The sequence below is a fragment of the Pseudomonas sp. GD04019 genome, from assembly GCF_029837695.1.
Lineage (GTDB): Bacteria > Pseudomonadota > Gammaproteobacteria > Pseudomonadales > Pseudomonadaceae > Aquipseudomonas.
The window spans coordinates 226123-283793 of record NZ_JAOEEA010000006.1 but is presented as its reverse complement, the minus strand read 5'-3'; the positions used below and the strand labels follow the sequence as shown (position 1 = coordinate 283793).

The following is a 57671-nucleotide window of genomic DNA, read 5'->3' as shown; positions in this document are numbered from 1 at the left end:
CAATGTGGTGGTGGCGGGGTCGGGGACGGTGTTGATTGGGGCCAGTGGAGGTGGGGCTGCATTTGTTGCTCCCGCGCCTGTAAAGATGCCCGGATTCGATGAGCAGTTCGTCCTCACGGATGAGCAGGGCGAACCCATAGCCAATCAACCCTACATGCTAGTTCGAGAAAACGGTGCCCAAGAGTCGGGGACTACAGATGCCCAGGGAAGAACACATCGGATAGCACCTCACACCAAGGCCGAAAAGATCGACATCTACCTGGCTACGGAAGGCTGATAACCATGGCACAGGAAATGATCAGCCACCCATCTGGCACATACAAGAAGATTGCCTCGCGGCAAAGCACCTCTACATCGGACACCAATCCCAAGGCGCTGATTGTCGAGCGCGGACTGACAGTCTTTCTCGGCGGAGCCGGGATGGTTGGCTCCTACAACGACGATATGGTTGCCGCGCTCAAGGAAGTCGGGATAGCAACCCCCGCGTACGGGAACTACTCGTCCCTTATCACCGGGCTGGACAGCTACGTCCCCTCCTTGGTCGATATGTTGGGCGATGCCTCTGCAGTCGCCCTCTATAACCAAGACGAAACCGATCCGGTGGTTTTCGAGTATGGCGAGCTACAAAAATGCCGCTATGGCCATGAATACATTGAAAAGAAATACCTATTCGGACTGATCAAAGTTCGCCAGTACGACAAGGTCGAGTGCACTCCCACCAGCGACCTGCTCGCCGTCAAACTCGGACGAGACCTTAAAGCCATAAAGAGCACTGACTTTTCCCTAGTCAACATTGGTATCAGCAAGCCCCTACCCTCAGCAGGACAGTTCAACATCATTGGCTATTCATGGGGCGCGGTGATCGCTGCACGTACCGCGATCTTCCATGCCCGCCAAGGGATCACCGTGAACCATCTGGTGCTGATCGGAGCCCCCATCAATGCCAGTCTAAAAGCCGCGGTCAATAACCATCCCAAAATTCTCAATACCCACATTATTGATCTGGTGAGCCAGGGGGATCCCATATTTGCGGGCATGAGCGATCAACAGATCGTTGACGCCGCACTCAAGCTGGCCAACCAGATGCCTACCGCCGAAGGCCACTTCTATTACTCGGGAGATAACCCCGTAGGCCGAGAAAGGCGACGCCAACTGGCCAAATCCCTACACACCAAGGGGCTGCGCTGAACATGCTGCGCTATCCGGCTCTCGCACTGTCCCTACTGATGCTCGCCATCACATTCAACGAGCCAGGCAGCTACTGGCCGGTTGATCTGGAACTGCTCGGCTACTCGCTGCGCGGCAATGCTTTTGGTTGGCTGTTCTCCGCCTGTCTGGTCGCATTCATTCCCCTCCTTGGGATCAGCAGCGTCATGTTAGTTCGCTACGGATCGCAGGTTCTCAAGACTCGCAATGCCGTGGCTCTCTGGTCGTTCCTGCTGTTCGCGCTGATTCCGCTCTGTGCCCTGATCCGTTTCAACGGCTGGGTATTCAGCGAGATTTTCTAAGATCAAGGAGCAGGCCCACTAATGTCCTTCAACCACCACTACCAGAGCGAACTCACCGCCCTGCGCCAACTGGGCAAGCGCTTCTCCGAGCGCAGCCCGGCGCTGGCGCCGTTCCTCGGCCAGGCCGGGCGTGATCCGGATGTCGAGCGCCTGCTGGAAGGCTTCGCCTTCCTCACCGGGCGTCTGCGGCAGAAGCTCGACGACGAGCTGCCGGAGCTGACCCATTCGCTGATGCACCTGCTGTGGCCGAACTACATGCGCCCGCTGCCGGCCTTCAGCATGCTGCAGTTCGACCCGCTCAAGCGTCCCGGTCCGGCGCTGCAGGTGCCGCGCCATACGCCGGTGGAAGCCAAGGCCGTCGAGGGCGTGACCTGCCGCTTCCGCACCGCCTACGCCACGGAAGTGCTGCCGCTGGCGCTGAGTGGCCTGGACTACTCGGTGAAGGGCGACGGTGCGCTGCTCAGCCTGCGCCTGGCGATGAGCGCCGACGGCCATCTGGGCGAGATCGGCCTGAGCACCCTGCGCCTGCATCTGGCCGGCGAGCGCTATATCGCCCAGCTGCTCTACCTCGGTCTGTTGCGCCACCTCGGCGGTCTGCAGCTGGTGCTGCTGGATGGCGAAGGCCAGCCGCTGACCAATGATCACGGCCTGCCGCTGCCGGCCATCGCTCTGCCGGCACAGCAGGTCGAGGCGGTCGGATTCAGCGAAGACCAGGCGCTGATCCCCTACCCGCACAACACCTTCCGCGGCTACCGCCACCTGCAGGAATACTTCGCCTTCCAGGACAAGTTCCTGTTCGTCGACCTCAAGGGTCTGGACGCGCTGCAGCGCCAGCCGCAGGAGGTGCTGGAGCGCGCCCGCGGTCTGGAGCTGCGCTTCGATATCCGCAAGACCGGCCTGCAGCGCATCCGCCCGACTCTGGACAACGTGCGCCTGTACTGCACGCCGGTGGTCAACTTGTTCGCCCACGACGCCATCCCGATCCGCCTGGACGGCAAGCAGGACCAGTACCTGCTGCTGCCGGCCGAGCTCGACCCGCAGCACTGCGGGGTGTTCTCGGTGGACCGGGTGACCGGCTGGAAACCCGGCGGCATGGGCTACGAGGAATACGTGCCGTTCGAGTCGTTCGAGCACGACACCAGCTTCGACCAGCCACGCGCCCGCCCGCACTACAGCGTGCGCCAGCAGTCGTCGCTGCTCGGCGACGGCATGGAGACCTGGCTGAGCTTCGCCCAGCGCGGCGGCGATGTGCAGGAAACCCTGTCGATCGAGCTGACCTGCACCAACCAGAGCCTGGCGCGCCAGCTCAAGCCGGGCGACATCTGCCTGCCCAGCGAGGACACCCCGGAGTTCCTCACCTTCCGCAATATCGGCACCGTCACTCCGAGTTATGCGCCGCCGCTGCACCGCGACTACCTGTGGAAGCTGATTTCCAACATGTCGCTGAACTACCTGTCGCTGGCCGACGTCGAGGCGCTCAAGGTCATCCTCGAGACCTACGACCTGCCGCGCCACTACGACCAGCACGCGCTCAAGGTCAGCCAGCGCATGCTCGGCGGCCTGAAGAAGATCGCCCACCAGCACGTCGACCGCCTGCACCGCGGGCTGCCGATTCGTGGCGTGCGCACCGAATTGACCATGGACCCGGACGGCTACCTGGGCGAAGGGGACCTGTTCCTGTTCGCCTCGGTGCTCAATGAATTCTTTGCCCTCTACGCCAGCCTCAACTCGTATCACGAGCTGCGCGTACAGAGCACACAGGGAGAGGTGTACCAATGGACGCCGCGCATGGGGCAACAGCCCCTGCTCTGAACCGGCTCAGCCGGGGCATCCGCGAGTACAGCCTGTTCCAGGGTGTGCTGCGGGCGCTGGACCATCTGCGCGCCGCCCATCCCGAGCTGGATGAGGAGGCGCTGTACGAGCGCCTGGAATTCCAGGCCAACCCCAGCCTGGGCTTCCCCGGCAGCGACACCGATCGCCTGGAGTTCTTCGAGGAACACGGCGAGCTGCGCGCGCGCCTGCGCCTCAACCTGGTCGGCCTGTTCGGCGCCGGCTCGCCACTGCCGGCCTTCTACAGCGAGCAGGCCCTGGGCGACGGTCCGGACGGCAACACCACCCGCGACTTCCTCGACCTGTTCAACGATCGCCTGCAGCGCCTGCTCCTGCCGATCTGGCGCAAGTACCGCTACTACGCGCACTACGACCAGGGCGCCCGCGACCTGTTCTCCGCGCGCCTGTTCGCCCTGATCGGCCTGGGCGGCGAACGCATCCGCGCCGCCGAGGACCTCAACTGGCGGCGCCTGCTGCCCTACCTCGGCCTGCTCAGCCTGCGCGCCCACTCGGCGGCGCTGGTCGAGTCGGTGCTGCGCTACTACTTCAAGCACGCCGACCTGCGCATCGAGCAGTGCGTCGAGCGCCGCGTCGAGATCATCGCCGAGCAGCGCAACCGCCTCGGCCTGGCCAACAGCCAGCTGGGCGAGAGCCTGGTGCTGGGCGATTCGGTACGCGACCGCGGCGGCAAGTTCCGCATCCATATCCGCCAGCTGAGTTGGGCACGCTTCCACGAATTCCTGCCGATCGGCAGCGGTTACCAGCCGCTCTGCGCGCTGGTGCGTTTCACCCTGCGCGACCCGCTCGACTACGACATCCGCCTGGCCCTGCGCCACGAGGAAATCCGCGAGCTGCGCATCGGCCAGGACAACCCCTGCCACCTGGGGTGGACCTCCTGGCTCGGCCATGAAAAGGCCGATGGTGTCGTCACCATCGGCAGCAAGACTCATTAAAGGACTGATGAAATGATCAACGTCGACCTCCAACAGCTGGTCCAGGCACTGGACGCCGAGACCCGCCGCGAGCTGGAAGCCGCCGCCGAACGCTGCCTGCAGCGCGGTGGCAGCAAGATCCTGGTCGAAGACCTGCTGCTCGGCCTGCTGGAACGCCGCGACGGCCTGCTGGCGCGCGCCCTGCAGGACGCCGAGGTGGACGCCGGCGAACTGGCCGCCACTCTGCAACCGCGCGGCGAGGCCAGCGAGTCACGCAACCCGGTGTTCTCCGCCGAGCTGGTGCAATGGCTGCAGGACGCCCTGCTGGTGGCCAACCTGGAACTGGGCCAGAGCCAGATCGAACAGGCCGCGCTGCTCCTCGCCCTGCTGCGCAACCCCATGCGCTACGCCGGCAGCCACTACCAGCCGCTGCTGGCGAAGATCGACGCCGAGCGCCTGCGCGACTTCGCCATCAGCCAACAGCCACAGACCGGCGCCGGCAAGCCGGCCGCGCCTGGCGAATCCAACCTGCAGCGCTTCACCCACAACTTCACCCAGCGCGCCCGCGACGGCAAGCTCGACCCGGTGCTGTGCCGCGACGGCGCCATCCGCCAGATGATCGACATCCTCGCCCGGCGGCGGAAGAACAACCCGATCGTGGTCGGCGAGGCCGGCGTGGGCAAGACCGCGGTGGTCGAAGGCCTGGCCCTGCGCATCGCCGCCGGCGAGGTGCCGCAGGCACTCAAGGGCGTCGAGCTGCTGGGCCTGGACATGGGCCTGCTGCAGGCCGGCGCCAGCGTCAAAGGCGAGTTCGAACGCCGTCTGCAGGGCGTGATCGACGAAGTCCAGGGCGCGGCCAAGCCGATCATCCTGTTTATCGACGAGGCGCATACCCTGATCGGCGCCGGTGCCCAGGCCGGTGGCTCGGACGCCGCCAACCTGCTCAAGCCGGCCCTGGCCCGTGGCGAGCTGCGCACCATCGCCGCCACCACCTGGAGCGAATACAAGAAGTACTTCGAGAAGGACCCGGCCCTGGCCCGGCGCTTCCAGCCGGTGCAGCTGCACGAACCGACCGTGCAGGAAGCGGTGACCATCCTGCGTGGCTTGGCCCCGGTGTACGAGCAGAGCCACGGCATTTATCTGCGCGACGACGCCGTGGTGGCCGCTGCCGAACTGTCCGCCCGCTACCTGGCCGGGCGCCAGCTGCCGGACAAGGCGGTGGACGTGCTGGATACCGCCTGCGCCCGCGTGCGCATCAGCCTGGCCGCCGCGCCGGAAGCGCTGGAACGCCTGCGCGGCGAGCTGGCCGAAGGCGAGCGCCAGTCCCTGGCCCTGCGCCGCGACCTGCAGGCCGGCCTGGCGGTGGACGAAGCTGCGCTGGCCGCCCTGGAACAGCGCCTGACCGAGGCCGAAGCCGAACTGCAGCAGATCGATACGCGCTGGAGCGAACAGCGCCAGCTGGCCGAGCGCCTGCTCGACCTGCGCCAGCAATGCACACAGGCCCGCGCCGAGAACAGCGATGAACTAGAAACGCTGGAAGATGAGCTGCGTGAGCTGCAGGCCGAGCTGGCTGCCGCGCAAACCGCCGAGCGCCTGGTCAGCTTCGAAGTCTGCCCACGCCTGGTGGCCGAGGTGATCAGCCACTGGACCGGCGTGCCGCTGGCCCAGCTGGCCCGCGAGCACAACGCCAAGGTGGCCAGCTTCGCCAGCGACCTGCGCGCCCGCGTGCGCGGCCAGGAGCAGGCGGTGCAGTTGCTCGACCGCGCCATGCGCGCCGCCGCCGCCGGGCTGAACAAGGACGACGCGCCAGCCGGCGTGTTCCTCCTGGTCGGCCCCAGCGGCGTGGGCAAGACCGAGACCGCCCTGGCCCTGGCCGACCTGCTGTATGGCGGCGAGCGCTTCCTCACCACCATCAACATGTCCGAGTTCCAGGAGAAGCACACCGTCTCCCGCCTGATCGGCGCGCCGCCCGGCTATGTCGGCTACGGCGAGGGCGGCATGCTCACCGAAGCGGTGCGGCAGAAGCCCTACTCGGTGATCCTCCTCGACGAGGTGGAGAAGGCCGACCCGGACGTGATGAACGTCTTCTACCAGATCTTCGACAAGGGCGTGGCCAACGACGGCGAAGGCCGCGAGATCAACTTCCGCAACTGCCTGATCCTGCTCACCTCCAACCTGGCCAGCGACAGGATCGAAGCGCTCTGCGCCGACGAACAGCGGCCGCCGGTGGAGCAGCTGGAAGAGGCGATCCGCCCGACCCTGAGCCGCCACTTCAAGCCGGCCCTGCTGGCGCGCATGCGCGTGGTGCCTTACTACCCGGTGGCCGGTGCGGTGCTGCGCGAGCTGATCCAGCTCAAGCTGGAACGCCTCGGCCAGCGCCTGGGCAAACGCCGCCTGGCGTTCAGCCACAGCCCGGCCCTGCTCGAACACCTGGCCGAGCGCTGCGCCAGCGGCGAGAGCGGCGCGCGGCTGATCGACCAGCTGCTGGAACAGAGCGTGCTGCCGCGCATCGCCGACCGCCTGCTGGATGCCATGGCCAGCGGCGCCGCCATCTCCCGTGTACACGCCACCCTGGACGGTGAAGGAGCGCTGGCCTGTGAATTTGCCTGAACGGGCGCTTGAGCGCATCCCCGAAGCGGCACCGCTGCTGGGGCAGATCGCCCAGCCGCTGGCCTATGCCGAACAGTTGCTGCAACAGTTCACCCGCCTGTCTCGTCTGGCCGGTGCCGAACGCCTGCCGGCGGCCCTGGCCGAGGCGGCGGCGCAGCTCAGCGGCTGCCGCCTGGCCCAGCTGTATCTGCTGGACAGCACCCACACCCGCCTGACCCTGGCCGCCGAGTGGCTGGACGGCCAGCAGGCCGAGCACGAAACCAGCCTGCCCAGCGACTACGACGGCGAGCAGCTGCTGCAGTACTGCCTGTGCCAGAACCGCCACCTGAGCCTGGCCAGCCTCGACCCCAGCCTGCACGAGACCAGCTTCCTGCCAGCCGCCGACAAGCCCTGGCGCAGCCTGCTGTGCCTGCCGCTGCAGGACGAGCAGGCGCGCGTCGCCGGCCTGCTGCTGGTGGCCAGCAGCGGCACCCGCGACCTCGACGGCTTCGCCGCCTCGCTGGCCAGCCTGGGTGCCTTCGCCCTGGCCCAGCACCAGCTGCTGCAACGCCTGCGTGCGCCCAAGGCGGCCGCGCCGGAAGCGGCCAGTCCGGCGCTGCCCAGCGACTACGGCCTGATCGGCAACAGCCCGGCCATGCGCCCGGTGTACCAGCTGATCGGCAAGGTGCTGCACAACCCCACCAGCGTGCTGCTGACCGGCGAGACCGGCACCGGCAAGGAGCTGGTCGCCCGCGCCATCCACGACTGTGGCTTCCGCCGCAGCCAGGCGTTCATCGTGCAGAACTGCGCCTCGCTGCCGGAGAACCTGCTGGAGAGCGAGCTGTTCGGCTATCGCAAGGGCGCCTTCACCGGCGCCGAACGCGACCGCAAAGGCCTGTTCGACGCAGCCGACGGCGGCACCCTGTTCCTCGACGAGATCGGCGACATGCCGCTGGCCCTGCAGGCCAAGCTGCTGCGCGTGCTGCAGGAAGGCGAAGTACGCCCGCTGGGTAGCACGCAGACGCACAAGGTCGACGTGCGCATCGTCGCCGCCACCCACCGCGACCTGCGCAGCCTGGTCGAGGAAGGCCGCTTCCGCGAAGACCTGTTCTATCGCCTGTCGCACTTCCCCATCGAGCTGCCGCCGCTGCGCGCCCGCGCCGAAGACATTCTGCAACTGGCCCGGCACTTCGCCGCCAAGGCCGCCGCCTTCCTGCAGCGCGACGCCTGCCGCTGGTCCGAGGCGGCGCTGGACCACCTGGCCGGCTACGCCTTCCCCGGCAACGTGCGCGAGCTGAAGGGTCTGGTGGAGCGCGCGGTGCTGCTGTGCGAAGGCGGCGAGCTGCTGCCCGAGCACTTCAACCTGCACCCGACCAGCCTCGCCGACGACAGCTGCATGAACCTGCGCGAGCGCATGGAAAAAGTCGAGCGCAACCTGCTGCTCGACTGCCTGCGCAAGAACCGCGGCAACCAGAGCCAGGCCGCCCGCGAACTGGGCCTGCCACGCCGCACCCTGCTGTACCGCATGGACCGGCTGAACATCAGCCCGGCGGATGTCTGAGACCGCCATGCATTCCCTATCCGTCACCGCCAGTGGAGAACCCGCGATGTCCCACCGCCTTCTGACCGCCACCCTGCTCGCCGCCCTGCTGGGCCTCGCCGGCTGCGGCGGCAACTACAAGTCCAGCGACGACGACTACCGCCCGCTGGGCGACCCGCACGCCGAACAGCCGCGCGAAGACTGAGCGCAAGGAGCCCCTACCATGGAACTGGTATTCGATATCGTCAGCGCCCAGCAGTACGCGCCGGGTCTGCTGACCAGCAAGAGCTTCAAGAAGGCCGGCGGCGTGATCGGCCGTGGCGAGGAATGCGACTGGGCCATCCCGGACAGCAAGCGCATCCTCTCCAACCGCCACGCCCAGGTCAGCTTCGCCGACGGGCACTTCTACCTGACCGACACCAGCAGCAACGGCGTGACCCTCAAGGACAACGGCGCGCGCCTGCCCCGCGGCGAGCCGCAGCGCATCGAGCACGGCTGCGTGTACTGCCTCGGCGAGCTGGAGATCCGCGCCCGCGTGCTGCAGGACCCGGCCCAGTTCGAGGAGCAGATCGGCCAGCGCCAGCACGCCGGCAGCATCATCCCCGATGACGCCTTCCTCGACCTCGACCCGATCGCCGCCCTCGAACAACGCCCACGTGGCTACAGCCAGCTGGACGAGTTCGCCGGCCTAGTGCAGGCACCCGAGGAAGAGCAGGCGCGCACCCAGTACGCGCGCATCGACATGGAAAGCCTGCTGGTGCCCGAGCTCGTCCGCGAACCGGAGCCGGCTCCGGTAGAGGCGCCGCGCCCGCAGGCCCGTCCGGCTCAGATGCCGGTGGCCGCCGAGCCGCTGGCGCAAGGCTTTTGGCAGCGCTTCGGCGACGCCCTCGGGGTGAAGCTCGACGACCTCGACGCCGAGGCCCGCGAGGCCCTGGCCCTGCAGGCCGCGCGCCTGCTCAAGCAGAGCGTTGCTGGCCTGCAGCAGAGCCTGCGCACCCGCAGCGAGCTGAAGAACGAACTGCGCCTGGCCCTGACCACCGTGCAGAGCGCCGGCAACAACCCGCTCAAGCAGGTCGGCGACGCCGGCGAAGCGCTGACCGCCATGCTGCGCGGCAGCAAGCCCGGCCAGCTGCCGGCCGAGCAGGCCATGGGCCGCGCCTACCGCGATCTGCAGGCGCACCAGGTGGCGCTGTTCGCCGCCAGCCGCACGGCGGTGCAGGGCCTGTTCGAGCAGTTCGCTCCCGAGCAGCTGACCCTGCGTTTCGAGCAGGACCGCAAGCCGCTGCTGGCCACTTCCGGTAGCCGCTGGCGCGCCTACCAGCGCCACTTCCGCGCGCTGGAGAAGGACGACGACTGGAGCCAGCGCCTGTTCGCCCGCGACTTCGCCAAGACCTACGAAGAGCAGGTCCGCCTGATCGCCACCCTCAACACCGATTACCAGCCTTCGTAAGAAGCAAGGATGAATGCCATGCGCCGTCTTATCAGCCTTAGCCTGTTGTCGCTGCTCGCCACCCTCGGTGGCTGCTCCAGCCTGTCGCCCTACTCCGACACCACCAAGCTCGACCTGCGCCTGCAGGCCAGCGAGGACCTCAACCCGGACCTGGCCGGCCGTCCCTCGCCGATCGTGGTGCGCCTGCTGGAGCTGAAGAATCCCTCGTCGTTCAACAACGCCGAATTCTTCTCCCTGTACCAGCGGCCGAAAGAGTCGCTGATGCCTGACCTGGTCAGCTTCGAGGAGATGGAAGTGCGCCCCGGCGAAGAGCGCGACCTCAAGCTCTCGGTACAGCCGGGCAGCCGCTACGTCGGCGTGATCGCCGCCTACCGCGACCTGCCGGAAGCCAGCTGGCGCTATGTGGTGTCGCTGCAGGAAGGCGAGATCAACCAGGCCGGCGTGGTGCTCGGCAAGCGCGGCCTCGAACCGCTCAAACAAGAGGACTGAGCAATGGAAATGCTCAAGGTTGTCTGGCAGGAAGGGATGCTCCTGCGCCCACAGCACTTCCAGCAGAACGATCGCTACTTCGAGCACCAGCTCAAGTCGCGCTCGCGCCTGCAGGACATCTATCCCTGGGGCTTCTTCAGCCTGGAGATCGACCGCCAGTTCCTCGGCATGGGCAAGCTGGTGCTCAGCCAGGCCAGCGGCGTGCTACCCGACGGCAGCCTGTTCGAACTGGACGCCAGCCGTGAGCCGCTGGCCCTGGATATCCCGCCGAACACCGCGGCCACCCCGGTGTACCTGGCCCTGCCGCTGGTCACCGGCAACCACATCGAGAGCCGCCGCAGCGAACAGCAGGACGTGCTCGCCCGCTACCGCGCCCAGGACCAGGAAGTGGCCGACTCCAACGCCGGCGATGTCACCGTCAGCCAGGTCAGCTGCGGCCGCCCGGACTTCCGCCTGCTGCTCGGCGAGCAGCAGAACGACCAGGCCTTCGTGAAGCTCAAGGTGGCAGAGATCTTCGATACCAGCCCGGACGGGGTGATCAGCCTCGATCAAGATTTCACGCCGACCTTCCTCCACACCCAGGCGTCCAGCTACCTGCTGTCCTGCCTCAAGGAAGTGATCAGCCTGCTCGGCCACCGCGGCGACATCCTCGCCGAGCGCGTGCGCGCCGCCGGCAAGCTGGGCAATACCGAGGTCGGCGACTTCCTCATGCTGCAGCTGGTCAATCGCTACGAGCCGCAGCTGCGCCATTACCTGTCCCTGGAGCAGATGCATCCGGAGTTGCTGTACCGCGAGCTGGTCGGCCTGCTCGGCGAGCTGGCCACCTTCGCCGCCGACCACAAGCGCCCGCGCCTGGACGGCCGCTACCTGCACAACGATCAGGCCGCCAGCTTCCGCAAGCTGATGGAGGCGCTGCGCCAGGTGCTGTCCATGGTGCTGGAGCAGCACGCCATCGAGCTGCCGCTGCAGCAGCGCCAGTACGGCATCCAGGTCTCGCCGCTGCAGGACCACGCGCTGCTCGGCAACGCCACCTTCGTGCTCGCCGCCGACGCCCAGTGCGAGTCCGAGGAGCTGCGCAAGCGCCTGCCGGCGCACCTGAAGATCGGCGCGGTGGAGCGCATCCGCCAGCTGGTCAACCTGCACCTGCCGGGCATCAAGGTGAAGCCGCTGCCGGTCGCGCCGCGGCAGATCCCCTTCCACGCCGGCAAGACCTACTTCGCCCTGGAGTTCAGCGCCGAGGAACTGGCGCAGCTGGAGAGCTCCGGTGGCTTTGCCTTCCACGTGTCCGGCGACTTCGCCGGGCTTGAGCTGAAATTCTGGGCGATCAGGAGCTGAACATGATCAGGGAAGCACAGGACAAGACCGTCGTCCTCAACCGCCAGGGAGAAGGCGCCGCACCACGCGGCCCGCTCACCGACTTCGCCACGCCGCGCTTCGAGCAGCTTGAGGAGCGCATGGTCTACGCCGCGCGCATGCGCCCGGCGGAAGTCTTCAACATCAGCTTTAACCCGCTGGTGGCCGCCAGCGCGCTGCTGCTCTCGGAAGTGGTGCGGCTGAAGACCCACGCCAGCGCGGAGAACTTCGACGCGCTGAACGAGCGCCTCAACGTGGCGATCAAGCTGTTCGAGCATCGCGCCCTGCAGGAAGGCGTGGAAGGCGGCCAGGTGATGGCCGCGCGCTACGTGCTGTGCACGGTGGTCGACGAGGCGGTGGTGACCACGCCCTGGGGCAACGAGAGCGCCTGGTCGCAGATGAGCCTGCTGTCGACCTTCCACAACGAGACCTTCGGCGGCGAGAAGTTCTTCCAGCTGCTCGAACACCTGTCGCGCAACCCGGTCAAGCACCTGGCCATGCTCGAGCTGATGTACATCTGCCTGTCGCTCGGCTTCGAGGGCAAGTACCGCGTGCTGCCGCGCGGCATGCTCGAACTGGAGGCGATCCGCGACAGCCTGTACCGGCAGATCCGCCAGCTGCGTGGCGATGTGCCGCGCGAGCTGTCGCCGCACTGGGAGGGCCTCAAGGAAGGCCGCCGGCGGCTGGTGCGCATCGTCCCCGGCTGGCTGGTGGCAGTGGCCACCGTGGCCGGCCTGGCGCTGCTCTACGCCGGCTTCAGCTGGGTGCTGCACGAGCAGCGCGGCACCGTGCTGCAACCCTATCAGGCGGTAGAAGCCGCCCCTGCCCCATCTGTTCAGGGATAAGTTGAGATGAAGGACTTTCTCAAGAAAACCGCGGCGTTCTTCCGCAAGACCTGGGTCTGGAGCCTGTGCCTGGTCCTGGTGCTGGCCCTGCTGATCTGGTTCGTCGGCCCGCTGCTGGCGGTGGCCGACTCCAAGTTCTGGGCGCCGGCGGCCAGCCGCCTGGTCAGCATCAGTCTGCTGTTCCTCGCCTGGGGCCTGTTCATCGTGTTCGTCAGCTGGCGCGCCAACGTGCGCAAGAAGGCCGAGGCGGATGACGCCGATGCCCAGGAACGCCTGCGCCGCGACGGCCTGATCAGCGAGGAGCAACTGGAGCTCAAGGGCCGCTTCAAGCAGGCCCTGCGCACCCTGAAGACCTCCAGCCTGTACCGCGGGCGCAGCGAGAAGTGGCGCAACGACCTGCCCTGGTACCTGCTGCTCGGCCCCGAGGGCAGCGGCAAGACCAGCCTGCTGGACTTCTCCGGCCTGGATTTCCCGCTGAACAAGGGCGACGAGCGCCGCCTGACCAAGGACGTCGGCGGCACCCGCTATTGCGACTGGTACTTCGCCGACCACGCCGTGCTGCTGGATACCGCCGGCCGCTACCTGACCCAGCCCGACGTGGCGGTAGACAGCCGCGCCTGGCACACCCTGCTCAGCCTGCTGCGCAAGCGCCGCGCGCGCCCGCTGAACGGCGTGCTGGTGAGCATCCCGGTCGACACCCTGCTGTACGCCAGCGAACTGGAGCTGGAGAACCTGGCCCGGCAGACCCGCCAGCGCCTGCACGAACTGCACGCCGAGCTGCGCGCCGAAGTGCCGGTGTATCTGGTGCTGAGCAAGGCCGACAAGGTCATGGGCTTCGACGAGTTCTTCGACCAGCTGAGCCGCGAAGAGAGCGACCAGGTGCTCGGCACCAGCTTCCGCAAGGGCCAGAGCGCCACCGACGCCAGCGTGGTGCGCCAGGAGTTCGAAGAGCTGCTGCGCCGCCTCAACAGCCAGGTGATCATGCGCCTGCACCAGGAGCGTGACACCCAGCGCCGCGGCCGCATCCTCGACTTCCCGCACCAGCTCGGCCAGCTCGGCGAGCGCCTGTGCCTGCTGGTGGAACTGGCCTTCAGCGGCAACCGCTACCAGCGCTCCAGCCAGCTGCGCGGCTTCTACCTGACCAGTGCGCCGCAGTTGCAGGAACTGCTCGACCCGAGCACCACCGGCATCGGCCGCAACCTCGGCCTGGCCGGCAGCAGCCTGCCGACCTATCGCAGCGGTCGCGCGCGCTTTATCAACCAGTTGCTCAGCCGAGTGATCTTCCCCGAGGCCGAACTGGCTGGCCTGGACGACAAGGAAGTACGCCGCATCGACTGGCGTCAGCGCGGCCTGTACGCCGGTGCGGCCGCCTGCCTGGTGCTGTTCGGTCTGCTCTGGGGCACCAGCTATTCGGCCAACCACGGTCGCCTGGAACAGCTGCGCGAACTGGCCCTGCAGCTGGGCCGTGACGGCGAAAGCATCAACGCCAAGGACGACGCCCAGCGCGCCCTGCCGCTGCTCGACGGCAGCTACACCGCCACCCAGGTGTTCCCCGCCACCGGCGCTGCCAGCCTGCTGGAGCGCGGCGGCCTGTACCAGGGCCCGCAGGTGCAGCCGCAGGTGCATGCCGCCTACCGCCGCAGCCTGGAGAGCGAGCTGCTGCCACGGGTGGCACGCCAGCTGGAGGCGCAGATCCGCGCCAACCGCGACGACCGCGAGCTGCTGCTCGGCAGCCTGCGCGCCTACCTGATGCTCAATCTCGAGGAGCGCCGCGACCCGGCCTTCCTGCAGGAGTGGCTGGCCGCCGACTGGTCGCTGCGCTATGCCGGCGACGAGCCGACCCAGAAGCGCCTCAACGCGCACTTCCAGCGTCTGCTGGCCGAGCCGTTCAGCGCTTACCCGCTGAACGACAACCTGGTGGCCGAAGCGCGGCAGATCCTGCGCAGCGAGTCGCTCGCCGGCGTGGTCTACCGCATGCTTCGCGACCAGGCCCGCAGCCTGCCGGACTACCGCATCGCCCAGGCCCTCGGTGCGCAGGCGCCGCTGCTGCTCGGCAGCGACTACGCCATCCCCGGCCTGTACACGCAGAAGGGCTACCAGCAGTTCTTCGTCGCCCAGGGCCTCGGCCTGGTGCGCGACATCCTCGCCGACAACTGGGTACTGGGCGAAGGCAACCAGCTCAGCGACCACGACCTCGGCCGCCTGATGGTGGAGCTGGAGCAGCTGTACTTCCGCGACTACGCCAACTACTGGGGCGAGGCCATCGCTCAGCTGAGCCTGGAACCGATCGGCAATACCGCCCAGGGCATCACCGTGCTCACCGCCCTGACCGCGGCCAACTCGCCGCTGCTGCAGGTGCTGGTGGAAGTACGCGACAACACCCGCTTCGACCTGCCGGCCGCCGCCGACCAGACCGATGACCTGGCCGCCCAGGCCAAGCTCGGCAAAAAGGGCAAGCTGGCCGCCGCCGCGGCCGGCAAGGGCCTCGATGCCATCGCCAAGAGCCTGCCGGACACCGCTCGCCGCGCCCTGCAACGGCGCTTCGAACCGCTGCACCGTCTGCTCGACGACAACAGCGGCGCCGGCCCGGAACTGGCCGCCACCCTGCAGGCGCTGGACGCCCTGCAGCTGCAACTGAGCGGCATGGCCCACGCCAGCTCGCCGGAGCAGGCCGCCTTCGAGCTGGCCAAGGCGCGTATGGGCGGCCGCCCGGACGCGATCAACCAGGTCCGCGGCACCGCCGCGCGCCTGCCGCAACCGGTGGGCAACTGGCTGACGCTGATCGCCGACGACAGCTGGCAGCTGGTGCTCAACGACGCCTACGGCTACCTGAACAAGCGCTACCGCAACGAGCTGTACGCCTTCTACAAGGAGTCGCTGTTCAAGCGTTACCCATTCAGCGCCAAGAGCGACAGCGACGTGGCCATCGCCGACTTCCGCGAGTTCTTCAAGGCCGATGGCGTGGCCGATGCGTTCGTCGACCGCTACCTCAAGGCCTTCGTCAGCGACAGCGACGGCGAGTACCAGCTGCGCCGCATGGACGGCCAGGGCCTGCCGCTGTCGCCGGTGTTCCTGACCCAGATGAACCGCACCCAGGTGATCCGCCGCAGCTTCTTCGCCGAGAACCCGGCCGAGCCGCTGGTGCTGTTCAAGCTGGAACCGTTCGCCCTGGACTACAGCCTCAACCGCGCCGACTTCCGCTTCGGCGGCCAGCAGATGGAGTACCGCCACGGCCCGATCATCGCCACCGCCTTCCGCTGGCCGGCCGAGGGCGAGAGCGAGCGTAGCAGCCTGGTCCTGGAGGAACAGGGCGGCCGCCGCGTCGGCATCGAGAAGAACAGCGGCCCCTGGGCCCTGTTCCGCCTGATCGACATGATGAAGGTGGAGCAACACAGCGGCCGCGACGTGCTGCTGCTCAAGGCCAACCTCGACGGGCTGCAGGCCAAGTACCTGCTGCACAGCCAGCGCTCGCCGAACCCGTTCGATGCCAGCCTGCTGCGCCAGTTCAAGCTGCCGGCGACCCTCTGATGAAGGTCGCCCAACGCCTCTGGTCCAGCGCCGGGCGCACCGACACCGGCAAGGTGCGCGAGCGCAACGAGGATGCCTTTCTCGACCAGCCACAACAGGGCCTGTGGGTGGTCGCCGACGGCATGGGCGGCCACCAGGCCGGCGACCTGGCCAGCCGGCTGATCGTCGAGAGCCTTGCCGAGCTGCCCGCGGACCTGGATTTCGAGGACCGCCTGGACGCCCTGCGCGACTGCCTGCATCGCCTCAACCGCCACCTCAGCCTGGGCCTGACCCTGACCGGCGAGACTCAGGATCTGCTGGTCGGCAGCACGGTGGTGGCGCTGCTCGCCGAAAGCAGCCGGGTGGTCTGCGTGTGGGCCGGCGACAGCCGCTGCTACCTGCTGCGCGGGCGCCAGTTGTTCCAGCTCAGCCGCGATCATTCGCTGCTGCAGCAACTGGTCGAGGAACGCGGCATGAGCCCGGCGGACGCCGCGCGCCAACCCGGTGCCCACGCCCTGACCCGGGCCATCGGCGCGGCCGAGGAATTGCAGCTGGACATCCTCGAACTGGAGAGCCTGCCCGGCGACGTGTTCCTGCTGTGCAGCGACGGTCTCTATCAGGACCTCGATCACGACGACATGACCGCCGCCCTGCTGCGCCCCAGCCCGCAGCTGGCCCTGCAACGCCTGTTCGACCTGGCCCTGCAGGGCCCGGCCCGCGACAACCTGAGCGGCGTGGTGATCAATCGATGAACGCCGAAGCCAAGGTGGTCAGCGCCGACCTAACGGTGATGGCCGGCGCCAACCCGGCGCGCGTCGCCCGCCCGTTGCCCAAGGACCTGCCCGAGCTGCTCGGCGGCCGCTATCAGATCGAACGGCTGCTCGGCGTCGGCGGCATGGGCGCCGTGTACCGCGCCCGCGACCTGCTGCGCGAACAGTTCGGCGAACCGCAGCCCTGGGTGGCACTGAAGACCCTCAGCGAGGACTTCGCCGAATACCCGGACGCCAGCGCCCTGCTCTACAGCGAGTTCGCCCTTACCGCGCGGCTCAGCCACCGCAACCTGGTGCGCTTCTACAGCTTCGAAGTGGACCCAACCTGCCAGCGCGCCTTCATCACCATGGAGTTGCTCAAGGGCAACACCCTCGACCATGTGCTGCACCAGTACCCCAGCGGCCTGCCCTGGCCCGAGGCGCAGCGGGTCGCCCTCAGCCTGCTGGAAGCGCTGCGCTACGCCCACGACCAGGGCGTGCTGCACGGCGACCTCAAGCCGAGCAACCTGATGCTCGGCGACGACGACATCCGCCTGTTCGACTTCGGTCTCGGCCAGGCCCGCGAGGGCTTCCTCAAGGGCCTGCCGCGCCTGGCGCGCAGCCGCTTCGCCGCCTGGACGCCACGCTACGCCGCCCCCGAACTGCTCGACGGCGCCACCCTGAACGCCGCCGCCGACGTCTACGCCGTGGCCTGCGTGATCTACGAACTGTGCAGCGGCCAGCATCCTTTCCGCCGGCAAAGTGCTAAACAGGCGCTGGCAATGGAACTGCCGCTGACGGCCCCCGCGGACCTGCCCCGCGCACTGTGGCCGGCCCTGCGCGCCGCGCTGGAATTCGATCCGGCCAAGCGCTGCAACCTGCCGGACCTGCTGCGTGCCTTCCGCGCCCAGCGCCCGAATGCGTCGCTGCTGACGCGCCTGCTGCGCCGCCCGGCCTGATTGCGCCTATCGACAAGGACGACACATGTTCAACCCCGCCAACCAGACCCACTTCAGCCTGACCCTCGAAGGTCTCGACCACGACCTGCAGGTGCTCGAATTCAGCGGCCGCGAGGCCCTCGACCAGCCCTATCGCTTCGCGGTGGAACTGGTCAGCGAGAAGCCCGACCTGGATCTCGACGAGTTGCTCGGCAAACCAGCCTTCCTCGCCATTGCTCCGGACGGCAGCGGCATCCACGGCCTGATCCACGATGTCGGCCAGGGCGAGTCGGGCAAGCGCCTGACCCGCTATCACCTCACCCTTAGCCCTAAGCTGACCTGGCTCGGCTATCGCACCAACCAGCGCATCTACCAGCACCTGACGGTGCCGCAGATCATCGCCCTGGTCTTGGAAGAGCACGGCATCCTCGGCGGCGCCTACCGCTTCCAGCTCGGCCCGACCGTCTACCCGGAGCGCGAGTACTGCGTGCAGTACGACGAGACGGACCTGCACTTCATCCAGCGCCTGTGCGAGGAAGAGGGGCTGCACTACCACTTCGAGCATTCGGCCAAGGGCCACGTGCTGGTGTTCGGCGACGACCAGACCGGCTTCCCCAAACTCGGCCAGCCCACCGCCTATGTGCAGGACAGCGGCCTGGTCGCCGATGAACCGGTGATCAAACGCTTCAACCTGCGCCTGGCCACCCGCACCAACCAGGTCAGCCGCCGCGACTACGACTTCGAACAACCACGCCTGCAGCTGGAGACCAGCGCCAAGGCCGACTTCCAGCCCAAGCTGGAAGACTACGACTACCCCGGCCGCTACACCGAGCGCACGCGCGGCAAGCACCTGTCGCAACGTGCCCTTGAGCGCCACCGCGCCGACTACCAGCTGGCCCAGGGCGAGAGCGACCAGCCACGCCTGGTGACCGGCCACCTGCTGGAAATCTCCGACCACCCACGCCGCGAATGGAACGACCTCTGGCTGCTGCAGGAAGTGCTGCACGAGGGCAAGCAACCGCAGGTGCTGGAAGAGTCCATCACCAGCTTCGGCGGCTCTCTCCCCTCTCCCCCCGGGAGAGGGGCCGGGGGTGAGGGAATATCCGCCAGCTCGGACGACTTCAAACAGGGCTACCGCAACCGCTTCACCGCCACCCCCTGGGACGTATTGCACCGCCCCGCCCTGCGCCATCCGAAACCCAAGGTGCTGGGCAGCCAGAGCGCCGTGGTCACCGGCCCCAAGGGCGAAGAGATCCACTGCGACCAGCACGGCCGGGTCAAGGTGCAGTTCCACTGGGACCGCGAAGGCCAGGCCGACGACACCACCAGTTGCTGGCTGCGCGTCTCCAGTAGCTGGGCCGGCGATCGCTACGGCGGCATCGCCATCCCGCGCATCGGCATGGAAGTGCTGGTCACCTTCCTCGAGGGCGATCCCGACCAACCGCTGGTCACCGGCTGCCTGTACCACAAGGAACACGTGGTTCCCTACGACCTGCCGGCGAACAAGACCCGCAGCGTATTCAAGACCCTGAGCAGCCCGGGCGGTGGTGGCTACAACGAGCTGCGCATCGAGGACCGCAAGGGCCAGGAGCAGATCTATATCCACGCCCAGAAGGACTGGGACGAGAACGTCGAACACGACCAGAAGATCCGCATCGGCCACGAGCGCCACGACACCGTGGAGGCCAACAGCTACACCGAACTCAAGGCCGAGGAACACCACACCACGCATCTGCATCGCAAGGTGGAGGTGAAGGCCGAAGACCACCTGACCATCGCCCAGAACCAGCACATCAAGCTCGGCGCTGCCCAGCTGACCAAGGCCGGCCGCGAGATCCACCTCAAGGCCGGACAGAAGATGGTCATCGAGGCCGGCGTCGAACTCACCCTCAAGGCCGGCGGCAGCTTCATCAAACTCGACCCCAGCGGCATCACCCTGGTCGGCCCCCTGGCCAAACTCAACGCCGGCGGCTCGCCAGGATCTGGTAGTGGGATTGCCATCAAACAGCCGCTGCAGCCGGGGATGGCGGACAGGGACAAGGCGGGGAATCTGCTGGATGAGGCGGTGGTCAATAGCCGGGACAGCCGTCTTCAATCCCCCATGCGCATGCTCAATTTCTCCAGCTAAATCAGGACTCGCGCATCACCAGGCGCTTCCAAGGAACAGGACAGATTCATATCGCCATGGCAGACAACACACCAATCAAGTGGGCTTATCCCTTCCCAGCCAAACCAGCCTCGTCGGGTAGCAGCGCTGGCGACACCAACAACCCAGAGCTGTATTTCCAGGCACTGGCAAAAGCCAAAGACGGCTTCTATCCAATGGGCGCCAGCGGCTTATTGCACGGCGGTGTGCACTTCGATGAAGGTACGGCAACCTGCCTCGATCAGTCAGAAGTGAAGTGCATTGCCGACGGCGAAGTGATCGCCTATCGCATCGACGAGCAATACCCCAGAACCACCTATGGCGAAGGCCCGACAGCGGTACACCTGCCGTTCTCGACCGGCTTCGTACTGGTCAAACATCAGCTGAAATTCCCAGCTCTGCAGGTCAAGCCCGGCACAGAAGAAGCTGTAGACACCACGCCAACAGCCACGCCGGAGCTTACCTTCTACAGCCTGTACATGCACCTGATGGACTGGGCTGGCTACCAGACCAAGCCCAGTATGAAACGCCCCAGCTTCTGGGGTAACGGCTTGTGCAAGGTAAAAGCCGATGCACCGGACAGATTGCAGGGATTGAATGTTCGCGCCCACTACAAGGTAGCCCTCGGCCACGCGGATCGATCTGCCTACGAAAATATCCTGGCGACATTGCCTCGCGGAACGGTCGTCGAGGCAGCGAGCGGGCCCGAGGCTGAGCAGAGAGACTGGATAAAACTGGCCAGTATCACACCGGCTATCGACGGTCTTGAACCCAGCAACTGCTGGGCCTACAAGCCAGAGATGAAAAGCCTGGGCGACAATCGCTATCTGGTAAGCGAAGGTGCCAAAGACCCTATCGCCCCAACGCAGCAGGGGCTCAATGTACGCTCAGCCAGCTCCAAGGGCGACATTATTGCCCTTCTGCCGGTTGGTGCGCAGCTACGCATCAGTTCGGATGGCGCAGCGAGCAAGTACCGCAAACTGGAAGAGATCATCAGCGGCGCCCCAGTGCCCCCTCTGTCTGCCGACAGCAGTGGCAAGCTTCCAGGCTATGTCTGGCTGGACTCTCTGGAGACCAGCAACGAACCCAAGGCTCATGACGGCAGCGTGGTGGTGCTGGATCAACCGGTAGCCATCAAGGCAGGCGAGTTGATTGGGCATATCGGCCAATACCAGAACTTCGACGATGCACGCCCCAGATCGGTGCTACACCTGCAAACCTTCACCTGCGACGATCTTCCCGCCTTTATCGAGCAGTGCCGCTCTTTAGCAGAGAAGTTGCCAGACGATCAAAAAACACTGATCAAGGTACATGTCGATACCAAGATGGCCCAGGCACCTGCAGCGGATAGCACGGTCGCTGCGGAACGGAACGTAAGGCTGTGCAGCGACTCCCCCAAGGAAGGCTGCTGGGCCAAGGTACAGCAGTATGTGGAACTCAAAGCCAAGAAGGCTGGATTCGGTGCTTATGACAGCGCGAAGAACTGCTACCCGATGGATAACAGGGGACAGACCACGCTTTTCTGTGCGTACATGCTTTAGCGTGACTAGTAGCAGGGCTTAGAGATGTATCTCTGCACCCTTGATGCCAAGTAGCCGAAGGTCTTCGATCAAGCTATTAAGGTCGGAAAAAGACTCCACTTGCTCCTGGTCATCAACCAGGAAAAAGCTAGTGCCCACTCCCTTCTTCAACAGCACGATCCACTCCGGGTATTCGCCGGATTGGCGATAATATGGGTGTCAAAAAGCACACCCTGAGCCTGCTTGCTCTGTATGTCCTCACGTCGCATCAGCTGCCCCCTGCTTACTCAACCGTCACGCTCTTGGCAAGGTTACGCGGCTGGTCCACGTCGGTGCCCTTGAGCACGGCCACGTAGTAGGACAGCAGCTGCAGCGGCACGGTGTAGAGGATCGGGGCCAGCACGTCGTGGATGTGCGGCATGTTGATCACCTGAGTGCCTTCGCCGTTGCTCATGCCGGCGGCGCCGTCGGCGAAGACGATCAGCTCGCCGCCACGGGCGCGGACTTCCTGCAGGTTGGACTTGAGCTTTTCCAGCAGCTCGTTGTTCGGCGCCACGGTGACCACCGGCATGTCGGCATCGACCAGGGCCAGCGGGCCGTGTTTGAGTTCGCCGGCCGGGTAGGCTTCGGCGTGGATGTAGGAGATTTCCTTGAGCTTGAGCGCACCTTCCATGGCCACCGGATATTGGGCGCCACGGCCGAGGAACAGAGTGTGGTGCTTCTCGGCGAACAGCTCGGCGACCTTCTCCACGGTCTTGTCCATGGCCAGCGCCTCGCCCAGGCGGGTCGGCAGGCGACGCAGTTCTTCCACCAGTTCGGCGCCGACAGCGGCGTCCAGGGTGCCACGCACCTGGCCGAGAGCCAGGGTCAGCAGCAGCAGGGAAACCAGCTGAGTGGTGAAGGCCTTGGTCGAGGCCACGCCGATTTCCGGGCCGGCCTGGGTCAGCAGGCACAGGTCGGATTCGCGCACCAGGGAGCTGGTGCCGACGTTGCAGATGGTCAGGCTAGCCAGGTAACCGGCCTGCTTGGCGTTGCGCAGGGCGGCCAGGGTGTCGGCAGTCTCGCCGGACTGGGAGATAGTGATGAACAGGCTGTCCGGCTGCACTGCTACCTGGCGGTAGCGGAACTCGCTGGCCACTTCGATCTGGCAGGGAATACCGGTCAGCGCTTCCAGCCAGTAACGGGCGACCATACCGGCGTGGTAGCTGGTACCGCAGGCGACGATCTGCACGTTGCGCACCTTGGCGAACAGTTCGGCGGCCTGCGGGCCGAAGGCCTGGACCAGCACGTGGTCGCCGCCCAGGCGGCCTTCCAGGGTGCGCTGCACGACCTTGGGCTGCTCGTGGATTTCCTTGAGCATGAAGTGGCGGTACTCGCCCTTGTCGGCGGCCTCGGCACCTTCGTGGTACTGCACCGACTCACGCTGTACCGGTTGGCCGGCGACGTCCCAGATCTGCACGCTGTCGCGGCGGATCTCGGCGATATCGCCCTCCTCCAGGTACATGAAGCGGTCGGTGACCTGGCGCAGGGCGAGCTGGTCGGAGGCGAGGAAGTTCTCGCCTAGGCCCAGGCCGATCACCAGCGGGCTGCCGCTGCGGGCGGCAAGGATGCGGTCCGGCTGGGCGGAGCTGATCACGGCCAGGCCGTAGGCGCCGTGCAGCTCGGGAATCGCGGCCTTGAGCGCGGCGGTGAGGTCACCGAGCTGCTGCAGCTTGTGGTGCAGCAGGTGGACAATGGTCTCGGTGTCGGTATCGGAGGTGAAAACGTAGCCGAGGCCCTTGAGACGCTCGCGCAGTTCCTCGTGGTTCTCGATGATGCCGTTGTGCACCACGGCCAGTTGCTCACCGGAGAAGTGCGGGTGGGCGTTGCGCTCGCTCGGCGCACCGTGGGTGGCCCAGCGGGTGTGGGCGATGCCCAGGTGACCGGTCAGCGGCTCGCCGGCCAGAGCCTGGCTCAACTCGGCGACCTTGCCAACACGGCGACGGCGTCGCAGCTCACCGGCCTGGGTGAAGACCGCCACGCCGGCGCTGTCATAGCCGCGGTACTCCAGGCGCTTGAGGCCTTCGACCAGGATCGGGGTGATGTTGCGTTCGGCGACGGCGCCAACGATGCCACACATATCGGTTCTCCTCAGGAAGCAGCGGCGAGGATCAGCTGGACCCCACGCGCGCATATCTGTTCGGCCACCTGGCTATCCAGGCGGTCGTCGGTGATCAAGGTATGGAGGCTGCTCCAGGGCAGCTCCAGGTTGGGAATGCGCCGGCCGACCTTGTCGCTCTCGACCATGACGATGACCTCGCGGGCCACCTCGGCCATGACACGGGACAGGCCCAGCAGCTCGTTGAAGGTGGTGGTGCCACGCTCCAGGTCGATGCCATCGGCGCCGATGAACAGCTGGTCGAAGTCGTAGGAACGCAGCACCTGCTCGGCGACCTGGCCCTGGAAGGATTCCGAGTGCGGGTCCCAGGTGCCACCGGTCATCAGCAGCACCGGCTCGTGCTCGATGTCGCGCAGGGCATTGGCCACGTTCAGCGAGTTGGTCATCACCACCAGGCCGGGCTTGTGGCCGAGCTGGCGGATCATCGCCGCGGTGGTGCTGCCGCTGTCGATGATGATGCGCGCGTGCTCGCGGATCAGGCCGACCGCCGCGCGGGCGATGGCCTGCTTATGACGGGAGATGGGCTGCGCCGGCTCGCCGATCAGCTCCTGCGGCATGGGCACGGCGCCACCGTAGCGACGCAGCAGCAGGCCGTTCTTCTCCAGCTCAGCCAGGTCCTTTCGAATCGTAACTTCGGAGGTAGCGAAATGCTGCGCCAGGGCATCCACAACCACCTCGCCCTGCTCATTGAGCAAGACGAGAATCGCGTGGCGGCGCTGGGGAGTGTTGCGTTTCGACATTTAAGTTTCGATTCGAAAGATAAGTGTGCGAATCAAAACCTAATGAAAGCTTTCGGTCAAGCTCGAAATGGACAAAAGGCGGCCAAGGCCGCCTTTTGTTTGCTCGCATGCGACTATTTGGGCGTCTTCTGCGGGCGCTTCCAGCCTTCGATATTGCGCTGCTTGGCACGGCCCACGGCCAGGGCCGCTGCCGGTACGTCCTGGGTCACGGTGGATCCGGCACCGGTGGTGGCGCCATTGCCAAGGGTGACAGGAGCGACGATGGAGCTGTTGGAGCCGATGAACACGTCCTCGCCCATCACCGTCTTGTGCTTGTTGGCACCGTCGTAGTTGCAGGTGATGGTGCCGGCGCCGATGTTGGTGCGCGCGCCGATCTCGGCATCGCCCAGGTAGCTCAGGTGGCCGACCTTGGCGCCCTCACCCAGCACTGCGTTCTTCAGCTCGACGAAGTTGCCGACATGGGCCTTGGCGCCCAGCTTGGCGCCCGGACGCAGGCGAGCGAACGGACCGCAATCGGCGCCCTCGCCCACTTCGGCACCTTCCAGGTGGCTGTTGGCTTTGACGATGGCACCTTTGCGCAGGATGGAATCCTTGATCACGCAGTTGGGACCAATCTGCACGTTGTCTTCGATGACGACTTTGCCTTCGAGGATCACGTTGATATCGATGGTGATATCACGCCCGACTGTGACCTCGCCGCGCACGTCGAAACGATGCGGATCGAGCAGCGTGACGCCCTGAGCCATCAGCTGGCGGGCCATGCGCTGCTGGTAATGGCATTCGAGCTGCGACAGCTGGATGCGGTCGTTGGCGCCGAGCACTTCCATCTCGTCCCGGGCGGTCTCGGTGGCCACTACCAGACCGTCGGCCACGGCCATGGCGATCACGTCGGTGAGGTAGTACTCGCCCTGGGCGTTGCTGTTGGACAGGCGGCCCAGCCAGTCGCCGAGGCGCTTGCCCGGTACGGCGAGGATGCCGGTGTTGCCCTCGCGGATGGCGCGCTGCGCCTCGCTGGCATCCTTGTGCTCGACGATGGCCTGTACCACGCCGTTGGCATCACGGACGATGCGGCCATAGCCGGTAGGATCGGCCAGGTTGACCGTCAGCAGTCCCAGCTGGGATTCGCTAGCCTGCTCGAGCAGGCGGGTCAGGGTCTCCACTCGGGTCAGCGGTACGTCGCCGTAGAGGATCAGCACCTTCTCCGCTTCCAGCGCCGGCAGCGCCTGGGCCACTGCGTGGCCGGTACCCAGCTGCTCGGCCTGCAGGACGAAGTTGATATCGTCGGCCGCCAGACGCTCGCGGACCAGTTCGGCACCGTGGCCGATCACCACGTGGATCTTGCGCGGCGCAAGCTGGCGGGCGGTGTCGATGACATGGCCAAGCATGGGCTTGCCAGCAACCGGATGCAGCACCTTGGGCAGGGCCGAGCGCATGCGGGTGCCCTGGCCGGCGGCGAGGATGACGATATCGAGGGACATGGCGGAATCCTGAACGGGCACAGGCGGAATACCACCTGTGGATAAAACGGCAGAAAAGAAAAAGGGTAGCCAAGGCTACCCTTTTACTCGCTAACGCTGAAGACGGAGACGAGCCTCAGAACTTCTTGCGCAGCTGTTGCACGGTGCGCAGCTGAGCTGCCACTTCGGCCAGGTGAGCGGCGGCGGAACCGTAGTCGAATTCCGAGCCTTTCTCGTTGAGCGCCTTCTCGGCGGCCTTGAGGGCCTCCTGGGCAGCAGCTTCATCGATGTCGCCAGCGCGGGTCACGGTGTCGGCCAGGACCTTCACCATGTTCGGCTGCACTTCGAGGAAACCACCAGAGATGTAGAACACCTCATGCTCGCCGCCCTGCTTGACCAGGCGAATCGGGCCCGGCTTCAGGTCGGTGATCAGCGGGGCGTGGCCCGGAGCGATACCGAGATCGCCCAGGTTGCCGTGCGCGATCACCATCTCGACCAGACCGGAGAAGATCTCCGCTTCGGCACTGACGATGTCGCAATGGACTGTTATGGCCATACGCTTGCCTCACGTTTCGGGTGTTCTGCAGCTACTGCGCTCGCTCATGCTGCGTTGGAAGCCGGCTCGTGCTGCTCGTTTATCTGCATAAACTGCGCGCCCTCACCCGCTTCCGCCTTGCCTGAGCTTCGCTCGCTACGCTGCAGAACACCCTACCGCGCCCGTTGCCGGGCGCACAGGGGATTACAGTTTCTTGGCTTTCTCGATGGCTTCGTCGATGCTGCCAACCATGTAGAACGCCTGCTCCGGCAGGTGATCGTAGTCACCTTTCAGGATGCCGCTGAAACCAGCGATGGTGTCCTTCAGGGAAACGTACTTGCCTGGCGAACCGGTGAAGACTTCGGCCACGAAGAACGGCTGGGACAGGAAGCGCTGGATCTTACGAGCACGGGATACCAGCTGCTTGTCCGCTTCCGACAGTTCGTCCATACCGAGGATCGCGATGATGTCCTTCAGCTCCTTGTAGCGCTGCAGAACGTACTGCACGCCACGGGCGGTCTCGTAGTGCTCCTGACCAACCACCAGCGGATCGAGCTGACGGGAGGTGGAGTCCAGCGGGTCCACGGCCGGGTAGATACCCAGGGAGGCGATGTCACGCGACAGTACGACGGTGGCGTCCAAGTGGGCGAAGGTGGTCGCCGGGCTCGGGTCGGTCAGGTCGTCCGCAGGTACGTATACGGCCTGTACCGAGGTGATGGAGCCGTTCTTGGTGGAGGTAATACGCTCCTGCAGAACGCCCATCTCTTCGGCCAGAGTCGGCTGGTAACCTACTGCGGAAGGCATACGGCCCAGCAGTGCGGATACTTCGGTACCGGCGAGGGTGTAACGGTAGATGTTGTCGACGAACAGCAGAACGTCACGACCTTCGTCACGGAACTTCTCGGCCATGGTCAGGCCGGTCAGGGCTACGCGCAGACGGTTGCCTGGCGGCTCGTTCATCTGACCGTAAACCAGGGCTACCTTGTCGAGAACGTTGGAGTCCTTCATCTCGTGGTAGAAGTCGTTACCCTCACGAGTACGCTCACCCACACCAGCGAACACGGAGTAACCGCTGTGTTCCATGGCGATGTTACGGATCAGTTCCATCATGTTCACGGTCTTGCCGACGCCGGCACCACCGAACAGACCGACCTTACCGCCCTTGGCGAACGGGCAGACCAGGTCGATTACCTTGATACCGGTTTCCAGCAACTCGTTGCCGCCAGCTTGCTCGGCGTACGACGGCGCAGCGCGGTGGATTTCCCACTGCTCTTCTTCGCCGATCGGGCCAGCTTCGTCGATCGGGTTGCCCAGCACGTCCATGATCCGGCCCAGGGTCGCTTTACCGACCGGTACGGAGATGGCCTTGTTGGTACGGGTGACGTCCAGGCCGCGTTTCAGGCCTTCGGTCGAACCCATGGCAATGGAGCGAACCACGCCGTCGCCCAGCTGCTGCTGAACTTCGAGGGTGGTTTCGGCGCCGACTACTTTCAGCGCTTCATAAACACTCGGCACTTGATCACGCGGGAATTCCACGTCGATAACGGCGCCGATGATTTGAACGATACGTCCGCTACTCATCTTTGGTTCCTCTGAATATTTGAACCGTTCTTAAACCGCGGCAGCGCCGCCGACGATTTCCGAAATTTCCTGGGTGATCGCTGCCTGACGCGCCTTGTTGTAAATCAGCTGCAGGTCTTTGATCAGATCGCCAGCGTTGTCGGTGGCGTTCTTCATCGCGATCATCCGGGCCGCTTGTTCAGCCGCGTTGTTCTCAACCACCGCCTGGTACACCTGCGATTCCACGTAGCGCACCATCAGGCCGTCGAGCAGCTGTTTGGCGTCGGGTTCGTACAGGTAGTCCCAGTGGTGCTTGAGACCTTCATCCGGAGTCGCCACCAGGGGAACGAGCTGCTCCACTGTCGGCTTTTGCGTCATGGTATTGACGAACTTGTTCGAGACCACGGACAGACGATCGATGCGACCTTCGAGGTAAGCATCGAGCATCACCTTGACCGAACCGATCAGATCGTTGATCGACGGTTCTTCGCCCAGGTGGCTGATCGCAGCAACGACATTGCCACCAAAGTTGCGGAAGAACGCCGCACCCTTGCTGCCAATCACGCAGAGATCAACCTCTACGCCTTGCTCGCGATTGCTCGCCATGTCTTTGACCAGAGCCTTGAACAGGTTGGTATTCAGACCACCGCACAGACCACGGTCCGAACTCACCACCACGTAACCGACGCGCTTGACTTCACGCTCGATCATGAACGGGTGACGATATTCCGGGTTGGCGTTGGCCAGATGACCAATCACCTGGCGGATACGCTCCGCGTAGGGACGACTAGCTGCCATGCGCTGTTGAGCTCTGCGCATCTTGCTGGTCGCCACCTTTTCCATGGCGCTGGTGATCTTCTGCGTGCTTTTGATGCTCGCAATCTTGCTGCGAATCTCTTTTGCGCCTGCCATGTAACACCTATCAGGTTAGCAAGCGGGGGCCTCGCGACCCCCACTGCGGCTTACCAGGTTTGGGTGGCCTTGAACTTCTCGATACCGGCTTTCAGCTGGCCATCGATGTCGTCATTGAAGTCGCCCTTCTCGTTGATCTTCGCCATCAGAGCGGCGTTCTCACGGTTGAAGAAGGCGATCAGGGCCTGCTCGAAGCTGATGATCTTGGCGACTTCGACGTCGGCCAGGAAACCACGCTCGGCGGCGTACAGGCTCACCGACATGTCGGCGATCGACATCGGCGCGTACTGCTTCTGCTTCATCAGCTCGGTAACGCGCTGACCGTGATCCAGCTGCTTGCGGGTAGCCTCGTCCAGGTCAGAAGCGAACTGGGCGAAAGCCGCCAGTTCACGGTACTGAGCCAGAGCGGTACGGATACCACCGGACAGCTTCTTGATGATCTTGGTCTGAGCGGCACCACCCACGCGGGAAACCGAGATACCGGCGTTGACAGCCGGACGGATACCCGAGTTGAACATGGCCGATTCCAGGAAGATCTGACCGTCGGTGATCGAGATCACGTTGGTCGGAACGAACGCGGAAACGTCGCCAGCCTGGGTTTCGATGATCGGCAGAGCGGTCAGGGAACCAGTCTTGCCAGTCACGGCGCCATTGGTGAACTTCTCCACATACTCTTCGGAAACGCGGGAAGCGCGCTCCAGCAGACGGCTGTGGAGATAGAACACGTCGCCTGGGTAGGCTTCACGGCCTGGCGGACGGCGCAGCAGCAGGGAGATCTGGCGGTAGGCAACGGCCTGCTTGGATAGGTCGTCGTACACGATCAGAGCGTCTTCACCGCGGTCGCGGAAGTATTCGCCCATGGTGCAACCGGCGTACGGAGCGAGGAACTGCAGGGCAGCCGACTCGGACGCGGAAGCGGCCACAACGATGGTGTTGGCCAGAGCGCCAGCTTCTTCCAGCTTGCGCACCACGTTGGCGATGGTCGATTGCTTCTGACCGATGGCAACGTAGACGCAGCGGATGCCGCTGTTCTTCTGGTTGATGATGGCGTCGACGGCCAGAGCAGTCTTACCGATCTGACGGTCACCGATGATCAGCTCGCGCTGGCCACGGCCTACCGGGATCATGGCATCGACCGACTTGTAACCGGTTTGCACCGGCTGGTCGACCGACTTACGCCAGATCACGCCCGGAGCGACTTTCTCGACGGCGTCGGTGGCTTGAGCATTGATCGGGCCTTTGCCATCGATCGGGTTGCCCAATGCGTCGACGACGCGGCCCAGCAGTTCCGGACCAACCGGGACTTCCAGGATGCGACCGGTGCACTTGGCGCTCATGCCTTCGGCGAGGCTGGTGTATGCACCCAGCACTACGGCGCCGACGGAGTCTTGCTCCAGGTTCAGCGCCATACCGTAGACGCCGCCCGGGAACTCGATCATTTCGCCGTACATAACGTCGGCCAGACCGTAGATACGTACGATACCGTCGGAAACGGATACCACGGTACCTTCGTTGCGGGCTTGGGAAGAGACGTCGAGTTTCTCGATACGTCCCTTGATGATTTCACTAATTTCGGAAGGATTGAGTTGCTGCATTGCTCTGCTGCCCCTTCAAACTCAAGATTTCAACGCTTCGGCCAGTTTCGCGATTTTGCCGCGAACCGAGCCATCGATAACCAGGTCGCCCGCGCGGATCACGACACCACCGATGAGGGAGGAGTCTTCCGTCGCGTGCAGACGCACTTCTCGGCTGAGCCGTGCGCTGAGAACCTTGGCGAGTTTGTCTTGCTGTTCGGTGCTCAATGCGAAGGCACTGGTCACTTCCACGTCTACCGACTTCTCCTGCTCGGCCTTGTACAGCTCGAACTGGGCGGCGATTTCCGGCAACAGATCGAGACGATCGTTTTCGGAGACGACGGAAATGAAGTTACGTGCCTGGGCGTCGAACTTGTCACCACACACTTCATTGAAAGTGGTGGCCTTTTCTGTACTCGTCAGACGCGGGGCCTTGAGCACGCGCTGCATGGTGTCGTCTTGCGACACCGCTGCAGCCAGGCCGAGCATGGCTGACCAGGAGGCCAGTTGCTGGTGGGCCTGAGCGTGCTCGAAAGCTGCCTTGGCGTAAGGTCGGGCCAGCGTGGTCAGTTCTGCCATGATCGCCCTCGCTTAGATTTCGGCGGCCAGTTTGTTAACCAGCTCCGCGTGCGCGTTTTGATCGATGGACGCACCCAGGATCTTCTCGGCACCGCCGACGGCCAGGGCACCCACTTGGGCACGCAGGGCGTCTTTGACGCTGTTCAGTTCCTGTTCGATCTCGGCCTGAGCCTGAGCCTTCACACGGTCAGCTTCGACACGAGCCTGATCACGGGCTTCGTCGACGATCTGAGTACCGCGTTTCTTGGCCTGCTCGATGATTTCAGCAGCCTGGGTTTTGGCTTCGCGCAGTTGCTGGGCCACTTTCTCGTGGGCCAGTTCCAGATCGCGAGCCGCACGGTTGGCGGCGTCCAGACCATCGGCGATCTTCTTTTGGCGTTCGCGCAGAGCCGTGATGACCGGAGGCCATACGAACTTCATGCAGAACAGCACGAAAATGAAGAACGCAACGGCCTGGCCAATCAGGGTTGCATTAATGTTCACGCCAGTACCTCGCTGTTCGTTGTTTCGTCAAACCAATCAACTCGCAAGCGAGTGATTAGCCGGCGATTTGACCAACGAAGGGGTTCGCGAAGGTGAAGAACAGAGCGATACCAACGCCGATCATGGTCACGGCGTCCAGCAGACCGGCGACGATGAACATTTTCACCTGCAGCATCGGAACCATTTCCGGCTGACGAGCAGCGCCTTCCAGGAACTTGCCGCCCAGCAGGCCGAAGCCAATGGCAGTACCCAGAGCGCCCAGACCGATCAGCAGGGCAACAGCAATCGCGGTGAGACCAACTACAGTTTCCATTTTTCCTCCCGACTTTTTATGTCGTATTGGTTTAGGTTGAAGCGGTAAAGCGGTTTTCGTTTACCCAAAGCGGCGGCTGCCGCTTAGTGGTTGTCTTCGTGAGCCATCGACAGGTAGACGATGGTCAACATCATGAAGATGAAGGCCTGCAGGGTGATGATCAGGATGTGGAACACCGCCCACGCCCAGTTCAGCGCCACGCCCAGGGTGCTCAGCAGGAACATGCCGCTGCCGAACATCACGGCAATCAGGATGAAGATCAGCTCGCCGGCATACATGTTGCCGAACAGACGCAGAGCCAGAGAGATCGGCTTGGCGATCAGGGTGACGAATTCCAGCAGGAAGTTCACCGGGATAAGCAGGATCTGTACGACGATGTTCTTGCTGCCGAACGGGTGCAGGGTCAGCTCGCCGAGGAAACCGCCGATGCCCTTGACCTTGATGCTGTAGAACACGATCAGAGCGAACACCGACAGGGCCATGCCCAGGGTGGCGTTCGGGTCGGTGGTCGGGACCACGCGGAAGAACAGGTGATCATTGCCGGTAATGGCAGCAGCGGCCATCGGCAGGAAGTCCACCGGCACCAGGTCCATCAGGTTCATCAGGAAGATCCAGACGAAGATGGTCAGGGCCAGGGGTGCGATCAGCGGGTTACGGCCATGGAAGGTATCCTTCACGCTGCCGTCGACGAACTCGATCAGTACTTCGACGAAGTTCTGCAGGCCGCCCGGCTGGCCGCTGGTGGCGCGCTTGGCGGCCATGCGGAACAGCAGGATGAACACCAGACCGAGCAGGACGGACCAGCCCAGGGTGTCGACGTGGAAGGCCCAGAAGCCCATTTCCTTTGCTTCTTGCGCGGTGTGGGCGAAGCCCCAGTCACCGTTCGGCAGTTTCCCGAAGGTCAGGTTCTGCAGGTGGTGCTGGATATAGCCCGAAGCGGTTTGTTCTGCCATGTTTGCCTCAAACGCTCTAAGGTCTCGAAAGTCTTGTTCTCATCAGCAGCGGTGCGAACCAGCCAACGCTGAGCGCCAGCACGAAGACACCGAACAGAACCGGCGCCTCCAGTGGTTTCACCACCACGAACGTCAGTGCAAACAGCACTGCCGTCAGAATCAGCTTGCCCGCTTCGCCGGCATAAAAGGACCGGACGATGCTCTGGGCGGCCCGGGCCCCGCTGAAGCGGAAGGCCTTGTGGGCGAAGTACAGGTTGGGAAGCCAGGCAATCAGCCCCCCGCAGAGTCCCGAATAGGCGCTTACCGGGCCGCGCCAGCCATACAGCACGGCGGCGGCCAACAGCATCACGACCAGTTGGGCCAGCAGCACCGGAAAGACCGGTAAACGATGGAAGGGCAGGCGCTTCTGCGTGCGGGCATCCATCTTCGCTGTTCCTCTAGGTCGGCACGTTAAATCAACAACTTGGCATACTTTGTGCCGACAAAATGCGCGCAGAGTATAGGGGCGGTTCCCCACCCGTTCAACTGGCCGGTAGCGAATTCCGACCGCCCGCTACATGAGCAATTGTGTCCGGATTTCAGCGGATATGAGCCAGTACGCCCTGCAGTTCATCCAGCGAGTTGTAGCGGATCACCAATTGGCCCTTGCCCTTCTGCCCGTGCTTGATCTGCACCGGGGCCCCTAGCTTCTCGGCCAGGCGCTGCTCCAGACGGTTTATGTCCGGATCGGCCTTGACCTTCTCAGCAGGTTTTTCCTTGTTGTTCAGCCACTGGCGCACCAGTGCTTCGGTTTGGCGCACGGTGAGGCCGCGTGCGACAACATGTCGCGCGCCTTCCACCTGCTGTTCCAGGGGCAGACCGAGCAGGGCACGGGCATGGCCCATCTCCAGATCGCCGTGGGCGAGCAGGGTCTTGATCTCTTCCGGCAGGGCGATCAGGCGCAGCAAATTGGTGATGGTCACCCGCGACTTGCCCACCGCATCGGCGACCTGCTGCTGGGTCAGCTCGAACTCCTGCTGCAGGCGCTGCAGGGCCACGGCTTCCTCAATCGGGTTGAGGTCTTCGCGCTGGATGTTCTCGATCAGCGCCATGGCAATGGCGGCTTCGTCCGGTACTTCACGGACCATGGCCGGGATCTTGTCCAGGCCGGCCTGCTGACTGGCGCGCCAGCGGCGCTCACCGGCGATGATCTCGAAGCGGCCACCACCGATAGGGCGCACCACGATCGGCTGCATCACACCCTGGGCCTTGATCGAGTTGGCCAGCTCTTCTAGGGCGGAGGGGTCCATGTCGCGGCGCGGCTGGTACTTGCCCCGCTGGATCAGGTCCAGCGGCAGGTGCTGCAGCTCACGGCTATCGGCCTTGACCGCTTCTTCCTCGAGGACAGCGGCGGTGCTGCCGCCGAGCAGGGCGTCCAGTCCGCGGCCGAGTCCGCGCTTCTTGATGGCCATGGGATTCCTTATGCGGTTGCGGTTTTCGCGGCGGAGCGCTGGCGGCGTACCAGTTCGCCGGCCAGGGCCAGGTAGGCGATGGCGCCACGGGATTGCTTGTCGTAGGCCAGCGCCGGCATGCCGAAGCTGGGCGCCTCGGCCAGGCGCACGTTGCGCGGGATGACCACGTCGTACAGCTGCTCGCCGAAGTGCTCCTTGAGCTGGGCGCTGACATCGTTGGTCAGGCTGATGCGCGGGTCGTACATGGTGCGCAGCAGGCCTTCGATCTTCAGGCTCGGGTTGAGCAGCGAGCCGATGCGCTGGATGCTGTTCATCAGGTCGGTCAGACCCTCCAGTGCGTAGTACTCGCACTGCATGGGGATGATCACGCCGTCGGCGGCGACCAGGGCGTTGACCGTGAGCATCGACAGCGCCGGCGGGCAGTCGATGAGGATGTAGTCGTAGTTCTCGCGGATCGGCGCCAGGGCATAGCGCAGGCGGCTCTCCTTCATCTTCATCTCGAGCAGTGCGACTTCGGCAGCAGTGAGGTCGCGGTTGGCCGGCAGCAGCTGGTAGCCGCCATGCTCGGAGAACTGCATGGCCTCGCCGACGGTGCTCTCACCGATCAGCACGTCGTAGATGGAGTGCTCCAGGGCCTGCTTATCCACACCACTGCCCATGGTGGCGTTGCCCTGTGGATCGAGATCGATCAGCAGCACGCGGCGCTTGGTCGCGACCAGCGAGGCGGCCAGGTTGATGCAGGTGGTGGTCTTGCCGACCCCGCCTTTCTGATTGGCGATCGCGAATACCTTGGCCATCTTGCTTCCCCCTAGACCGAGCGACGCAGTATCAACAGGTGACGCTGGCCTTGGCAACCGGGAACCTTGAGCACATCGCAGCTTTGCAGACGGAAGTCCGCCGGCAACGCTTGCAGCTCGTCGTCGGGCTGCACACCCTTCATCGCCAGCCAGTGGGTATCGGCGTTGCCCAGATGGCGGGTCCAGTCGGTGAAGTCCTGCAGCGAGCTGAAGGCGCGCGAGCAGATGCCGCTGAACGGGACCTGCGGACGGAACTCCTCGACCCGGCTGTGGATAACTTCCAGGTTGGCCAGCTTGAGCTCCAGCTTCACCTGGGTGAGGAAGCGGGTCTTCTTGCCGTTGGAGTCGAGCAGGGTGAAGCGCCGCTCGGGGAACAGGATGGCCAGCGGAATGCCAGGCATGCCGCCGCCACTGCCGACGTCCAGCCAGTTGTCACCATGCTGGGCGACGAAGGGCACGACGCTGAGGCTGTCGAGCAGATGGCGCGAGACCATCTCGTCCGGGTTGCGCACAGCGGTCAGGTTGTAGGCCTTGTTCCACTTGATCAGCAGGGCCAGGTAACCGAGCAGCTGTTCGTGCTGTTGGGCGCTGAGCGCTACGCCGAGCGTCTGCGCGCCCTGCGCGAGTTCATCGGCATGGCGTTGGGTGACCACGGACATCAGGCACTGATCTCCAGGGTCTGGCCGGCGTTGCGCTTCTTCAGATGGATCAGCAGCAGGGAGATGGCCGCCGGGGTCACGCCCGGGATGCGTCCGGCCTGGCCGAGCGTCTCGGGGCGGGCATTGCCCAGCTTGTGCTGGATCTCCTTGGACAGACCGGAGATGCCGGCGTAGTCGATATCGGCCGGCAGCCTGGTGTCCTCGCTGGCGCGCAGGCGCTCAATCTCTTCCTGCTGGCGATCGATATAGCCGGCGTATTTGGTCTTGATCTCAACCTGCTCGGCGACCTGGGCATCCACCTGCGGCGCCTCGGTCACTTCGGCCAGGGCCGCATAGTCGATCTCCGGACGGGCCAGCAGGTTGAGCAGATTGTACTCATGCGCGAGTGGAGTCCCGAAGCGCGCGACGATGGCATCGCCCTGCGGCGTACCCGGGCGCACCCAGGTGCTTTTCAGGCGTTGTTCTTCCTGGACGATGCCCTCGCGCTTGGCTTCGAAGGCGGCCCAGCGCACGTCATCGACCAGGCCCAGCTCACGGCCCTTCTCGGTCAGGCGCAGGTCGGCATTGTCCTCGCGCAGGATCAGCCGGTATTCGGCGCGCGAGGTGAACATGCGATACGGCTCCTGGGTACCCAGGGTGATCAGGTCGTCGACCAGCACGCCGATGTAGGCCTCGTCGCGGCGCGGACACCAGCTTTCCTTGCCCTGCGCGCGCAGTGCGGCGTTGGCACCGGCCAGCAGGCCCTGGGCGCCGGCTTCTTCGTAACCGGTGGTGCCGTTGATCTGGCCGGCGAAGAACAGGCCGCCGATGACCTTGGTCTCCAGGCTGTACTTGAGGTCACGCGGGTCGAAGTAGTCGTACTCGATGGCGTAGCCGGGACGCACGATATGGGCGTTCTCCATGCCACGGATCGAACGCACGATCTCCAGCTGCACATCGAACGGCAGCGAGGTGGAGATGCCATTAGGGTACAGCTCATGCGTTGTGAGCCCCTCGGGCTCGATAAACACCTGGTGGCTGTCCTTGTCGGCGAAGCGGTGGATCTTGTCTTCGATCGACGGGCAGTAACGCGGACCGATGCCTTCGATCACCCCGGAATACATCGGCGAGCGATCGAGGTTGCTGGCGATGATCTCGTGGGTACGGGCGTTGGTATGGGTCATCCAGCAGCTGATCTGCCGCGGATGCATGTCCTTGTTACCGAGGAAGGACATCACCGGAATCGGCGTGTCACCAGGCTGCTCAGTCATCACCGAGAAGTCCACCGAACGGCCATCGATACGCGGCGGGGTGCCGGTCTTCAGCCGGCCGACACGCAGCGGCAGCTCGCGCAGGCGCTTGGCCAGGGCGATCGAGGGTGGATCGCCGGCGCGGCCGCCGGAGTAGTTCTGCAGACCGATGTGGATAAGTCCGCCGAGGAAGGTGCCGGTGGTCAGTACCACTGAATCGGCCATGAAACGCAGGCCCATCTGGGTGACCACACCCTTTACCTGGTCCTGTTCGACGATCAGGTCGTCAGCTGCTTGCTGGAATATCCACAGGTTCGGCTGGTTTTCCAGGATCTCGCGGATCGCCGCCTTGTACAGGATGCGGTCGGCCTGGGCGCGGGTGGCGCGTACGGCCGGACCCTTGCGGCTGTTGAGCACGCGGAACTGGATGCCGCCCTTGTCGGTAGCGATGGCCATGGCGCCGCCGAGGGCATCGATTTCCTTGACCAGGTGGCTTTTACCTATTCCGCCAATCGCGGGATTGCAGCTCATCTGGCCGAGGGTTTCTACGTTGTGGGTCAGCAGCAGGGTCTTCACGCCCATGCGTGCGGCTGCCAGCGCAGCCTCGGTGCCGGCATGGCCGCCGCCGATCACGATCACGTCAAAACGGGAAGGGAAGTCCACCACGCACCTCGTGCCTGTTGAGAAAAGGGGGATTGGAAAGGGGTGGCAAGTATAGGGAGTTGGCTTGGCCGAATGAAGCCTTCTGCACAAAAAATAGCCAGACTGATGTCTTTCAGGAAAATAGAGAATAAAAGAGAGAAATCTTATAAAGCTTAGTTTTTATGTTTATTCATGGTGCAGCGCTTTTCTGTGGATAGATCGCTGCAGATTCCAGATAACAAGGCCTGCAGCGATGTATAAGGCTGTGCCATTCCTGGCCCTATCCGTTGGGCAAGCTGGATAACGCCTGTGGATGAAAACGTGATTTATGCACAGGCTGGTTTTCCACCCCGTTGTCACCAGGCTTATAGACCGGGCTCAGGCGTGGTTTTCCACAGGGTTCAGGAGGCTTATTTACCGATGCAGAAGCTGGAGAAGATGCGTCCGAGCAGGTCATCCGAGCTGAAGGCACCGGTAATTTCGCCCAGCGCCTGTTGCGCCTGACGCAGGTCCTCAGCCAGCAGCTCTCCGGCGCCCATCAGGGTCAGCTGGTTGCGGCCGTGCTCGAGGCTGGTCTGAGCCTGGCGCAGTGCTTCCAGGTGGCGACGACGGGCGCTGAAGCCGCTCTCGGCGGTCTGCTCGAAACCCATGCAGGCCTTAAGGTGCTCGCGCAGCAGATCCAGCCCTTCGGCCGATTTGGCGGACAGCGAGATGGTCACGTGGCCATCTTCGCTGGTTTCTAACGCGATGGCCTCGGTGGACAGGTCAGCCTTGTTACGGATCAGGGTGACCCGCGCCGGATCGGGTTTGGTGTCGAGGAACTCCGGCCACAGGGCAAAGGGATCGGCAGCCTCCGGGGCGGTGGAGTCGACCACCAGCAACACCCGATCCGCCTCGCCGATGGCCTTGAGCGCACGTTCCACGCCGATGCGCTCGACCTGGTCGTCGGTATCGCGCAGGCCGGCAGTATCCACCACGTGCAGCGGCATCCCGTCGATGTGGATATGTTCGCGCAGCACATCGCGGGTAGTACCGGCGATATCAGTGACGATGGCCGCCTCGCGTCCGGCCAGGGCGTTGAGCAGGCTGGACTTGCCCGCATTGGGGCGCCCGGCGATCACCACGTTCATGCCGTCGCGCAGCAGGGCGCCCTGACCGGCTTCGCGCAGCACTGTGGATAAGTAGTCGCGCACACCGTCCAGCTGGCTCAGCACATGGCCGTCGGCGAGGAAGTCGATCTCTTCTTCGGGGAAGTCGATGGCCGCCTCGACGTAGATGCGCAGCTGGATCAGGCGCTCGGTTAGCTCGTGCACCCGCCGCGAGAACTCGCCCTGTAGCGAGCGCAGGGCGTTGCGCGCGGCCTGGGTCGAGCTGGCCTCGATCAGGTCAGCGATGGCCTCGGCCTGGGCCAGGTCGAGCTTGTCGTTGAGAAACGCACGCTCGCTGAACTCGCCCGGTCGAGCCTGGCGTGCACCGAGCTGCAGGCAGCGCTGCAGCAGCATGTCGAGCACCACCGGGCCGCCATGGCCCTGCAGTTCAAGCACGTCTTCGCCGGTGAAGGAATTGGGACCGGGGAAGAACAGCAGCAGGCCCTGGTCGATCACATCGCCATCATCGTCGTGCCAGGGGCCGTAATGGGCATGGCGTGGCTTCGGTTCCAGGCCGGCCAGGGTAATGCCAATGGCGCGAGCACGCGGCCCGGAGACCCGCACGATGCCGACTCCTCCGCGACCTTGAGCGGTGGCGACGGCGGCGATGGTTTCACGGGCGCTGGTCATAGCGATTCTCGACTGTGGATATCTTGCGGATAGCAAAACGCCCCACGAGGGGGCGTCTTGTGCAGCTTCAGCGGACTCAGGCTTTCGCCGTCGCGGCCTCGATCTGCCGGGTAATGTACCACTGCTGGGCGATGGACAGGACGTTGTTGACCACCCAGTACAGCACCAGACCGGCGGGGAACCAGAGGAAGAAGAAGGTGAAGATGATCGGCATCAGCTTCATCACCTTGGCCTGCATGGGGTCCGGAGGAGTCGGGTTCAGACGCTGCTGGATGAACATGGTGGCGCCCATGATGATCGGCAGCAGGAAGAACGGATCCTTGATCGACAGGTCGGTGATCCAGCCCAGCCACGGGGCCTGGCGCATCTCGACGCTTTCCAGCAGCACCCAGTAGAGGGCCAGGAATACCGGCATCTGTACCAGGATCGGCAGGCAACCACCGAGCGGGTTGATCTTCTCCTTCTTGTACAGCTCCATCATCGCCTGGGACATCTTCTGGCGATCGTCGCCATGCTGTTCCTTCAGCGCGGCCAGCTTGGGCGACACGGCGCGCATGCGGGCCATGGAGCGGTAGCTGGCGGCGGAGAGCGGGAAGAACGCCAGTTTGATGATGATGGTCAGGACGATGATCGACCAGCCCCAGTTACCGAGCAGGTTGTGGATATGTTCCAGCAGCCAGAAGATCGGCTGGGCGATGAACCACAGAATGCCGTAGTCGACGGTCAGCTCCAGACCCGGGGACAGCTGCTTAAGGTGTTCCTGGATCTTCGGACCGGCATACAGGACGGCACCGGTTTCGGCGCTGGCGCCGGAGGCGACGCTCAGCTGCGGACCGGTGAAGCCGATGATGTAGTTGCCCTGGCTGTCCTTGCGGGTCTGCACACTGTTGCTGTCGTCCTTGTCGGCGACCCAGGCGGTGACGAAGTAGTGCTGCAGCCAGGCGACCCAGCCACCTTGCACCGTCTCGCGCAGGTTCTTGTCGTCCATGTCGCCCATGTTCACCTTTTTGTAAGGCTCTTCGGCGGTCCACAGGGCGGCGCCCAGATAGGTCGCGGTGCCGGTGGCGGTGGTGGACGAAGGATCGGCGCTGTTGTCGCGCTTGAGCTGGGCGTAGAAGTTGCCGCTCCAGGCCTGACCGCTCTGGTTGTCGACCTTGTAGGTGACGCCCAGGTCGTACTGGCCGCGCTCGAAGCTGAAGCGCTTGACGTAGTTGACGCCGGCTTCGGCATAGGTGAGCTCGACCACCAGCTGGTCCTGACCTTCGGCCAGTTCATAGCTGCGCTTGTCGCTGCTCCACAGGGCACGGCCGCTGGATTTGTCCGGGGCGTTGCTGCCGATCAGGCCGCTCTGCGCTAGGTAGGTACGCTCGCCGCCGTTGTCGAACAGCTGGAACGGTACTTCCGGATGATCCTGGCGACGCGGGTACTTCGGCAGGGTCAGCTGGACGATGTCGCCGCCCTTCGGATCGATTGCCAGTTCCAGGACGTCGGTCTTCACGCGGATCAGCTCGTCGCTGACCACGGCCGGTGCGGCCAGCTGCGGATTGGCCTCGCCATTGGCGGTCGGCACGTCGTCCGCGGCATTGCTGGTCGGTACGTCCGGCAGGTCCGTCGAGGGTTTGCCGCCGACGGTAGCGCTGGCACTGGCCGGAATGGCGGCCTGGCCGTAGTCCTCGTTCCACTGCAGAACCATCAGGTAGGACACGATGGCCAGGGCGACGAGCAGGATCGAGCGTTGGATGTCCATGGATTACTCGGTCATCGAAGAGGAGGAAGGAGGCGGAACCGGGTCGTAACCACCGGGATTCCAGGGGTGGCAGCGGCCCAGCCGACGCAGGCCGAGCCAACCGCCATGCAACACGCCATGGGTTTCGATGGCCTGTTGCATGTAGCAGGAGCAGCTGGGGTAGAAGCGACAGTGACTGGCCATCAAGGGGCTGATGGCGTAGCGGTAGAACTGGATCGGAAGGATCGCCAGTTTACGCATGGGGGCTGTCGCTTACCCCGGGAGGTGCGGCGTCGGGACGCTGCTTGGCGAGGCGTTTCCAGAGTTTGCCGAACTGCTGATGCAGTTCCGGATTGTCCAGATCGCCAAGGCCCTTGCGTGCCACCACGACAATGTCCATACCAGCCAGCAACTCCTGGTTGAGCCGGAAGGAATCCCGGATCAGGCGTTTCAGACGGTTGCGCTCGACGGAGAGCTTGACGCTTTTCTTGCCGATCACCAGCCCCAGGCGGGGATGGTCGAGATCGTTGGCACGCGCGAGGAGCAGGACGTTCTTGCCGGGTGCCTTGCCGCTCGGTGAGTCGAAAACTGCCTTGAAGTGCCGGGGGGTTAGCAGACGCTTTTCCCGGCTGAAGTCTCGACTCACCATCCGTTCCGGTTTATCAGACGGTCAGACGCTTGCGGCCCTTGGCGCGACGACGCGACAGGACGGCACGGCCGTTCTTGGTGGCCATGCGAGCGCGGAAACCATGGGTGCGAGCGCGCTTGAGGGTACTGGGTTGGAAAGTGCGTTTCATGGTGATCTACCTGGATGGTTCGAAGGAGCCGGAAATGGCCCCCGTTTAAAGAGACCGGCGATTCTAGTGAAACCGAGGCCTCAGGTCAATTTCCAACCAGCTTGGAATGGATAAAGAAGGATAAAAGGAAAGAAATTCTTTAAAGAGCTTGTTTTGTTAAAACTTAATAGCGCCTGTTCCGCCTGTGGAGAAGTCGCTGCAGGTCGCGTCAAGATTGGTGTTCATCGAAGGATAAGGCTGTCGGCAAGCGGTGCGCTGGATGTTCGCAGCAGGTGCAAGGCCTGTGCAGGAATCGCCGATTTACCCACAGACGGTTTTTCCACGAGGTTACGCCCAAGCTTTTACCCAGTCTTTAGTTACCTTTATCCACAGCCTTTCAAAAATCATCTGGGAATAGTGGAAACATAAATAAATCCTTGATTTTCCTCGGTTGAAATCGCGCATTCGTGTGGATAACTCGTGACCCCGGGGCTACAATGCTCGCTGATTTTTAGCTTCGCCGACCGTAGCGATCCCAGGGGATATCAGTGTCCGTAGAACTTTGGCAGCAGTGTGTGGAGCTGCTTCGCGACGAGTTGCCCGCCCAACAATTCAATACCTGGATCCGCCCCTTGCAGGTGGAATCCGCGGGCGACGAGCTGCGCGTCTATGCGCCTAATCGCTTCGTGCTCGACTGGGTCAACGAGAAGTACATGGTGCGTCTGCTCGAGCTGCTGGCCGAGCGCGCAAATGGTCTGGCACCCGCGCTGTCCCTGCTGATTGGCAGCAAGCGCAGTGCCGCTCCGCGTATGGCCGCGCCGACACCTCCTATTAGTAGTGCGCCGGTAGCTGCCGCTCCTATGGCGGAGCCGCACGATCCCCAGAGCAATGATCCGCTGAGCAGTGCTCCTCCGGTTCCAGCGGCAAGCCGTCCGGCCGAGCGGACCGTGCAGGTGGAGGGGGCGCTGAAGCACACCAGCTACCTGAATCGCACCTTCACTTTCGAGAACTTCGTCGAGGGTAAGTCCAACCAGATGGCGCGTGCCGCGGCCTGGCAGGTGGCGGACAATCTCAAGCACGGCTACAACCCGCTCTTCCTTTATGGTGGCGTCGGTCTGGGCAAGACCCACCTGATGCACGCGGTGGGCAACCACCTGCTGAAGAAGAACCCCAACGCCAAGGTCGTGTACCTGCATTCCGAGCGCTTCGTGGCCGACATGGTCAAGGCGCTGCAGCTCAACGCGATCAACGAGTTCAAGCGCTTCTACCGTTCGGTCGACGCCTTGCTGATCGACGACATCCAGTTCTTCGCCAAGAAAGAGCGCTCCCAGGAGGAGTTCTTCCACACCTTCAACGCGTTGCTCGAGGGTGGCCAGCAGGTGATTCTCACCAGCGACCGCTATCCGAAGGAAATCGAAGGCCTGGAAGAGCGCCTGAAGTCGCGTTTCGGCTGGGGCCTGACAGTGGCCGTCGAGCCACCGGAGCTGGAGACCCGCGTGGCCATCCTGATGAAGAAGGCCGAGCAGACCAAGGTTGATTTGCCGCATGACGCCGCCTTCTTCATTGCCCAGCGCATCCGCTCCAACGTGCGCGAACTAGAAGGCGCGCTGAAACGGGTGATCGCCCACTCGCACTTCACCAACCAGCCGATCAGCATCGAGCTGATCCGCGAGTCGCTGAAGGATCTGCTGGCCCTGCAGGACAAGCTGGTGAGCGTGGACAATATCCAGCGCACCGTGGCCGAGTACTACAAGATCAAGATTGCCGATCTGCTCTCCAAGCGACGCTCCCGTTCGGTGGCGCGACCACGCCAGGTGGCCATGGCTTTGTCGAAAGAATTGACCAACCACAGCCTGCCGGAAATCGGCGATGCTTTTGGCGGAAGAGACCACACCACAGTACTGCACGCCTGTCGTAAGATTGCAGAATTGCGCGAAGCCGACGCGGACATCCGCGAGGACTACAAGAACCTGCTGCGCACCCTGACCACCTGAATACGCAGCCCACAAGGCAAGGGACGAGACCATGCATTTCACCATTCAACGCGAAGCCCTGTTGAAACCCCTGCAACTGGTCGCCGGCGTCGTCGAACGCCGCCAGACCCTGCCGGTTCTGTCGAACGTGTTGCTGGTAGTGGAAGGCCAGCAGCTGTCGCTGACCGGCACCGACCTGGAAGTCGAACTGGTTGGTCGCGTCACTCTCGAACACAGCGCCGAGCCGGGTGAGATCACCGTCCCCGCGCGCAAGTTGATGGACATCTGCAAGAGTCTGCCTAGCGACGTGCTGATCGATATCCGCGTCGACGAGCAGAAGCTGGTGGTCAAAGCCGGGCGCAGCCGCTTCACCCTGTCGACCCTGCCGGCCAACGATTTCCCCACCGTCGAGGAAGGCCCGGGTTCGCTGACCTTCAGCCTGGTGCAGAGCAAGCTGCGCCGTCTGATCGAACGTACCAGCTTCGCCATGGCCCAGCAGGACGTGCGCTACTACCTCAATGGCATGCTGATCGAAGTGCAGACCGGCGTGCTGCGCGCCGTCGCCACCGACGGTCACCGTCTGGCCATGTGCGCCATGGAAGCGGCCATCGAGCATACCGAGAAGCACCAGGTCATCGTGCCGCGTAAAGGCATTCTGGAGCTGGCTCGTCTGCTCACCGAGCAGGACGGCGAGGTGGCCATCGTGCTGGGCGCCAACCATATTCGTGCCACCACCGGCGAGTTCACCTTCACCTCCAAGCTGGTGGATGGCAAATTCCCGGACTACGAGCGTGTGCTGCCCCGCGGTGGTGACAAGCTGGTGATTGGCGATCGGCAGGCCCTACGCGAAGCCTTCAGCCGTACCGCGATCCTGTCCAACGAGAAGTACCGTGGCATTCGCCTGCAGCTGGCCAGCGGCCTGCTGAAAATCCAGGCCAACAACCCGGAGCAGGAAGAGGCCGAAGAGGAAGTGGTAGTCGACTACAACGGTGGCTCCCTGGAGATCGGGTTCAACGTCAGCTACCTGCTCGACGTGCTGGGTGTTATGACCACCGAGCAGGTACGCCTGATTCTCTCCGATGCCAACAGCAGTGCCCTGGTGCAGGAAGCCGGTAATGACGACTCCTCTTACGTCGTTATGCCGATGCGTCTGTAATCGCCACTGAATGTCCCTCTCCCGCGTCACCGTCACCGCGGTGCGAAATTTGCACCCGGTGACGATCTCCCCCTCTCCCCGTATCAACATCCTTCATGGCGCCAACGGCAGCGGTAAGACCAGCCTGCTGGAAGCCATTCACCTGCTTGGCCTCGCCCGTTCCTTCCGCAGCAACAAGCTGCTGCCGATGATTCAGTACGAGCAGTCGGCCTGTACTGTATTTGGTCAGGTGCAGCAGCCGGAAGGCATGCACAGCAATCTGGGCATTTCTCGTGATCGCCAGGGTGAGCTGCAGATTCGTATCGACGGACAAAGTGCGCGCAGCACCGCGCAACTGGCCGAACTGTTGCCCCTGCAGGTGATCAATCCGGATAGCTTCCGGCTCCTGGAAGGTGCTCCCAAGGTTCGACGGCAGTTCCTCGATTGGGGAGTGTTCCACGTGGAACAACGCTTCCTGCCGGCCTGGCAACGCTTGCAGAAGGCCCTGCGGCAGCGGAACTCGTGGCTGCGGCATGGTACACTCGACGCCGCGTCGCAAGCGGCCTGGGACCGTGAGCTGTGCCTGGCCAGCGACGAGTTGGATGGCTATCGAAGGGCCTATATCCAGGCCCTGAAACCGGTATTCGAACGGGTGCTTAGCGAGCTGGTGGAGCTGGAAGGGTTATCCCTCAGCTACTACCGCGGATGGGATAAGGACAAGCCGTTGGCCGATGTGCTGGCTTCTACCCTGCCCCGCGATCAGCAGCTGGGTCACACCCAAGCCGGTCCGCAACGTGCTGATCTGCGCCTGCGTTTGGGGACTCACAATGCCGCGGAGATTCTGTCCCGCGGTCAACAGAAGCTGGTGGTCTGTGCCTTGCGCATCGCCCAAGGGCATCTGCTGAACCAGGCCAAACATGGCCAATGCATTTATCTGGTGGACGACTTGCCGTCGGAGCTGGATGAGCGACATCGACAGGCCTTGTGCCGCCTGCTGGACGATTTGCAGTGCCAGGTGTTCATCACCTGTGTTGACCAAGAATTTTTGAAGGATGGCTGGCGCACGGATACGCCAGTCGCCATGTTCCACGTGGAACATGGAGTGATCACCGCATCGGGAGTGAACGCATGAGCGACGAGAACAACACGTACGACTCCTCGAGTATCAAGGTACTCAAAGGTCTGGATGCCGTACGCAAGCGCCCGGGCATGTACATCGGCGACACCGATGACGGCACCGGCCTGCACCACATGGTGTTCGAGGTGGTGGACAACTCCATCGACGAAGCGCTGGCCGGTCATTGCTCCGAGATCAGCATCACTATTCACCCCGACGAATCCATCAGCGTCCGCGATAACGGCCGCGGCATTCCGGTCGACACCCATAAAGAAGAAGGCGTGTCCGCGGCCGAGGTCATTATGACCGTGCTGCACGCCGGCGGTAAGTTCGACGACAATAGCTACAAGGTCTCCGGCGGCCTGCACGGCGTGGGTGTTTCAGTAGTGAACGCCCTGTCCAAGGAGCTGGTTCTGACCATCCGCCGCAGCGGCAAGATCTGGGAACAGACCTATGTGCACGGCGTGCCGCAGGCACCTCTGGCCCCGGTTGGCGACAGCGAAGGCACCGGTACCCAGATCCACTTCAAACCGTCGGACGAGACCTTCAAGAACATCCATTTCAGCTGGGACATCCTGGCCAAGCGCCTGCGCGAACTGTCCTTCCTCAACTCCGGTGTCGGTATCGTTCTCAAGGACGAGCGCAGCGGCAAGGAAGAACTGTTCAAGTACGAGGGCGGACTCAAGGCGTTCGTCGAGTATCTGAACACCAACAAGACCATCGTCAACCAGGTGTTCCACTTCAATATCCAGCGCGAGGAAGACGGCGTCGGCGTTGAAGTGGCGCTGCAGTGGAACGACAGCTTCAACGAGAACATCCTCTGCTTCACCAACAACATTCCGCAGCGTGACGGTGGTACCCACCTGGCCGGCTTCCGCTCCGCCCTCACCCGTCACCTGAACAACTACATCGAGCAGGAAGGCCTGGCGAAGAAGTTCAAGATCGCCACCACTGGTGATGACGCCCGTGAGGGCCTGACCGCGATCATCTCGGTCAAGGTGCCGGACCCGAAGTTCAGCTCGCAGACCAAGGACAAGCTGGTCTCCTCCGAGGTGAAGACCGCGGTCGAGCAGGAAATGGGCAAGTACTTCGGCGACTTCCTGCTGGAAAATCCCAACGAAGCGAAGGCCGTGGTTGGCAAGATGATCGACGCCGCCCGCGCCCGTGAGGCCGCGCGCAAGGCCCGCGAGATGACCCGCCGCAAGGGCGCGCTGGATATCGCCGGCCTGCCCGGCAAGCTGGCGGACTGCCAGGAAAAAGACCCGGCGCTGTCCGAACTCTACATAGTGGAGGGTGACTCCGCGGGCGGTTCTGCCAAGCAGGGCCGCAACCGCAAGACCCAGGCGATCCTGCCGCTCAAGGGCAAGATCCTTAACGTCGAGAAGGCGCGCTTCGACAAGATGCTTTCCTCCCAGGAGGTCGGGACGCTAATTACCGCCCTCGGCTGTGGTATCGGCCGCGAGGAGTACAACATCGACAAGCTGCGTTACCACAACATCATCATCATGACCGATGCCGACGTTGACGGTTCGCACATCCGCACCCTGCTGCTGACCTTCTTCTTCCGTCAGCTGCCGGAGCTGGTCGAGCGTGGCTACATTTATATCGCCCAGCCGCCGCTGTACAAGGTGAAGAAGGGCAAGCAGGAGCAGTACATCAAGGACGACGAGGCCATGGATGAATACATGACCCAGTCGGCCCTGGAAGATGCCAGCCTGCACGTCAACGAGAACGCGCCGGGGCTGTTCGGTGCTGCGCTGGAAAGCCTGGTCAACGAGTATCGTGCGGTGATCAAGACCCTCGGCCGTCTGTCCCGCGTCTACCCGCAGGACATCACCGAACACATGGTCTACCTGCCGCGTGTATCGGTGGAGCAGCTGGCCGACCAGGCCGCCATGCAGGGCTGGCTGGAGGCCTTCCAGGCGCGCCTGAAGGGCGCCGAGAAGTCCGGCCAGACCTACACTGCCAGCCTGCGTGAAGACCGCGAGCGTCACCTGTGGCTGCCCGAGGTGGAAGTACTGGCCCACGGTCTTTCCAGCTACATCACCTTCAACCGCGACTTCTTCGCCAGCAACGACTACAAGTCGGTTACCGCTCTGGGCGACCAGCTCAACAGCCTGCTGGAAGATGGGGCCTACGTGCAGCGCGGCGAGCGCAAGAAGGCGGTCTCCACCTTCAAGGATGCGTTCGAGTGGCTGAAGGTCGAGAGCACCAAACGTCACAGCATCCAACGCTATAAGGGTCTCGGTGAGATGAACCCGGAGCAGCTGTGGGAAACCACCATGGACCCGACCGTGCGCCGTATGCTCAAGGTGACCATCGAGGACGCCATCGCCGCTGACCAGATCTTCAATACCCTGATGGGTGATGCCGTGGAGCCGCGTCGCGACTTCATCGAGAGCAACGCTCTGGCGGTGTCGAACCTAGACTTCTGATAGCGAAGTCGCTGCAAATCAAAACCCCGGCCTGAGTGCCGGGGTTTTGTTTAGATTCCTGCTGCGAGCCGAATAGCCAATGGCTTACACGATGAGGTGGAAGGCAGCTCTGTTGTCATTCGGCTCGCCTGACTAATCTACATACACCTGCCGGGAACTGGATGTCCCGGGTCAAGGAAGACAGACCGCGCCAGGATGGCAAACGACAGGATGTCGGAAGGTCATAAAGAACCCGCCTCGGCGGGTTTTTTGTTGCTTGCCATTCATGGCGGCAACCCTGCGGGCCGTCGCCGTAGGCGACATCAAAAATGGCTCCAGGCCATTTCTTGTTGCCTGCGCAAAGGTGGGCTCAGGCCCACCAGTAACGCACGAAGTGGAAGAAGATCGGCGCGGCGAAGCACACCGAGTCCATACGGTCGAGCATGCCGCCGTGGCCCTCGATCATATGGCCCCAGTCCTTCACCCCACGGTCGCGTTTGATCGCCGACATCACCAGGCCCCCGGCGAAGCCCAGCAGGTTGACGGTCAGGGCCATCAGCGCGGCCTGCCAGAAGCTGAACGGGGTGATCCAGAACAGCGATGCGCCGACCAGGCTGGCCAGGGCCACGCCACCAACGAAACCTTCTACGGTCTTCGACGGCGACAGCTTGGGCGCGATCTTGCGCTTGCCGGCCAGCTTGCCGCAGACGTACTGCAGCACATCCGACAGCTGCACGACGATGATCAGCCAGGCGATCAACAGCAGGTTGCGCCCTTCGTAGCCGGGAATATCCAAGGTCAGCAGCGCCGGTACGGCGGACACGCAGTACACCGCGATCATCATCCCCCACTGCACTTCCGAGGCGCGCTCGAGGAAGCGCGTGGTATCGCCGGCCAGCGAGGCGAGGATCGGCAGCAGCAGGAACAGGTAGACCGGGATGAAGATGGCGAACAGGCCGTACCAGTCCAGGGCGATCAGCAGGTACTGCATCGGCAACGCGAAGTAGAAGGCCGCTACCAGCGCCGGGTAGTCGCTGCGCCGGGTCGGCGTCAGGGTGAGGAACTCGCGCAGGGCATAGAAGGACACGAAGTAGAACAGCAGGATCACGCCGTTGTTGCCGAACAGGAAGGCGATGCCGATCACCAGCACCATGGCCCACCAGGCATCGATACGTGCATTGAGATTGTCGATCACCGCGTTGGGCCCATCGCCGGCACGGTGGCGCAGGTAGCGGGCGATCAGGGTAGCCAGCAGCAGGACGGCGCCGATGCCGGCGAACAGCAGGATGGTATTGCGATCCATGTCAGACGATCTCCGGAGCCAGGGCCAGCAGGGCGTTGCGTGCGCGTTCGAGGAAGGCGGTCTTGTCCTCCCCCTCCAGGCGTTCCAGTGGTGCGCCGAAGCTCAGAGTGCAGAGCAGCGGTAATGGCAGCGCCCTGCCTTTGGGCATCACTCGGTTGAGGTTGGCAATCCACACCGGGACCAACTCCACCTCGGGGCGTGCCTGGGCCAGGTGGAACAGGCCGCTCTTGAACGGCAGCAGCTGTTCGTCGGTGAGGTTGCGGGTGCCCTCGGGGAAGATGATCAGCGAGTCGCCCTGCTCCAGCGCATCGAGCATTGGCTGCAGCGGGTTAGCATTCGGATCGCTGCGGTCGCGGTCGACCAGCACGCCGTTGAACACATCGCGGATCAGGAAGCGGCGCAGGTCGCCATTCATCCAGTAGTCGGAGCCGGCCACCGGACGGGTACGCCGACGCAGCTCCGGCGGCAACGAGGCCCAGAGCAGCACGAAGTCGCCGTGGCTGCTGTGGTTGGCGTAGTACAGCCGCTGCACCGGTTGGGCGGTGCAGCCCAGCCAGAGGGCGCGTGCACCGGTCAGCAGACGAGCTGCCGAGGTGATGGCGAAGGCGGTGATCGAAGCGAGCATGGATATGACTCCTTTATCCAGCCAGGGAAAGCCAGGGCATGGCGAGAATGGTGGCCAGGGCGAGCAGTAGTTGCGCGATCAGCCAGGCGGCCTGTAGGCGCAGCAGGCGTAGAGCGCCGCGGCAGCGGTCGTCCCAGCCACGTGAAACAGCGGTACTCTTCTGCAGGCCGAGCTGCAGCAGCGCCTGGTCCAGTTCGCCGGTACATTCCTGCAGGAGTGGAACGTAACCGGCCAAGTGGGTGAATAGATCGGCGTCCAGCGCCACGCGCAGCGCCCAGTACTTCTGGGCCAGACCGAACATCACCAGCAGGCTGCAGATGATGGTGGCGGCAGGGCTGTAGGCGATGCCCAATAGCGGCGCCAGGCCATAGGCCAGTGCGAGCAGGGTGATGGCGCCGGACAGCAGATCCAGTCCGCGACCACGGCGCAGCAGGCTGGAGACCAGCGCGAGTTGCATCTCAGACGCCATGCGCCACCTCCAGACTAGCGGCCGGTTGTAGCAGGCCCTGCAGTGCCAGGCGCTGAGGCTCGCCGAGTACGATCTGCGGACGAGCGGCGAGGATCAGCTCGATGGCTTGCTCGACGCTGCTAGCACGCCCGCTCTGCAGCAGCCAGGCGGCCACCAGCGTGGCGCTGCGTGAATAACCCAGGGCGCAGCAGACCAATAGCTGGCCCTGCCGGTGCAACTGCTCGATCAGCTCGGCGCCCTGGCGACAGGCTTCGGTGTCGGGGGCCACCAGATCCAGCAGCGGCAGGTTACGGTAGATCTTGCCGGGCAGGCGGATCGGCAGTTCGGCACTGAGGTCCAGCACGGAGGCGAAGGGCGCAGCTTCCTCTGAGGTCGGTACCCGGCCTAGCCAGATGCCCTCGACTACCTGATCCGGTTGTGGATGCTTGCGCGTCCACAGCCGCGAGTTGATCCAGGCACCGAGCAGATAGGGCGCCAATAGCCAGGTACTGGCGGAGCCGAGCGAGCCGTCGGCGCGCTTCTGGAACCCGGCCGCGCCGAACAACGCATAGTTCAGCGCGACCAGCAGCAGCGCGGTGCAGGGCCACAACAGCCACAACCAGGCACCGCCGAGATTGACCGCCAGGGCGGCGCAGATGGCGCTGCCCAATCCATAACGCAGGGCCAGACGCCAACGTTGTGGCTCGCGGGCCAGGCGCAGGCTCTGCAGCGGACTGCGGCCTTCTATCGGCCACAGCCATACGCACAGCCAGCCGGCCAGGGCGCCGGTGGGCACGTCGATGAAGTGGTGCTGCCAGGTGGTCAGCACCGATAGACCGATCAGCGCCTTCCAGCCATGCAGCAGGCCGCGCAGCAGCGGACCACGGGTATGTCGGGCGAACATCATCCAGATCACCACTAGCAGCGCGATATGCAGCGAAGGCGCCTGGTTGAACGGCTTGTCGAAGCCCATCAGCACATCGAACATCCAGCCGAAAAAGCCGCTCAGCTCCGGACGTTCGAAGGTGAAGCGCAGTGGCCAGAGCAGGAAGCAGGCGACGCAGATCAGCTGGGTGCTGAGCAGGCGCAGGGCATGCCGGTCCATTTCCCGGCGTGTGGCCGGGAGCAGGAAGGACAGGCCGTAGAGCAGGTCGATCGACCAGTAGGGCACGATGGTCCAGGCCCACAGCGGCGTCGCTCGTTCCCAGGCGAATACCAGGCTGCCGACATCGTCACGCTGGGCGGTGAGCCAGTTGGCGAAGCCGTAGCTGGCGAAGAACAGCGGGGCCAGCAGCAACAGCCAGAGCACCCCGCGTTTCCATAGCCCGCTTTCGTGGGTGGCGGGGGCGTCCATCAGGACACCCGCTGCGCCAGGGACACGCTAAAGATGCCCCACTCATCGATGCGCTGCTCCAGCTTGCGGAAGCCGGCGGCGGCGACCAGCTGATCCATTTCCGCCTGGCTGCGGCGGCGCATGACCCAGGGCTGGCCTTCGCGGTGGCTGGTCAGGGCGCGGGCAATCAGCTCCAGTTGCGGGTGCCAGGGCTGACCGGTGTAGATCAGGTAGCCGCCCTCCTCGACCGCCGCCGCCAGCCCGGCCAGCGAGTCGCCGACCATCTGGTTGCTGCCGAACAGTTCATAGAGGCCGGAGACCACGGCCAGCGTCGGCTTGGGATCGAGCACGGCCAGATCCATCTTGTCGAAGGCGTCGCCTTTGACGAAGCGGGCGATCTCGCCCAGGCCTTTCTGCTCGATCAATGCGCTACCGTCGCGCACGTTGATATCGCTGTAATCGCGCAGCAGGATCGAGTCCGGCTTGTGCTCCATGCCCTCCAGCGATTCGAGAATGTAGCGACCGTGGCCGGCGGCGATATCGACGATGCGCACGTCTTTGCCCGCCTCGCGCAGCTTGCCCATGGCCAGGCGCAGCAGTTCCTCGGCGTGCGCCTTGCGCTGGCGGATGCCGCGCCAGCCGATGGAGTTCAGGTAGTTCTGGTCGATCAACCGGCCTAGCGCTGACTTGCCCGCAGGCTGGTTGCGGTAGACATAGTCCAGGGTGCTGCCGGAATCGAAGCCGGTGTCGAAACCCAGCTTCACCCCGTCGGACAGGCCGCTGCCGAGCTTCAGGCCGGCGCGGGTGGCGCGCCAGTACAGGTCGCCCAGGGAGTTTTTCGGCAGCGGTGCGGCCAGTTCCTCGGCTTCGGCGCAGGTAGCGCCGAGGCGATCGGCATCCAGCAGCGAGGGACGACATAGTGGCTCCTCGAAACTGCGCAGAATAAAGCGCCGCGCGCGGCTCAGGGCATGGGCGCGGTCGCGCTCGCCGAGGGTGTCGTGGAAGAAGCCGGGAAGGATGTGCTTCTCCTTGCGCAGGCTGCCCAGACGCTCGAAGAACTGCTCCTGGGGTTTACGGTGCACCACGAAGTCGGCGCCGGAGATCAGCAGCTGGGTCGGAATCTGGATCGCTTGGGCATCGGCTACAACGCGGTCGGCGGCATCGTAGAGACCCAGCAGCATGTTTACCGAAATCGGCCGGGTGATCAGTGTGTCGTTCTCGAACGAGGCGATGCGCTCGGGATCGTGGCTGAGGAAGCGTGCCTTGACGTAGCTGTTGACGAAGAAATTGCCGCGCCAGGCGCGCAGCAGCTTGAGGCCGGGGCGGGCGAAGGGCACGTAGAGCTTGACCTTGAAGGCCGGCGAGGCGAGCACCAGGCAGCGGATCTGCGGCGCGTAGTCGTGGGCCCAGGTCGACACCACCACGGCGCCGACGCTCTGTGCCAGCACAGCCATGTCCTGCTGGGCGATGGAGTGGGTGGCGGCGATGTGCTCGATAAAGGTCTGCACGTCGCGCACGCTGGTGGCGAAGCTCGGGCTGTCACCACGGGCTCCAGGCGACAAGCCATGGCCGCGGGCATCCCAGGCGAAGAAGTCGTAGTCGGGCAGATCCAGTTCGCCCGGCAGGTGGGCCATGCGACCGCCATGCTCGTGGCCGCGGTGGAACATCACCACCGCCTTGCGCGGGGCGGCCGCAGGCGTAGTGGCCGGCCAGTGGCGATAGAGCAGCTCTACGCCGTCATGAGTAGTGAAGATATGGTTCTGGGCTTCAAGCATCGAAATGTCCCTATTCCGATTGAGAGGGTTGCGCCACCTCGGCCAGGCCTTGGCGCACACGGTTGACCAGGGTCACCAGCAGCAACAGCAGAAGCACTGCCAGCAGCCCGTTTATCCAAGACGCCGGCAACAGGCCGGACGCCACACCGGCGCCGAGCACACCGAAGCAGAAGGCGCGATCGCTCTTGCCCATGGGGCCGTCGTAGCGGCGCGAGGCACCGACCATCGGGCCGAGCACGCCGGCGTATTCACTGATCACTGCCAGCACCACCACCAGCACCACCAGGGTCGGTGAGACCCCGACCAGCAGAGCGAAAGGCAGGTACAGGGCGCTGTCGGCGACCACATCGCTCAGTTCGTTGAGGTAGGCGCCGAGCTTGGATTGCTGGCCGAATTCGCGGGCCAGCATGCCGTCCACGGCGTTGAGCGCCATGCGCAGCAGCATCCACAGCGGGATCAGGGCGAACAGCCAGGTGTAATGCGGTAGCCAGGCCAGCAGCGCGCCGAGCAGCACCGAGACCAGCGCTGCGGTCAGGGTCACCTGGTTGGCGGTGACGCCGCGGGCATGCAGGCGGGTGACGCCTGGGCGCAGCAGATTCTGGAAGCGTGGCTTGAGCTGGTAGATGGATGGCATGGAGCGAAATTCCCTTTCACGACTGCAGGTGACCTAGCTTAACCGCTTTGGCTCAGGCCCGTTCCGGCAAGACTGTGCGGCATTCCCGAATTCCCCAAGACAGGTGGGCCGAAAAACTTATGCCCCGCCGAGGAATTGCTCCATCGATAATAATATCCATGCAGATCAGTTGGTTAGACGCTGTAATGGCACTGCGCCGGTATTTCTTGCACAGCTTATCCACAGATGGCCTCAGGCCACGCTGGAGGCCTGCTCCGGACTCACCTGCGGTGCCACGCCGCTGATCTCCTGCTGGGTCTGGGCCACCCAGGCAAAGGCGCGCTCGTTGATCTCGGCAATGGCACGCGGACCTTCCCCTTCGGCGTGCATAAGCGGGCCGATCACCACCTGGATGGTGCCGGGAAACTTGGCCCAGCCCTGCTTGGGCCAGAACTCGCCGGCGTTGTGCGCGATCGGCAGTACCGGCAGGCCGGCATTCACCGCCAGGGCGGCGCCGCCGCGGGAGAACTTGCCGATCTGGCCCGGCGGGATTCGCGTGCCCTCCGGGAAGATCAGCACCCAGGCGCCCTGCTCGATGCGCTCGGCGCCCTGCTTGGCCAGTTGCTTGAGCGCCGCCTTGGGGTTGCTGCGGTCGATGGCGATGGGTTTGAGCATGGCCATCGCCCAGCCGAAGAACGGCACGTACAGCAGCTCGCGCTTGACCACCTGCGACAGCGGCTCGAAGAGCGCCGAGAGGAAGAAGGTTTCCCAGGTGCTCTGGTGCTTGGCCAGGATCACGCAGGGCTGCTGCGGGATGTTTTCCAGACCCTGGACTTCATAGCGGATGCCGACCACCACCTTGGCCAGCCAGGTAGCGCAGCGGCACCAGGTCTGGATGACGAAGCGGTAACGCGCCCGGAACGGTAGGAAAGGTGCGACGAACACACAGAGGATGCACCAGAAGAAGGAGCTGGAGGACAGCAGCAGGTAGAAGAAGAAGGTTCTGATGGCCTGCACTGTCGTCATGGGGCTCGCGTTCTCTAGAGAAGAAGCTGATCGGCAACCGCCGCCAGATCATCGAATATCAGGGTTCCCGCTGGCAATGGCTTGGCCAGGGTACGTTCGCCCTTGCCGGTTTTTACCAGTACGGGCTGGCAATGGACGGCCAGGGCGGCGTCGAGGTCACCAGCGCTGTCGCCGACGAACCAGGTGCCTGCCAGTTCTGTGCCGTAGTGCGCGGCGATCTGCTCGAGCATGCCCGGCTTCGGCTTGCGGCAGCTGCAGCCGTCATCCGGGCCATGCGGGCAGTGCACGATCAGGCCGACTTCGCCGCCCTGCTCCGCTACCAGCTGGCGCAGGCGCGCGTGCATCGACTCGAGGGTGGCGTCGTCGTAGTAGCCGCGCGCCAGGCCCGATTGGTTGGTGGCCACGGCCACGGTCCAGCCGGCCTTGCTCAGGCGTGCGATGGCGTCGATGGCGCCCGGAATCGGGATCCATTCGGCGAGGGATTTGATATAGGCGTCGGAGTCTTCATTGATGACGCCGTCGCGGTCGAGAATCAGCAGTTTCATGCAGTTACCCGAGCGACCGGGCGGCGCGGGCCGCCCGGTGCACTCGTCAGCCCAGCAGGGAGATATCGGCGACGCCGAGGAACAGGCTGCGCAGCTGGTTCAGCAGCGCGTAGCGATTGGCGCGTACGGCGGCATCATCGGCATTGACCATAACCGCGTCGAAGTACGCATCCACCGGCTCGCGCAGGCTGGCCAGCTGGGCCAGGGCCTCGCGATAGCTGCGTGTGGCGGCCAGCGGAGCCACGGCTTGCGCCGCAGCGGTCACGGCCTGGGCCAGGGCCTGTTCGGCACCGGCTTCGAGCAGCGCGGCGTTGATACCGGCTGGCAGCTCGCCTTCGGCCTTGGCCAGGATGTTCGACACGCGCTTGTTGGCAGCGGCCAAGGCGGCGGCCTGTGGCAGCTGACGGAAGGCCTGCACGGCCTGGACGCGCTGGTCGAAGTCCAGCGGCGCTGCCGGGCTGAGGGCGCGTACCGCCTGGTACACGGCCACTTCCACGCCTTCGTCTTCGTAGCGTGCACGCAGGCGGTCGAAGATGAAGTCCAGCACCTGCTGGGCCAGGCCTGCTGCCTTGACCTTGTCGCCATACAGGTCGATGGCGAAGGCCACGGCCTCGACCAGGTTCAGGTCCAGCTGCTTCTCGATCAGGATGCGCAGCACGCCGAGGGCCGCACGACGCAAGGCGTAGGGGTCCTTGGAGCCGGTCGGCAGCATGCCGATGCCGAAGATGCCGACCAGGGTATCGAGCTTGTCGGCCACGGCCACGGCGGCGCCGGTGAGGGTCTGCGGCAGCTCGGCGCCGGCGCCACGCGGCATGTACTGCTCGTTCAGCGCCTGGGCCACGTCATCGGCTTCGCCGTCGTGCTTGGCGTAGTAGTAGCCGGCGATGCCCTGCATCTCCGGGAACTCGCCGACCATCTCGGTGGCCAGGTCGCACTTGGACAGGATGCCGGCGCGGGCCGCGCGGCTGGCGTCACCGCCGATCTTCTCGGCGATGAATGCGGCCAGCTTGGAGACGCGCTCGGCCTTGTCGAACACGCTGCCGAGCTGGGCCTGGAACACCACGTTGGCCAGGCGCTCGTTGCGTTTTTCCAGCGGCTGGCGCTTGTCCTGCTTGAAGAAGAACTCGGCGTCGGTAAGGCGCGGACGCACCACCTTCTCGTTGCCGGCGACGATCTGCGCCGGGTCCTTCGATTCGATGTTGGCCACGGTGATAAAGCGCGGCAGCAGCTTGCCGTTGCCATCAAGCAGGCAGAAGTACTTCTGGTTGTCCTGCATGGTGGTGATCAGGGCTTCCTGCGGCACCTCAAGGAAGCGTTCCTCGAAGGAGCAGACCAGCGGCACCGGCCATTCGACCAGGGCGCTGACTTCGTCCAGCAGGGCCGGCGGCACGATGGCGCTGCCGTTCTCGGCACGGGCCAGTTCCTCGACGCGGGCGGCGATCTGCTGGCGGCGCTCGGCGAAGTCGGCGATCACCTGGGCGGCGCGCAGATCTTCGGCGTAGCTGGCCGGGCTGTCGATGGTCACGTCACGGTTGGCGTGGAAGCGGTGGCCACGGGAGATGCGGCCGGACTTCTGGGCGAGGATCTCGCAGTCGACGACCTGGTCGCCGAACAGCATCACCAGCCACTGGGTCGGACGCACGAAC

Annotated in this window: 51 protein-coding genes and 1 pseudogene (2 of these 52 only partly in view); 21 read left to right on the top strand and 31 right to left on the bottom strand. The window is 64.2% G+C overall.

Going from position 1 to position 57671, the window contains the following annotated elements; all coding sequences use genetic code 11:
* The 17 genes in view from N7607_RS12110 to N7607_RS12030 are tightly spaced (at most 56 nt apart) and all read left to right on the top strand, a layout consistent with a single transcriptional unit that may run on beyond the window.
* Positions 1-277, top strand: partial view of a PAAR domain-containing protein gene (locus N7607_RS12110; RefSeq protein ID WP_279865758.1) — the 3' portion only. It extends 230 nt beyond the left edge of the window; the window shows 277 of its 507 coding nt (coding positions 231-507); its start codon lies off the left edge, out of view; its stop codon occupies positions 275-277.
* A 5-nt stretch (positions 278-282) separates the two neighbouring features.
* On the top strand, positions 283-1188 hold the full coding sequence (locus N7607_RS12105; RefSeq protein ID WP_279865759.1) for a thioesterase domain-containing protein: 906 nt from the start codon (positions 283-285) through the stop codon (positions 1186-1188).
* A gap of 2 nt (positions 1189-1190) precedes the next feature.
* Positions 1191-1508, top strand: a complete 318-nt coding sequence (locus tag N7607_RS12100; protein ID WP_279865760.1) for a hypothetical protein — start codon at positions 1191-1193, stop codon at positions 1506-1508.
* Positions 1509-1529: 21 nt separating this feature from the next.
* Entirely contained in the window at positions 1530-3320 is a 1791-nt protein-coding gene (tssF, locus tag N7607_RS12095; RefSeq protein WP_279865761.1) for a type VI secretion system baseplate subunit TssF, read from the top strand.
* Positions 3284-4291 (top strand): type VI secretion system baseplate subunit TssG, encoded by a 1008-nt coding sequence (gene tssG / locus N7607_RS12090; protein WP_279865762.1) that lies wholly within the window; start codon positions 3284-3286, stop codon positions 4289-4291. The genes tssF and tssG overlap by 37 nt, the downstream gene beginning before the upstream one ends.
* A 12-nt stretch (positions 4292-4303) precedes the next feature.
* Positions 4304-6880 (top strand): type VI secretion system ATPase TssH, encoded by a 2577-nt coding sequence (tssH, locus tag N7607_RS12085; protein WP_279865764.1) that lies wholly within the window; start codon positions 4304-4306, stop codon positions 6878-6880.
* 34 nt (positions 6881-6914) lie between these two features.
* Positions 6915-8420: a sigma 54-interacting transcriptional regulator gene (locus N7607_RS12080; protein ID WP_279865935.1), complete on the top strand. Its 1506-nt coding sequence runs from the start codon at positions 6915-6917 to the stop codon at positions 8418-8420.
* Between the two features lie 46 nt (positions 8421-8466).
* Positions 8467-8604, top strand: a complete 138-nt coding sequence (locus tag N7607_RS12075; protein WP_279865765.1) for a type VI secretion protein — start codon at positions 8467-8469, stop codon at positions 8602-8604.
* 18 nt (positions 8605-8622) lie between these two features.
* The gene (gene tagH, locus N7607_RS12070; RefSeq protein WP_279865766.1) at positions 8623-9849 is read left to right on the top strand and encodes a type VI secretion system-associated FHA domain protein TagH; all 1227 of its coding nucleotides are present in this window, start codon (positions 8623-8625) and stop codon (positions 9847-9849) included.
* Between the two features lie 18 nt (positions 9850-9867).
* The gene (gene tssJ, locus N7607_RS12065; RefSeq protein ID WP_279865767.1) at positions 9868-10338 is read left to right on the top strand and encodes a type VI secretion system lipoprotein TssJ; all 471 of its coding nucleotides are present in this window, start codon (positions 9868-9870) and stop codon (positions 10336-10338) included.
* Positions 10339-10341: 3 nt separating this feature from the next.
* Positions 10342-11673 (top strand): type VI secretion system baseplate subunit TssK, encoded by a 1332-nt coding sequence (gene tssK / locus N7607_RS12060; protein WP_279865769.1) that lies wholly within the window; start codon positions 10342-10344, stop codon positions 11671-11673.
* 2 nt (positions 11674-11675) lie between these two features.
* Positions 11676-12536: a type IVB secretion system protein IcmH/DotU gene (gene icmH / locus N7607_RS12055; RefSeq protein WP_279865770.1), complete on the top strand. Its 861-nt coding sequence runs from the start codon at positions 11676-11678 to the stop codon at positions 12534-12536.
* A gap of 6 nt (positions 12537-12542) precedes the next feature.
* Positions 12543-16064, top strand: coding sequence for a type VI secretion system membrane subunit TssM (tssM, locus tag N7607_RS12050; protein ID WP_279865771.1), 3522 nt, complete (start codon positions 12543-12545; stop codon positions 16062-16064).
* Positions 16064-16795, top strand: a complete 732-nt coding sequence (locus tag N7607_RS12045) for a serine/threonine-protein phosphatase (RefSeq protein WP_279865772.1) — start codon at positions 16064-16066, stop codon at positions 16793-16795. The genes tssM and N7607_RS12045 overlap by 1 nt, the downstream gene beginning before the upstream one ends.
* Positions 16792-17751 (top strand): serine/threonine-protein kinase, encoded by a 960-nt coding sequence (locus N7607_RS12040; protein WP_279865773.1) that lies wholly within the window; start codon positions 16792-16794, stop codon positions 17749-17751. Before N7607_RS12045 ends, N7607_RS12040 begins: the two co-directional genes overlap by 4 nt.
* A gap of 25 nt (positions 17752-17776) precedes the next feature.
* Positions 17777-19858: a type VI secretion system tip protein TssI/VgrG gene (gene tssI, locus N7607_RS12035; protein WP_279865774.1), complete on the top strand. Its 2082-nt coding sequence runs from the start codon at positions 17777-17779 to the stop codon at positions 19856-19858.
* Between the two features lie 56 nt (positions 19859-19914).
* Complete coding sequence (locus N7607_RS12030) at positions 19915-21417, top strand: hypothetical protein (protein WP_279865775.1); 1503 nt, start codon at positions 19915-19917, stop codon at positions 21415-21417.
* Positions 21418-21435: 18 nt separating this feature from the next.
* On the opposite strand, the pseudogene N7607_RS12025 reads toward N7607_RS12030, so the two are convergent.
* The 22 genes and pseudogenes from N7607_RS12025 to rpmH form a co-directional block, all read right to left on the bottom strand.
* Positions 21436-21665: pseudogene (locus N7607_RS12025) on the bottom strand (hypothetical protein).
* 14 nt (positions 21666-21679) lie between these two features.
* Entirely contained in the window at positions 21680-23515 is a 1836-nt protein-coding gene (gene glmS / locus N7607_RS12020; protein WP_279865776.1) for a glutamine--fructose-6-phosphate transaminase (isomerizing), read from the bottom strand.
* Positions 23516-23526: 11 nt separating this feature from the next.
* Positions 23527-24294 (bottom strand): DeoR family transcriptional regulator, encoded by a 768-nt coding sequence (locus N7607_RS12015; protein ID WP_279865778.1) that lies wholly within the window; start codon positions 24292-24294, stop codon positions 23527-23529.
* A gap of 113 nt (positions 24295-24407) precedes the next feature.
* A complete protein-coding gene (gene glmU, locus N7607_RS12010; RefSeq protein WP_279865779.1) occupies positions 24408-25772 on the bottom strand; it encodes a bifunctional UDP-N-acetylglucosamine diphosphorylase/glucosamine-1-phosphate N-acetyltransferase GlmU in 1365 nt (454 codons plus the stop codon).
* Positions 25773-25887: 115 nt separating this feature from the next.
* A complete protein-coding gene (locus N7607_RS12005; protein WP_137973939.1) occupies positions 25888-26307 on the bottom strand; it encodes a F0F1 ATP synthase subunit epsilon in 420 nt (139 codons plus the stop codon).
* A gap of 183 nt (positions 26308-26490) precedes the next feature.
* Positions 26491-27867, bottom strand: coding sequence for a F0F1 ATP synthase subunit beta (atpD, locus tag N7607_RS12000; protein WP_192398836.1), 1377 nt, complete (start codon positions 27865-27867; stop codon positions 26491-26493).
* A 30-nt stretch (positions 27868-27897) separates the two neighbouring features.
* Positions 27898-28758, bottom strand: coding sequence for a F0F1 ATP synthase subunit gamma (gene atpG, locus N7607_RS11995; RefSeq protein WP_279865781.1), 861 nt, complete (start codon positions 28756-28758; stop codon positions 27898-27900).
* Positions 28759-28808: 50 nt separating this feature from the next.
* On the bottom strand, positions 28809-30353 hold the full coding sequence (gene atpA, locus N7607_RS11990) for a F0F1 ATP synthase subunit alpha (RefSeq protein WP_021702536.1): 1545 nt from the start codon (positions 30351-30353) through the stop codon (positions 28809-28811).
* Between the two features lie 21 nt (positions 30354-30374).
* A complete protein-coding gene (locus N7607_RS11985; protein ID WP_137973936.1) occupies positions 30375-30911 on the bottom strand; it encodes a F0F1 ATP synthase subunit delta in 537 nt (178 codons plus the stop codon).
* Between the two features lie 12 nt (positions 30912-30923).
* The gene (locus tag N7607_RS11980; protein ID WP_137973935.1) at positions 30924-31394 is read right to left on the bottom strand and encodes a F0F1 ATP synthase subunit B; all 471 of its coding nucleotides are present in this window, start codon (positions 31392-31394) and stop codon (positions 30924-30926) included.
* 55 nt (positions 31395-31449) lie between these two features.
* Positions 31450-31707, bottom strand: a complete 258-nt coding sequence (gene atpE / locus N7607_RS11975; RefSeq protein ID WP_003097235.1) for a F0F1 ATP synthase subunit C — start codon at positions 31705-31707, stop codon at positions 31450-31452.
* An 83-nt stretch (positions 31708-31790) separates the two neighbouring features.
* The gene (gene atpB / locus N7607_RS11970; RefSeq protein ID WP_279865784.1) at positions 31791-32660 is read right to left on the bottom strand and encodes a F0F1 ATP synthase subunit A; all 870 of its coding nucleotides are present in this window, start codon (positions 32658-32660) and stop codon (positions 31791-31793) included.
* A gap of 16 nt (positions 32661-32676) precedes the next feature.
* On the bottom strand, positions 32677-33084 hold the full coding sequence (locus N7607_RS11965; RefSeq protein WP_279865785.1) for a F0F1 ATP synthase subunit I: 408 nt from the start codon (positions 33082-33084) through the stop codon (positions 32677-32679).
* Positions 33085-33238: 154 nt separating this feature from the next.
* Positions 33239-34111: a ParB/RepB/Spo0J family partition protein gene (locus N7607_RS11960; RefSeq protein WP_279865787.1), complete on the bottom strand. Its 873-nt coding sequence runs from the start codon at positions 34109-34111 to the stop codon at positions 33239-33241.
* 8 nt (positions 34112-34119) lie between these two features.
* Entirely contained in the window at positions 34120-34908 is a 789-nt protein-coding gene (locus N7607_RS11955; protein ID WP_279865788.1) for a ParA family protein, read from the bottom strand.
* A gap of 11 nt (positions 34909-34919) precedes the next feature.
* On the bottom strand, positions 34920-35567 hold the full coding sequence (gene rsmG, locus N7607_RS11950) for a 16S rRNA (guanine(527)-N(7))-methyltransferase RsmG (protein ID WP_279865789.1): 648 nt from the start codon (positions 35565-35567) through the stop codon (positions 34920-34922).
* Positions 35567-37459, bottom strand: a complete 1893-nt coding sequence (gene mnmG, locus N7607_RS11945; protein ID WP_279865791.1) for a tRNA uridine-5-carboxymethylaminomethyl(34) synthesis enzyme MnmG — start codon at positions 37457-37459, stop codon at positions 35567-35569. Before mnmG ends, rsmG begins: the two co-directional genes overlap by 1 nt.
* A 389-nt stretch (positions 37460-37848) precedes the next feature.
* On the bottom strand, positions 37849-39216 hold the full coding sequence (gene mnmE, locus N7607_RS11940; protein WP_279865793.1) for a tRNA uridine-5-carboxymethylaminomethyl(34) synthesis GTPase MnmE: 1368 nt from the start codon (positions 39214-39216) through the stop codon (positions 37849-37851).
* Between the two features lie 76 nt (positions 39217-39292).
* The gene (gene yidC, locus N7607_RS11935) at positions 39293-40963 is read right to left on the bottom strand and encodes a membrane protein insertase YidC (protein WP_279865794.1); all 1671 of its coding nucleotides are present in this window, start codon (positions 40961-40963) and stop codon (positions 39293-39295) included.
* 3 nt (positions 40964-40966) lie between these two features.
* The gene (yidD, locus tag N7607_RS11930) at positions 40967-41203 is read right to left on the bottom strand and encodes a membrane protein insertion efficiency factor YidD (RefSeq protein WP_279865795.1); all 237 of its coding nucleotides are present in this window, start codon (positions 41201-41203) and stop codon (positions 40967-40969) included.
* The gene (gene rnpA, locus N7607_RS11925; RefSeq protein ID WP_192398844.1) at positions 41196-41591 is read right to left on the bottom strand and encodes a ribonuclease P protein component; all 396 of its coding nucleotides are present in this window, start codon (positions 41589-41591) and stop codon (positions 41196-41198) included. The genes yidD and rnpA overlap by 8 nt, the downstream gene beginning before the upstream one ends.
* Before the next feature lie 13 nt (positions 41592-41604).
* Entirely contained in the window at positions 41605-41739 is a 135-nt protein-coding gene (gene rpmH, locus N7607_RS11920; RefSeq protein ID WP_137973924.1) for a 50S ribosomal protein L34, read from the bottom strand.
* A 527-nt stretch (positions 41740-42266) separates the two neighbouring features.
* On the opposite strand from rpmH, the gene dnaA reads away from it, so the two are divergent.
* From dnaA to gyrB, 4 genes are read left to right on the top strand one after another with little or no spacing between them, the layout of a single operon-like run.
* Positions 42267-43712, top strand: coding sequence for a chromosomal replication initiator protein DnaA (gene dnaA, locus N7607_RS11915; protein WP_279865796.1), 1446 nt, complete (start codon positions 42267-42269; stop codon positions 43710-43712).
* Between the two features lie 31 nt (positions 43713-43743).
* Positions 43744-44847 carry a DNA polymerase III subunit beta gene (gene dnaN / locus N7607_RS11910; RefSeq protein ID WP_279865797.1) on the top strand — a complete coding sequence of 368 codons (1104 nt, stop codon included), beginning with the start codon at positions 43744-43746 and terminating at the stop codon, positions 44845-44847.
* Positions 44848-44857: 10 nt separating this feature from the next.
* A complete protein-coding gene (gene recF / locus N7607_RS11905; RefSeq protein ID WP_279865798.1) occupies positions 44858-45958 on the top strand; it encodes a DNA replication/repair protein RecF in 1101 nt (366 codons plus the stop codon).
* Complete coding sequence (gene gyrB, locus N7607_RS11900) at positions 45955-48378, top strand: DNA topoisomerase (ATP-hydrolyzing) subunit B (protein WP_279865799.1); 2424 nt, start codon at positions 45955-45957, stop codon at positions 48376-48378. Before recF ends, gyrB begins: the two co-directional genes overlap by 4 nt.
* Before the next feature lie 349 nt (positions 48379-48727).
* Here the strand turns inward: gyrB and N7607_RS11895 are convergent, their stop codons facing one another.
* The 9 genes from N7607_RS11895 to glyS all read right to left on the bottom strand — a co-directional run.
* Positions 48728-49660 (bottom strand): phosphatidate cytidylyltransferase, encoded by a 933-nt coding sequence (locus N7607_RS11895; protein ID WP_279865800.1) that lies wholly within the window; start codon positions 49658-49660, stop codon positions 48728-48730.
* 1 nt (position 49661) lies between these two features.
* Positions 49662-50285, bottom strand: a complete 624-nt coding sequence (locus N7607_RS11890) for a lysophospholipid acyltransferase family protein (RefSeq protein ID WP_279865801.1) — start codon at positions 50283-50285, stop codon at positions 49662-49664.
* Between the two features lie 13 nt (positions 50286-50298).
* The gene (locus tag N7607_RS11885) at positions 50299-50754 is read right to left on the bottom strand and encodes a hypothetical protein (protein ID WP_279865802.1); all 456 of its coding nucleotides are present in this window, start codon (positions 50752-50754) and stop codon (positions 50299-50301) included.
* Positions 50744-52087 carry a phosphatase PAP2/dual specificity phosphatase family protein gene (locus N7607_RS11880; RefSeq protein ID WP_279865803.1) on the bottom strand — a complete coding sequence of 448 codons (1344 nt, stop codon included), beginning with the start codon at positions 52085-52087 and terminating at the stop codon, positions 50744-50746. Before N7607_RS11880 ends, N7607_RS11885 begins: the two co-directional genes overlap by 11 nt.
* Entirely contained in the window at positions 52087-53841 is a 1755-nt protein-coding gene (locus N7607_RS11875) for a bifunctional alpha/beta hydrolase/class I SAM-dependent methyltransferase (RefSeq protein WP_279865804.1), read from the bottom strand. Before N7607_RS11875 ends, N7607_RS11880 begins: the two co-directional genes overlap by 1 nt.
* A gap of 10 nt (positions 53842-53851) precedes the next feature.
* Positions 53852-54475: a CDP-alcohol phosphatidyltransferase family protein gene (locus N7607_RS11870; protein ID WP_279865805.1), complete on the bottom strand. Its 624-nt coding sequence runs from the start codon at positions 54473-54475 to the stop codon at positions 53852-53854.
* Positions 54476-54706: 231 nt separating this feature from the next.
* Positions 54707-55480: a lysophospholipid acyltransferase family protein gene (locus N7607_RS11865; protein ID WP_279865806.1), complete on the bottom strand. Its 774-nt coding sequence runs from the start codon at positions 55478-55480 to the stop codon at positions 54707-54709.
* A 14-nt stretch (positions 55481-55494) separates the two neighbouring features.
* Entirely contained in the window at positions 55495-56025 is a 531-nt protein-coding gene (gmhB, locus tag N7607_RS11860) for a D-glycero-beta-D-manno-heptose 1,7-bisphosphate 7-phosphatase (RefSeq protein WP_279865807.1), read from the bottom strand.
* 46 nt (positions 56026-56071) lie between these two features.
* Positions 56072-57671, bottom strand: the 3' portion of a protein-coding gene (gene glyS / locus N7607_RS11855; RefSeq protein ID WP_279865809.1) for a glycine--tRNA ligase subunit beta. 455 nt of this gene lie beyond the right edge of the window; the window shows 1600 of its 2055 coding nt (coding positions 456-2055); its start codon lies off the right edge, out of view; the stop codon is at positions 56072-56074.

Bases quoted from the DNA above. Each gene is read 5' to 3' on its own strand.
- N7607_RS12105 (WP_279865759.1), top strand. From the start codon at position 283: ATGGCACAGGAAATGATCAGCCACCCATCTGGCACATACAAGAAGATT.
- N7607_RS12100 (WP_279865760.1), top strand. From the start codon at position 1,191: ATGCTGCGCTATCCGGCTCTCGCACTGTCCCTACTGATGCTCGCCATC.
- tssF (WP_279865761.1), top strand. From the start codon at position 1,530: ATGTCCTTCAACCACCACTACCAGAGCGAACTCACCGCCCTGCGCCAA.
- tssG (WP_279865762.1), top strand. From the start codon at position 3,284: ATGGACGCCGCGCATGGGGCAACAGCCCCTGCTCTGAACCGGCTCAGC.
- tssH (WP_279865764.1), top strand. From the start codon at position 4,304: ATGATCAACGTCGACCTCCAACAGCTGGTCCAGGCACTGGACGCCGAG.
- N7607_RS12075 (WP_279865765.1), top strand. From the start codon at position 8,467: ATGTCCCACCGCCTTCTGACCGCCACCCTGCTCGCCGCCCTGCTGGGC.
- tagH (WP_279865766.1), top strand. From the start codon at position 8,623: ATGGAACTGGTATTCGATATCGTCAGCGCCCAGCAGTACGCGCCGGGT.
- tssJ (WP_279865767.1), top strand. From the start codon at position 9,868: ATGCGCCGTCTTATCAGCCTTAGCCTGTTGTCGCTGCTCGCCACCCTC.
- tssK (WP_279865769.1), top strand. From the start codon at position 10,342: ATGGAAATGCTCAAGGTTGTCTGGCAGGAAGGGATGCTCCTGCGCCCA.
- icmH (WP_279865770.1), top strand. From the start codon at position 11,676: ATGATCAGGGAAGCACAGGACAAGACCGTCGTCCTCAACCGCCAGGGA.
- tssM (WP_279865771.1), top strand. From the start codon at position 12,543: ATGAAGGACTTTCTCAAGAAAACCGCGGCGTTCTTCCGCAAGACCTGG.
- N7607_RS12045 (WP_279865772.1), top strand. From the start codon at position 16,064: ATGAAGGTCGCCCAACGCCTCTGGTCCAGCGCCGGGCGCACCGACACC.
- N7607_RS12040 (WP_279865773.1), top strand. From the start codon at position 16,792: ATGAACGCCGAAGCCAAGGTGGTCAGCGCCGACCTAACGGTGATGGCC.
- tssI (WP_279865774.1), top strand. From the start codon at position 17,777: ATGTTCAACCCCGCCAACCAGACCCACTTCAGCCTGACCCTCGAAGGT.
- N7607_RS12030 (WP_279865775.1), top strand. From the start codon at position 19,915: ATGGCAGACAACACACCAATCAAGTGGGCTTATCCCTTCCCAGCCAAA.
- glmS (WP_279865776.1), bottom strand. From the start codon at position 23,515: ATGTGTGGCATCGTTGGCGCCGTCGCCGAACGCAACATCACCCCGATC.
- N7607_RS12015 (WP_279865778.1), bottom strand. From the start codon at position 24,294: ATGTCGAAACGCAACACTCCCCAGCGCCGCCACGCGATTCTCGTCTTG.
- glmU (WP_279865779.1), bottom strand. From the start codon at position 25,772: ATGTCCCTCGATATCGTCATCCTCGCCGCCGGCCAGGGCACCCGCATG.
- N7607_RS12005 (WP_137973939.1), bottom strand. From the start codon at position 26,307: ATGGCCATAACAGTCCATTGCGACATCGTCAGTGCCGAAGCGGAGATC.
- atpD (WP_192398836.1), bottom strand. From the start codon at position 27,867: ATGAGTAGCGGACGTATCGTTCAAATCATCGGCGCCGTTATCGACGTG.
- atpG (WP_279865781.1), bottom strand. From the start codon at position 28,758: ATGGCAGGCGCAAAAGAGATTCGCAGCAAGATTGCGAGCATCAAAAGC.
- atpA (WP_021702536.1), bottom strand. From the start codon at position 30,353: ATGCAGCAACTCAATCCTTCCGAAATTAGTGAAATCATCAAGGGACGT.
- N7607_RS11985 (WP_137973936.1), bottom strand. From the start codon at position 30,911: ATGGCAGAACTGACCACGCTGGCCCGACCTTACGCCAAGGCAGCTTTC.
- atpE (WP_003097235.1), bottom strand. From the start codon at position 31,707: ATGGAAACTGTAGTTGGTCTCACCGCGATTGCTGTTGCCCTGCTGATC.
- atpB (WP_279865784.1), bottom strand. From the start codon at position 32,660: ATGGCAGAACAAACCGCTTCGGGCTATATCCAGCACCACCTGCAGAAC.
- N7607_RS11965 (WP_279865785.1), bottom strand. From the start codon at position 33,084: ATGGATGCCCGCACGCAGAAGCGCCTGCCCTTCCATCGTTTACCGGTC.
- N7607_RS11960 (WP_279865787.1), bottom strand. From the start codon at position 34,111: ATGGCCATCAAGAAGCGCGGACTCGGCCGCGGACTGGACGCCCTGCTC.
- N7607_RS11955 (WP_279865788.1), bottom strand. From the start codon at position 34,908: ATGGCCAAGGTATTCGCGATCGCCAATCAGAAAGGCGGGGTCGGCAAG.
- rsmG (WP_279865789.1), bottom strand. From the start codon at position 35,567: ATGTCCGTGGTCACCCAACGCCATGCCGATGAACTCGCGCAGGGCGCG.
- mnmE (WP_279865793.1), bottom strand. From the start codon at position 39,216: ATGACCAGCGCCCGTGAAACCATCGCCGCCGTCGCCACCGCTCAAGGT.
- yidC (WP_279865794.1), bottom strand. From the start codon at position 40,963: ATGGACATCCAACGCTCGATCCTGCTCGTCGCCCTGGCCATCGTGTCC.
- yidD (WP_279865795.1), bottom strand. From the start codon at position 41,203: ATGCGTAAACTGGCGATCCTTCCGATCCAGTTCTACCGCTACGCCATC.
- rnpA (WP_192398844.1), bottom strand. From the start codon at position 41,591: ATGGTGAGTCGAGACTTCAGCCGGGAAAAGCGTCTGCTAACCCCCCGG.
- rpmH (WP_137973924.1), bottom strand. From the start codon at position 41,739: ATGAAACGCACTTTCCAACCCAGTACCCTCAAGCGCGCTCGCACCCAT.
- dnaN (WP_279865797.1), top strand. From the start codon at position 43,744: ATGCATTTCACCATTCAACGCGAAGCCCTGTTGAAACCCCTGCAACTG.
- recF (WP_279865798.1), top strand. From the start codon at position 44,858: ATGTCCCTCTCCCGCGTCACCGTCACCGCGGTGCGAAATTTGCACCCG.
- gyrB (WP_279865799.1), top strand. From the start codon at position 45,955: ATGAGCGACGAGAACAACACGTACGACTCCTCGAGTATCAAGGTACTC.
- N7607_RS11895 (WP_279865800.1), bottom strand. From the start codon at position 49,660: ATGGATCGCAATACCATCCTGCTGTTCGCCGGCATCGGCGCCGTCCTG.
- N7607_RS11890 (WP_279865801.1), bottom strand. From the start codon at position 50,285: ATGCTCGCTTCGATCACCGCCTTCGCCATCACCTCGGCAGCTCGTCTG.
- N7607_RS11885 (WP_279865802.1), bottom strand. From the start codon at position 50,754: ATGGCGTCTGAGATGCAACTCGCGCTGGTCTCCAGCCTGCTGCGCCGT.
- N7607_RS11880 (WP_279865803.1), bottom strand. From the start codon at position 52,087: ATGGACGCCCCCGCCACCCACGAAAGCGGGCTATGGAAACGCGGGGTG.
- N7607_RS11875 (WP_279865804.1), bottom strand. From the start codon at position 53,841: ATGCTTGAAGCCCAGAACCATATCTTCACTACTCATGACGGCGTAGAG.
- N7607_RS11870 (WP_279865805.1), bottom strand. From the start codon at position 54,475: ATGCCATCCATCTACCAGCTCAAGCCACGCTTCCAGAATCTGCTGCGC.
- N7607_RS11865 (WP_279865806.1), bottom strand. From the start codon at position 55,480: ATGACGACAGTGCAGGCCATCAGAACCTTCTTCTTCTACCTGCTGCTG.
- gmhB (WP_279865807.1), bottom strand. From the start codon at position 56,025: ATGAAACTGCTGATTCTCGACCGCGACGGCGTCATCAATGAAGACTCC.